At 58.7% G+C, this 57,671-nt stretch carries 43 protein-coding genes and 1 other RNA gene (1 of these 44 running past the window's edge); 22 read left to right on the top strand and 22 right to left on the bottom strand.

All coding sequences use genetic code 11. The annotated features are described in order from the left end of the window. A protein-coding gene (locus tag AAE514_RS15140; RefSeq protein WP_347332395.1) for a c-type cytochrome crosses the window boundary here: on the top strand, positions 1-318 show its 3' portion. It extends 132 nt beyond the left edge of the window; 318 of the gene's 450 nt are visible here — the last part of the coding sequence; its start codon lies beyond the left edge, outside the window; the stop codon is at positions 316-318. A gap of 142 nt (positions 319-460) precedes the next feature. Here the strand turns inward: AAE514_RS15140 and AAE514_RS15135 are convergent, their stop codons facing one another. The 3 genes from AAE514_RS15135 to AAE514_RS15125 form a co-directional block, all read right to left on the bottom strand. Then, complete coding sequence (locus tag AAE514_RS15135) at positions 461-1,126, bottom strand: methyltransferase family protein (protein ID WP_347332394.1); 666 nt, start codon at positions 1,124-1,126, stop codon at positions 461-463. A gap of 120 nt (positions 1,127-1,246) precedes the next feature. Beyond that, a complete protein-coding gene (locus tag AAE514_RS15130) occupies positions 1,247-3,790 on the bottom strand; it encodes a sensor domain-containing protein (RefSeq protein WP_347332393.1) in 2,544 nt (847 codons plus the stop codon). A 57-nt stretch (positions 3,791-3,847) separates the two neighbouring features. Further along, positions 3,848-4,810 carry a LysR family transcriptional regulator gene (locus AAE514_RS15125; RefSeq protein ID WP_347332392.1) on the bottom strand — a complete coding sequence of 321 codons (963 nt, stop codon included), beginning with the start codon at positions 4,808-4,810 and terminating at the stop codon, positions 3,848-3,850. 114 nt (positions 4,811-4,924) lie between these two features. Here AAE514_RS15125 and AAE514_RS15120 point away from each other — a divergent pair, with 114 nt between their 5' ends. Further along, positions 4,925-5,881, top strand: coding sequence for a sodium-dependent bicarbonate transport family permease (locus AAE514_RS15120; protein ID WP_347332391.1), 957 nt, complete (start codon positions 4,925-4,927; stop codon positions 5,879-5,881). 81 nt (positions 5,882-5,962) lie between these two features. Then, positions 5,963-6,364 (top strand): SMI1/KNR4 family protein, encoded by a 402-nt coding sequence (locus AAE514_RS15115; RefSeq protein WP_347332390.1) that lies wholly within the window; start codon positions 5,963-5,965, stop codon positions 6,362-6,364. Between the two features lie 93 nt (positions 6,365-6,457). Here the strand turns inward: AAE514_RS15115 and AAE514_RS15110 are convergent, their stop codons facing one another. Together AAE514_RS15110 and AAE514_RS15105 are read right to left on the bottom strand one after the other, a co-directional pair. Beyond that, positions 6,458-8,188 (bottom strand): sodium:solute symporter family protein, encoded by a 1,731-nt coding sequence (locus tag AAE514_RS15110; protein ID WP_347332389.1) that lies wholly within the window; start codon positions 8,186-8,188, stop codon positions 6,458-6,460. Positions 8,189-8,191: 3 nt separating this feature from the next. Further along, positions 8,192-8,464: a DUF4212 domain-containing protein gene (locus AAE514_RS15105; protein WP_347332388.1), complete on the bottom strand. Its 273-nt coding sequence runs from the start codon at positions 8,462-8,464 to the stop codon at positions 8,192-8,194. Between the two features lie 462 nt (positions 8,465-8,926). Between AAE514_RS15105 and AAE514_RS15100 the strand changes: the two genes are divergently transcribed. Further along, the gene (locus AAE514_RS15100; RefSeq protein ID WP_347332387.1) at positions 8,927-10,087 is read left to right on the top strand and encodes a pectate lyase; all 1,161 of its coding nucleotides are present in this window, start codon (positions 8,927-8,929) and stop codon (positions 10,085-10,087) included. A gap of 94 nt (positions 10,088-10,181) precedes the next feature. Here AAE514_RS15100 and AAE514_RS15095 read toward each other — a convergent pair whose 3' ends face one another. The 7 genes from AAE514_RS15095 to AAE514_RS15065 form a co-directional block, all read right to left on the bottom strand. Continuing rightward, positions 10,182-12,338, bottom strand: a complete 2,157-nt coding sequence (locus tag AAE514_RS15095; protein WP_347332386.1) for a WD40/YVTN/BNR-like repeat-containing protein — start codon at positions 12,336-12,338, stop codon at positions 10,182-10,184. 150 nt (positions 12,339-12,488) lie between these two features. Continuing rightward, positions 12,489-13,601 (bottom strand): DUF5924 family protein, encoded by a 1,113-nt coding sequence (locus tag AAE514_RS15090; RefSeq protein WP_347332385.1) that lies wholly within the window; start codon positions 13,599-13,601, stop codon positions 12,489-12,491. An 85-nt stretch (positions 13,602-13,686) separates the two neighbouring features. Continuing rightward, on the bottom strand, positions 13,687-16,467 hold the full coding sequence (locus tag AAE514_RS15085; RefSeq protein WP_347332384.1) for a DUF349 domain-containing protein: 2,781 nt from the start codon (positions 16,465-16,467) through the stop codon (positions 13,687-13,689). A 94-nt stretch (positions 16,468-16,561) separates the two neighbouring features. Beyond that, on the bottom strand, positions 16,562-17,665 hold the full coding sequence (locus AAE514_RS15080; RefSeq protein WP_347332383.1) for a phosphoribosylaminoimidazolesuccinocarboxamide synthase: 1,104 nt from the start codon (positions 17,663-17,665) through the stop codon (positions 16,562-16,564). A 109-nt stretch (positions 17,666-17,774) separates the two neighbouring features. Continuing rightward, a complete protein-coding gene (locus AAE514_RS15075; protein WP_347332382.1) occupies positions 17,775-18,782 on the bottom strand; it encodes an LLM class flavin-dependent oxidoreductase in 1,008 nt (335 codons plus the stop codon). Between the two features lie 648 nt (positions 18,783-19,430). Next, a complete protein-coding gene (ydiJ, locus tag AAE514_RS15070) occupies positions 19,431-22,478 on the bottom strand; it encodes a D-2-hydroxyglutarate dehydrogenase YdiJ (protein WP_347332381.1) in 3,048 nt (1,015 codons plus the stop codon). A 77-nt stretch (positions 22,479-22,555) separates the two neighbouring features. Next, the gene (locus tag AAE514_RS15065) at positions 22,556-22,966 is read right to left on the bottom strand and encodes an MAPEG family protein (protein ID WP_347332380.1); all 411 of its coding nucleotides are present in this window, start codon (positions 22,964-22,966) and stop codon (positions 22,556-22,558) included. A gap of 286 nt (positions 22,967-23,252) precedes the next feature. On the opposite strand from AAE514_RS15065, the gene fabV reads away from it, so the two are divergent. The 3 genes from fabV (at position 23,253) to lpxL (ending at position 26,576) form a co-directional block, all read left to right on the top strand. Then, entirely contained in the window at positions 23,253-24,437 is a 1,185-nt protein-coding gene (gene fabV / locus AAE514_RS15060; protein ID WP_347332379.1) for an enoyl-ACP reductase FabV, read from the top strand. Positions 24,438-24,697: 260 nt separating this feature from the next. Further along, the gene (yihG, locus tag AAE514_RS15055; protein WP_347332378.1) at positions 24,698-25,588 is read left to right on the top strand and encodes a 1-acylglycerol-3-phosphate O-acyltransferase, YihG family; all 891 of its coding nucleotides are present in this window, start codon (positions 24,698-24,700) and stop codon (positions 25,586-25,588) included. 73 nt (positions 25,589-25,661) lie between these two features. Further along, positions 25,662-26,576, top strand: a complete 915-nt coding sequence (lpxL, locus tag AAE514_RS15050; protein ID WP_347332377.1) for an LpxL/LpxP family Kdo(2)-lipid IV(A) lauroyl/palmitoleoyl acyltransferase — start codon at positions 25,662-25,664, stop codon at positions 26,574-26,576. A gap of 98 nt (positions 26,577-26,674) precedes the next feature. On the opposite strand, the gene AAE514_RS15045 is transcribed toward lpxL, so the two are convergent. Further along, complete coding sequence (locus AAE514_RS15045; protein ID WP_347332376.1) at positions 26,675-27,517, bottom strand: 6-pyruvoyl trahydropterin synthase family protein; 843 nt, start codon at positions 27,515-27,517, stop codon at positions 26,675-26,677. Positions 27,518-27,619: 102 nt separating this feature from the next. Next, positions 27,620-29,704, bottom strand: coding sequence for an FG-GAP repeat protein (locus tag AAE514_RS15040; protein ID WP_347332375.1), 2,085 nt, complete (start codon positions 29,702-29,704; stop codon positions 27,620-27,622). A gap of 309 nt (positions 29,705-30,013) precedes the next feature. On the opposite strand from AAE514_RS15040, the gene AAE514_RS15035 reads away from it, so the two are divergent. After that, positions 30,014-30,412 (top strand): hypothetical protein, encoded by a 399-nt coding sequence (locus AAE514_RS15035; protein WP_347332374.1) that lies wholly within the window; start codon positions 30,014-30,016, stop codon positions 30,410-30,412. 31 nt (positions 30,413-30,443) lie between these two features. Here AAE514_RS15035 and metE read toward each other — a convergent pair whose 3' ends face one another. The 5 genes from metE to sodC all read right to left on the bottom strand — a co-directional run bounded on the left by metE (position 30,444) and on the right by sodC (position 38,295). Further along, positions 30,444-32,927, bottom strand: coding sequence for a 5-methyltetrahydropteroyltriglutamate--homocysteine S-methyltransferase (gene metE / locus AAE514_RS15030; protein ID WP_347332373.1), 2,484 nt, complete (start codon positions 32,925-32,927; stop codon positions 30,444-30,446). Positions 32,928-33,091: 164 nt separating this feature from the next. Then, complete coding sequence (locus AAE514_RS15025; protein ID WP_347332372.1) at positions 33,092-33,823, bottom strand: SRPBCC family protein; 732 nt, start codon at positions 33,821-33,823, stop codon at positions 33,092-33,094. Positions 33,824-34,103: 280 nt separating this feature from the next. Continuing rightward, the gene (gene ligD / locus AAE514_RS15020) at positions 34,104-35,081 is read right to left on the bottom strand and encodes a non-homologous end-joining DNA ligase (RefSeq protein ID WP_347332371.1); all 978 of its coding nucleotides are present in this window, start codon (positions 35,079-35,081) and stop codon (positions 34,104-34,106) included. 112 nt (positions 35,082-35,193) lie between these two features. Further along, the gene (locus AAE514_RS15015; RefSeq protein WP_347332370.1) at positions 35,194-37,317 is read right to left on the bottom strand and encodes a putative bifunctional diguanylate cyclase/phosphodiesterase; all 2,124 of its coding nucleotides are present in this window, start codon (positions 37,315-37,317) and stop codon (positions 35,194-35,196) included. 435 nt (positions 37,318-37,752) lie between these two features. Further along, the gene (gene sodC, locus AAE514_RS15010) at positions 37,753-38,295 is read right to left on the bottom strand and encodes a superoxide dismutase [Cu-Zn] SodC (protein WP_347332369.1); all 543 of its coding nucleotides are present in this window, start codon (positions 38,293-38,295) and stop codon (positions 37,753-37,755) included. Positions 38,296-38,566: 271 nt separating this feature from the next. Between sodC and AAE514_RS15005 the strand changes: the two genes are divergently transcribed. Continuing rightward, positions 38,567-39,487 carry a LysR family transcriptional regulator gene (locus AAE514_RS15005; RefSeq protein WP_347332368.1) on the top strand — a complete coding sequence of 307 codons (921 nt, stop codon included), beginning with the start codon at positions 38,567-38,569 and terminating at the stop codon, positions 39,485-39,487. A gap of 113 nt (positions 39,488-39,600) precedes the next feature. On the opposite strand, the gene tpx is transcribed toward AAE514_RS15005, so the two are convergent. Continuing rightward, complete coding sequence (gene tpx, locus AAE514_RS15000) at positions 39,601-40,101, bottom strand: thiol peroxidase (RefSeq protein WP_347332367.1); 501 nt, start codon at positions 40,099-40,101, stop codon at positions 39,601-39,603. A 158-nt stretch (positions 40,102-40,259) separates the two neighbouring features. Between tpx and AAE514_RS14995 the strand changes: the two genes are divergently transcribed. The 13 genes from AAE514_RS14995 (at position 40,260) to hrpA (ending at position 55,756) form a co-directional block, all read left to right on the top strand. After that, positions 40,260-41,807 (top strand): AbgT family transporter, encoded by a 1,548-nt coding sequence (locus AAE514_RS14995; RefSeq protein ID WP_347332366.1) that lies wholly within the window; start codon positions 40,260-40,262, stop codon positions 41,805-41,807. A 101-nt stretch (positions 41,808-41,908) separates the two neighbouring features. Then, an RNA gene (ffs, locus tag AAE514_RS14990) (signal recognition particle sRNA small type) lies at positions 41,909-42,005 on the top strand. A 686-nt stretch (positions 42,006-42,691) separates the two neighbouring features. Then, a complete protein-coding gene (gene dnaX, locus AAE514_RS14985) occupies positions 42,692-44,719 on the top strand; it encodes a DNA polymerase III subunit gamma/tau (RefSeq protein ID WP_347332365.1) in 2,028 nt (675 codons plus the stop codon). A 43-nt stretch (positions 44,720-44,762) separates the two neighbouring features. Beyond that, positions 44,763-45,083, top strand: coding sequence for a YbaB/EbfC family nucleoid-associated protein (locus AAE514_RS14980; RefSeq protein WP_347332364.1), 321 nt, complete (start codon positions 44,763-44,765; stop codon positions 45,081-45,083). Between the two features lie 11 nt (positions 45,084-45,094). Further along, positions 45,095-45,688, top strand: a complete 594-nt coding sequence (recR, locus tag AAE514_RS14975) for a recombination mediator RecR (protein WP_347332363.1) — start codon at positions 45,095-45,097, stop codon at positions 45,686-45,688. Between the two features lie 44 nt (positions 45,689-45,732). After that, entirely contained in the window at positions 45,733-46,899 is a 1,167-nt protein-coding gene (rnd, locus tag AAE514_RS14970; RefSeq protein ID WP_347332362.1) for a ribonuclease D, read from the top strand. Then, entirely contained in the window at positions 46,896-47,189 is a 294-nt protein-coding gene (locus AAE514_RS14965; protein ID WP_347332361.1) for a YcgL domain-containing protein, read from the top strand. Before rnd ends, AAE514_RS14965 begins: the two co-directional genes overlap by 4 nt. A 1-nt stretch (position 47,190) precedes the next feature. Next, positions 47,191-47,634, top strand: coding sequence for a YcgN family cysteine cluster protein (locus AAE514_RS14960; RefSeq protein ID WP_347332360.1), 444 nt, complete (start codon positions 47,191-47,193; stop codon positions 47,632-47,634). 69 nt (positions 47,635-47,703) lie between these two features. After that, positions 47,704-48,039 (top strand): hypothetical protein, encoded by a 336-nt coding sequence (locus tag AAE514_RS14955; RefSeq protein ID WP_347332359.1) that lies wholly within the window; start codon positions 47,704-47,706, stop codon positions 48,037-48,039. Between the two features lie 107 nt (positions 48,040-48,146). Then, positions 48,147-48,815, top strand: coding sequence for a YEATS-associated helix-containing protein (locus tag AAE514_RS14950; RefSeq protein ID WP_347332358.1), 669 nt, complete (start codon positions 48,147-48,149; stop codon positions 48,813-48,815). 2 nt (positions 48,816-48,817) lie between these two features. Then, complete coding sequence (locus AAE514_RS14945) at positions 48,818-50,959, top strand: vWA domain-containing protein (RefSeq protein WP_347332357.1); 2,142 nt, start codon at positions 48,818-48,820, stop codon at positions 50,957-50,959. 159 nt (positions 50,960-51,118) lie between these two features. Then, positions 51,119-51,586 (top strand): Dps family protein, encoded by a 468-nt coding sequence (locus AAE514_RS14940; RefSeq protein WP_347332356.1) that lies wholly within the window; start codon positions 51,119-51,121, stop codon positions 51,584-51,586. A gap of 219 nt (positions 51,587-51,805) precedes the next feature. Next, positions 51,806-55,756 (top strand): ATP-dependent RNA helicase HrpA, encoded by a 3,951-nt coding sequence (gene hrpA, locus AAE514_RS14935; RefSeq protein WP_347332355.1) that lies wholly within the window; start codon positions 51,806-51,808, stop codon positions 55,754-55,756. A 59-nt stretch (positions 55,757-55,815) separates the two neighbouring features. Here hrpA and AAE514_RS14930 read toward each other — a convergent pair whose 3' ends face one another. Further along, positions 55,816-56,268, bottom strand: coding sequence for a response regulator (locus AAE514_RS14930; protein ID WP_347332354.1), 453 nt, complete (start codon positions 56,266-56,268; stop codon positions 55,816-55,818). Then, positions 56,234-57,671: sensor histidine kinase (locus tag AAE514_RS14925; RefSeq protein ID WP_347332353.1), on the bottom strand; the 1,438-nt coding region annotated here is incomplete at its 5' end. The genes AAE514_RS14930 and AAE514_RS14925, both read right to left, overlap by 35 nt.

Raw genomic sequence — 57,671 nt, 5'->3', positions numbered from 1 at the left:
TGTCTCTCATGCCATCGTCTTCAGGGCTACGATGCCGTCGTCAAGGACCGTGAGCTGGAAAAACCCATTGTACTCGGTGGCACCGTCACCAAAGTCAAAACTTACGCAGAACTTTTGACCTCCGTTATCAATCCCTCCCACCGGCTGGCGAGCGGCTATGAAAGGGACCAAGTGACCGGGGATGACGGGGAGTCGCTGATGCGCAACTACAATGACGTTATGACTGTCTCTGAGCTGATTGATCTAGTGGCGTTTCTGGAGGCTCACTACGACTTGGATCCTTACGCGCAAAGCCACTACCAAATGTACTATCCCTAGTGGCTATTGAGTAATGCGCCAGCCCATTAGGGACGCGAGGCGGCTGAAATAATAAAACCCGCGTGCCGGCCCACCGATACCTCAAAGGCAGAGGTGCTGAGGGGGTGTTTGGCCATGGGAGCGGTAGTAGTTTTAAGGTACGTCACCACCACCTAGGCACCTCTTTCTGATAGTTAAGGTACTCACTGCCGAAGAGGGTCTCAAGGGCCTTTTCCTCGCGAAGGGCCTGCCGCACGATAACGAACACTCCCGCGACGAAACAGATTAAGGTAAAAATGCTGGGGAGAGCCAAAAACAGCCCGAGCTGGCCCAGCATAATGCCCAGAAACAACGGATTGCGTGAGCGCGCAAACGGGCCTTGAGTCAGTAGCGTTTGGCGTTTGTCGGGATCAATGCCCGAGCGCCAGTCCTGGTGCATGTAGGCGTGAACGTAGCTCATGATGCTGTAGGAGGTGAGCAGGGCCACGATGCCGGCAATCAGGACGGGGGGCTGGTACAGGGGCGCGATAATGCCCAGCCAGGTATCCAGTTCGGGCCAAACCATTCGAGTGAGGCAAACCACCAGAATGACGGCGCGAAAAGCGTTGAATATGTGCCGGTGCCACCAGGTGGCCGAGCCGCGCGGCCCATACTGGATGTGACTGACCCCGGTACGGCGCCACAGGCCCACGCTGGTGCTGGCGTAATATAGCGCAATGAGCAGAAAATAAAAGCCGAGGAAGTGACGTGACAAAAGATCGATATCGGGCATGGGGCAGTCTGTGGCGACGGGTTTAATCGGGCGAATACGGAAGGTTCGATAGCGCAATGGTTAAGCCTTTCCGTTCGGTAGAGCCGGAATGGTAGCGGATAGCCGGGGGCGTTTACCAGCGCCTTTGCAGTTAGTGAGTGCTCGCTCTAACAGTGTTGGTCGCCCCTCATGCCTCCTTTACCAATCCGATTTACCTTTTAGCAGCTCTTCAAACCCTTCAGCGACCAGCGGCCGGCTAAAGTAGAACCCTTGGGACTGGTCGCATTCGTGCTCCCTCAGGAAGGACTCCTGTTCAACGGTTTCCACCCCTTCGGCAATGACCGTCAGGCTTAGCGTCTTTCCCATGGCGATAATGGCCTGGGTGATCGCCTTGTCTTCAAAGTTGGCGGGGATGTCGCGAATGAAGGAGCCGTCGACCTTCAATGTGTCGATGGGGAAGCGCTTGATTTGGGCGAGGGAGGAGTAGCCTACCCCGAAGTCGTCAATGGCAAGGCGCACCCCAAGCGCTTTGATGCCTCGAAGAATGTCAATGGCCCTGTCGGTGTTCTGCATGACCATACTTTCGGTGATTTCCAGCTCCAGGTTTTCCGGTCTCAAGCCTGAATCATCCAACGCTTGCTGAATATCCGAGATTAGGTGCTCATCGTAAAATTGGCGAGGTGATAAGTTCACGGAGATGCATACGGGTAGCAGCCCCTGCTTCTGCCATTGGGCGCTTTGCTCACAGGCGGTTCTCAATACCCAGCGGCCAATCAGTACAATTAGGCCTGTCTCCTCGGCCAAGGGGATAAAGTCGCCGGGAGAGACCACACCCAGGACCGGGTGTTGCCAGCGAACCAGAGCTTCCACGCCCGCCACGGCACCGGTTTTCAGGTCCCGCTTGGCTTGGTAGTGCAAAAAGAGTTCATTCTGATCCACGGCGCGGCGTAGGTGGTTTTCCATATCCAGCCGCTCCAGGGAGCGGGCCTGGAGGCTGGGAGAGTAGAATTGGTAGGTATTTTTACCTTCCTCCTTGGCCCGGTACATGGCGATGTCGGCGTTCTTCATCAGGTTTTGGCCATCCTCGGCATCGGTCGGGTACATACAAATCCCAATACTCGCGGTGACCCGGCACTCCTGCCCTAGAATGGAAACCGGCTCCACGGCGGTGGCGATCAGCTTCTGGGCGATCAGGCGAGCGTCCTGTTCGGAATGAATATCTTGAAGCAGGATCACAAATTCGTCGCCCCCGAGGCGGGCCACCACATCGCTGGCCCGCAAGCCATGGGTAAAACGCCGGGCGATGCTTTGCAGCAGCTGATCCCCGGCATCGTGTCCCAAGGTGTCATTGATGTTTTTAAACCGGTCCAGGTCGATAAACAGCACTGCCATTGTCCGCTGGTGGCGCTCGGCCGACTTGACGGCCACCTCCAGAAGCTCGTGGAACATGAAGCGATTGGGAAGCTCTGTCAGACTGTCGTGAGTGGCCAGAAAGTGGACCCGCTCCTCGGATTGGCGGCGGGCGGTGATGTCCTGCCCCACCCCGCGGTAGCCGATGAAGGTTCCATCGTCCTCAAATACGGGGAGACCGCTGAGACTGAGAAACCGCGGGGTTTGCCCCGGGGATGTACAGCGCATCTCAAGCTCCCGAAAGGGCTCCCGTTCGCGTTGCGCGGCATCCAGCTCCGCCCAGGAGCCGTTGAGCGGTTCACAATGGGGCAAATCGGCGATGCCGCGACCGACAATCTCTGAGTCCTCGAACCCGGACTTACCGTTGGGGTCGGTCAATTCGGTGAACTCGCCTCGCTCGTTCTGTTCCCAATACCAGTCCGACGAGAGTTCGGTCAGGCTGCGAAACCGGGACTCGCTTTGCCGAAGTGCCAACTCGGCTTCCCGACGGCGGCTGATATCCCGACCGATACCCACCAGCCCGATAATCTCGTCGTTTTGGTTGCGCAAGGGCACTTTGGTGGTGAGGAGCCAGCGGGTTCGTCCGGTCGCGGGGTCCACCGTGGGCTCCTCCTGCTCCAGCATGGGGTCTCCGCTGCGCAGAACTTGTTGCTCATCGTCATAATACTGCTGGGCCAGAGAGGTGGGGAAATAGTCAAAGTCGTCCTTTCCTACTATTTCTTCAGGGTTCGTGCCCATGCCGTCCGTCGTGGCGTGGTTGGCCAGCAGGAATCGGCTGTCCCGATCTTTCGCGTAAATGTTGTCGGGAAGCGTGTCAATCAACGTGCGCATTAACTGGCGCTCTTTTTCCAGCGTGGCGGCCAACTGCTCCAGCTCGCTGGTGCGGCGGGCTACGCGTTCCTCAAGCTCTCGGTTCAGTTCCTGCGTTCTGGCAGCACTGTCACGGCTTGCGGAGATGTCCCGGGTGATCCCCAGAATTCCGATCACTTCCCCTTGCTCGTCCTTTAGGGGCACCTTGGTCGTGGAAAACCAGCGGGGTCGCTCCTCGCCGCTGTGGATTATTTGCTCTTCCCGGTCGACCACTGGCTCCCCGGAGTGAATGACGCTCTGGTCGTCCCGGTAGTACCCTGAGGCCAGGGATTCTGGGTGGTAATCAAAGTCGTTCTTGCCCAGCATTTCGTCCGTTGAGGCGCAGCCAAAAAGGTTCGCGAGTGCCGCGTTCACGAAGACAAAACGGCTATTCCGGTCTTTGGCGTAGATCAGGTCCAGAGAGTGCGCCGCGAGGGTGCGCAGTAACAAGTGTTCCATGGATGCGTCTTCAATAGTGGACATGGGCAACCCCGTCTGGCACGTAAATTATCTTTATAGCTCATTATAGAGGGCTTTTGATCAAAATGTCTCCAGGCCCGTAAAGGCCTTCAGTCGCTCGTGGTCCAGGTTGAGCCAGCGGGCGTCCACACAGCGTGCCAGCGACTGGTCGATAAACCGCACCAGCGAGCGGGCCGCCTGGGACAGACGCCGGTCTCTGGATGCCACCAGGTACCAGTTGCTCTCCAGCGGGAACCCCTTTACCGAGAGACGAGCGAACCGATCATCCGTCGGTGGGAGGGTGTGCGTTGATAGCACGGCCAGCCCCAGCCCGGCGCCCACGGAAAGTCGAATCGCCTCATTACTCTCCATCGGCAGACTGTTATGAATCTCAAGTCCTTTAGCGCTCAACCAGGTTTCGAAGGCCATACGAGTGGCGGAGCCCGGCTCGCGGATGAGAAACCGCTCATTGGTCAATGTTTCAAACTCCAAGGTTTTATGCCCTTTGCTCCAATGATCACTCGGGGCCACCAGCTCTAGAGGGTTGTGCAGTATCGACGCCGCCCGCACAGCCGGCCCACTCGGGGGGTGGCTGAATATATAGAGGTCATCCTCCTGGGCGCTGAACCGTTCCAGAATCCGGCCCCGGTTGCCAATGGTGAGCTTCACGTCCACCGCCGGAAAACTCCGGTAGAAGCCCCCCAGTATTTGTGGCACCACATAAGTGGCCGTGCTTACCACGCCCAGCCTAACCTGCCCCCAGCGGCCCTCCCGGGCCTCGGCCAGGGTTTGACCGAAGTCCTCAAAGCGCCCGAGCACATCGCAGGCGGCGCGGTACAGCTCGGCGCCGACATCCGTCATTTCCCAGCGGTTGTCTTTCGGGCTCAGTAGCGGTTCCCCCACCGTTTCGGTCAGTTTCTTGATCTGCAACGACACGGTGGGTTGTGTCAGGTGCAGCTGCCGGGCGGCGGCGGAAATACTGCCCGTTCGAATCACCGTTATATAAACTTCTAGCAGACGAAAGCTCAGGTGGCGAATATTCATAGATAATTATCTATAGGTTGATTGCATAGATTTTATTATTAATAATAATGCTCAGCAGGCAAAATCGCCAACGTTTCGCTCCCTTTACGAACAGAAGCCGAACGGAGACCGTCTGTGCCTGATATTGTCATTGCTTTTTTTGCCCTTGGTTTGCTGGCAGGTCTGCTCAAGTCTGACCTGAAAGTCCCCAACGCCGTCTATGAAACCCTGTCCATTCTGCTGATGCTCACGCTGGGCCTGAAGGGTGGGCTGGCGCTCCACGGCCGGGCCGACCTCGCGGTGCTGCCGGATTTGCTCCTGATAGGATCTCTCGGCGTGCTGATTCCGCTGGCGCTATACCCGGTATTGAAGCGCTGGGTGCGCTTGGGTTCGGCCGATGCGGTGAGCATTGCCGCCCACTATGGGTCGGTTAGCGCGGGCACCTTTGCGGTGGCCCTGGCGTTGGCGGAGCGCGCCGGAATGCCGCTGGCGCCGGAGACGACGCTTTACCTGGTACTTTTGGAGCTGCCCGCGCTGGTGGTGATGCTTTGGTGGTATCAGCGGCAGAAGAAGCGGGCTCACAGTGACGCTCCTCTGGCTCAACATTCCGCGCTGCATGTATGGCATGAAGCCCTCACCAGCCGCAGTGTGTTGCTGCTGGTCGGTGGTGTGGCGATTGGCTGGCTGTATGGGCCTGAGGGGCTCGCGCCGATCACCCCGACGTTGCTCGGTGGCTTTAAGACCTTCCTGGCGCTGTTTCTGCTCGAAATGGGTATTTGTACGGCCCGGGCCTGTTTCCCCCTGCCAATTCAACATTGGCGCCTGTTGATATTCGCCGCACTGGCCCCATTTGTGCTGGCCAGTGTTGGCCTAGCAGTGGGGCTCGGCCTCGGGTTGCCGGCCGGTAGCGTCCTGATTCTGGCGGCGCTCACGGCCAGTGCCTCCTATATCGCCGCTCCGGCGGCCATTCGGGCGTCGGTTCCCGAGGCCAACATCGGCCTGGCAATGCTGGCCTCCCTGGGGGTGACTTTCCCGGTGAACGTCCTGATCGGGCTGCCGTTGTACCAGCGCTGGGTGGAGGCGCTGGTTTAATTGCCATACGGCCGGCGGATCTTGTCATGCGCCAGGTTGGGCGCTAGCATTGGCGGTCCTTTCGCAACGCAAGAGCCCACAATGGAAGAGACCCTGAAACAACTTAGGGCCGCGCACCAACCGGTGCCGGTGCCCCTGGAGCTGCCCACCCACGAAGACCTGGTGGACGTGGAAGAGGAAGTGCTGCTGCCCATACCGCGAGAAATGCGGCGCTTTTTGCTCTTGGCCAGCGATGTAGTCACCGGGTCCCTGGAGCCGGTGACCGCCGCTGACCCTCACGCGCACAACTACCTGCCCGAAGTCGCTGCGGTGGCCTGGGCCATGGGGCTGCCCCGGTATCTGCTGCCGCTGTGTGAAATTAACGGCAATTATTATTGCGTGGAGCCCGAGGGGGAGGTGCTGTTCTGGCGCGATGGCGACCTGACCGATGAGAGTTGGGACGACGTCTGGCAATGGACCCGGGAGGTATGGCTGGAGAGTTAACACCACGCCGAACCACGCAACGTCAAATCACATAGAATAAAAAAGGGGCCGCTCATTCGGCCCCTTTTTGGTTCGGTTTAACCTCGCGGGAGGTTAATGAACTTGGTCTTTAAACCCGCCCGGCCCGCTGGAGCCTTGGGGGAAACGGATGTTCTCCACCATATCCTGCACATGGGGCGGTGCATCCGGGGTGAACTGGCGTACGGTCAAGGCTACGCACAGGTTCAGTAGCATGCCCACAAAGCCTATGCCTTCCGGGGAGATCCCCAGCAGCCAGTACTCTCGGGTATTTGGCAATAGTGGCTCGAAGAAGACACCCTTGAACACCAGAATATAACCGGCGGTGAATACCAGCCCGCTCAACATGCCAGCCACGGCCCCCCACTGGTTCATGGGTTTGAAGAAAATCCCCATAATAATGGCCGGGAAGAAACTGGCCGCCGCCAGTCCGAAGGCAAACGCCACCACCTCCGCCACAAAGCCGGGAGGGTTGATCCCCAAGTAGCCCGCCAAACCAATGGCCGCGGCCGCGGCCAGGCGAGCGGCGAGCAACTCCTGTTTTTCTGTGATTCGAGGCATTAAATTGCGTTTTAGGAGGTCGTGGGAGATCGATGTGGAAATCACCAACAACAGCCCGGCGGCGGTGGACAGCGCGGCCGCCAAGCCACCGGCGGCCACCAGTGCCACCACCCAATTGGGTAGCCCCGCAATTTCCGGGTTGGCAAGCACCATGATGTCCGGGTCGATGGTCATTTCGTTGCGACTGTCATTGCTGTAAAACAGCCGGCCATCACCGTTCTCATCCTGCCACTCGATCAGGCCAGTGGTCTCCCAGGTTTCCACCCACTCGGGCATTTCCTCCCGTGGTACACCCTGAAGCTCCGGGCCGTTAATCGTCTCGAACATATTGAGGCGTGCAAAGGCGCCCACGGCGGGTGCAGTGGTGTAGAGAATGGCGATAAACAGCAGTGCCCAGCCGGCGCTTTTCCGGGCGTCCCGGACCTTGGGGACCGTGAAAAAGCGCACGATGACGTGGGGCAGGCCAGCTGTGCCCACCATCAACGCCGCGGTAATGCAGAACACATCGATGGTGGACTTTTTGCCCTCCGTGAAGGGAGTAAAGCCAAGCTCCCGCGTCAGACCGTCGAGCCGATCCAACAAGTAGACCCCGGAACCATCAGCCAGAGTGTCGCCAAACCCCAGTTGTGGAATCGGGTTGCCGGTGATCAACAGGCTGATAAAAATCGCCGGGACGGTATAGGCAAAAATCATGACGCAATATTGAGCCACCTGGGTGTAAGTGATGCCTTTCATGCCGCCGAGAACAGCGTAGAAAAACACCACGCCCATGCCGATCAGGACGCCGGTGGTTACTTCCACTTCCAAAAAGCGGGAGAACACCACCCCGACCCCACGCATTTGCCCGGCGACGTAGGTAAAGCACACAAAAATGGCGCAAATTACGGCCACCGTGCGGGCCATTTGGGAGTAGTAGCGGTCGCCGATAAAGTCGGGCACGGTATATTTGCCGAACTTTCGAAGGTAAGGGGCCAGGCACAGGGCGAGCAGCACGTAGCCGCCGGTCCAGCCCATTAGATAGACGCTGCCATCATAACCGAGAAAGGCGAGCAGGCCCGCCATGGAAATAAAGGAGGCGGCGGACATCCAGTCGGCGGCGGTGGCCATGCCGTTGGCAATGGGGTGAACACCGCCGCCGGCGACATAGAAATCCCCGGTGCTGCCGGCTCGGGACCAAATGGCAATACCGATATAGAGGGCGAAGGTACTCCCTACCGCCAGGTAGATTAACGTTTGCTGATCCATGGCCTACTCCTCGTCTTCCCGGACCCCGAAACGGCGGTCGAGCTGGTTCATCTTATAGACGTATACGAAAATCAAAATCAGAAAGGTGTAGATCGAGCCCTGCTGGGCGAACCAGAAACCGAGCTTGAAGCCGCCGAGGCGGAACTGGTTCAACCAATCCACAAACAGAATGCCGGCGCCATAAGAGACAATGAACCAGATGCTTAAGAGGACAACGAGCAGTTTAATATTGGCACGCCAGTATTGCTTGGCGGCCTCCTTCGATTCAAAAGCCATAGTGTAACTCCCACCTTTATGATTATCAGTGATAACAAGTGAAGAGGAAAATTAGGGGCCTGTCAATTCGCTGAGACCATTTTTATTGCTCAGGAGCCTGGTTTCTATGCGTAAAGTGAGCCAGCGTATCTAGACGGTTGTTTGATTAATGTAGCCCCATAATTTTGTGAGCCAAGGGGAGGTTGTGTCTGCTGGCACTCAATGACGGATTTTACAACTGTGATTGGAGCGTCCCTATGGGTAAGGGAAGTGAAGGCAGTGTGGGCAAATTCCATTAAGTAATAAGAGCAAAAATATTTTTATTTATGTGACTATATTACTTACAAATGGCTCTGAGTGTGTTTAGCATTGGCCCTGAGCACCTTGATGGAAACCATCGCGGAGCTGTTTGAAGACCCGTGCGGTCAGGCAGGTTCAAAGCAATCTCCGTGGAATAATTGATAAATAGAAGGAGAGAAGTGAATGTTTAAAAACTCGATCGTTAAATCAACTGTAGCGCTTGTGCTGGGCCTTATGGCCTCCACCTCCTGGGCCCAAATCGCCGAAGGACGCTACGTCATTACTAACGTTCTCAGTGGCAAACCCATGGAAGTCGAAGGCGCTAGTCAAGACGATGGCGCCAACATTATCCAGTGGGACTATTTGGGCGGGCAAAACCAGCAATGGGATGTGACCAACCTTGGTAATGGCTACTATTCAATCCGCGCCGCGCATACCGGCAAATCCGTTGACGTGTTCGAGTGGAACGCCGATGACGGTGCCGAAGCTCGGCAGTGGACCTGGCTCAACGCGGACAACCAGCACTGGGCCATCGACTCTGTAGGCAATGGCCAGTACGCCATTACTTCCCGCTTCGCCGGCACGGCGCTGGAGGTATTCGACTTCAGCACCGACAATGGTGGTGACATTCGCCTTTGGACCTATTGGGGTGGCGATAGCCAGCGCTGGACCTTTACGCCCGCCGACCAAGCTGGCGGCGGTAATAATAACGGCGGTGGCGGAGGGGGTGGTATCACCGGCTCTTCCTGTGAATCCACGGGCAGCACTTCGGTGTCCTCCACCATCTACGTGACCAGTGGTAGTTATGATGGTGGCTGTCGAACCTTTAATCCGACTTCGGCGCTGGGTGATGGCAGTCAGGATGAGGGGCAGGACCCTGCATTCCGCGTCGAAAACGGTGCAACCTTGCGCAACGTCATTATTGGCAATAACGGTGTCGATGGCATTCACGTCTATAACGGCGGCACGCTGGATAACATCCATTGGACCAATGTCGGTGAAGATGCGATGACCATCAAGTCGCCCGGTAGCGTGACTCTACGTAATGCGGAGGGCTACAACGGTGAAGATAAGTTTATTCAAGTCAACGCCGAGTCTGACCTTCATGTGGAGAACTGCATCGTCGACAGCATGGGCAAGTTCCTGCGCCAGAATGGTGGGAGCACTTTCCGCACGGACATCACCGTCGACCGTTGCCGGATTTCCAACATGAGTGAAGGCATCTTCCGTTCTGATAGTCCCAATTCCACCGCGTACATCAGTAACAGCGAAGTGCGCAATGCGGGGGATACCTGCATTGGAGACTGGGCGAGCTGCGGGTCCTCCGGGCTCACCAGCTTCTAAAAACCCACCGTCGGGTGCTCAAGCGGTTCGCTCAACCGTAATCAACCGAAGTAGATGTAGTAAGGGGCAGCGGCTTTGCGGTCGCTGCCCTTTATTATTTGGTTCGGTGCAAATGTACAATGCGCTCGCCGAAAACAAACAGGTCACCCGTGCTCGGATGACTCAGTCCATTGCGAAAATGCGCCCGCGTATGAGTCGGTAGCCGCTCCCAGCTAAGACCATTGTCAGTTGAACGCAGAAGCGTACCGGAGCGCCCGACGATCAACGGATAACCTGTTCCCCGCTCAATCAGGCCCGCCCGTAGCTCAGCGCTAACACCACTGTCAGCCGCTTGCCAATGGAGGCCGCCGTCGAGAGAGCGGATGATCGCGCCCTCTTCACCGAATGCGATTAACGCGCCACTCTTAGGAAGCTCCATCATACGTCGTAAGGTGGCGCCGCTAGGCTCGGCGATCTGTTGCCAGGTCCGGCCGACGTCTTCTGTGCGTACGAGCACCCCGTCTTCGCCAAATGCGAACAGCGCCTCGTGGGTGTGGCTGGCGAAGCTGCCATAAAGATCCTTGCCGGCTACCGCCTCCGGGGTGATCGGCTCCCAGCTTTGACCTCCATCCTGGCTCAAGGCCATCAGCCCGCTCTGCCCAACGGCCACGGCGGTCGAGCCTAAAAGGGTGCCGTGCCAGAAGTTACGTGTCTCCTCGATGGCCGTGCGCGTCCAGGTGCGACCGGCATCGGGGGAGAAATAGGGCCCCCCAAAGGCTTCCACGGCGATTGCCGTCTCGCCCCCCGAAGCGGCGGCCTTCACGTCGGTGAACGCCTCGCCCTCACTGAAGAGTGTGTGGTGCACTACCGTCCAGCTCTGGCCGTCGTCCTCGGAGCGCAAGATCAAACCTGTGGGGCCGGCGGCGAGCAGGACGCCTTCGCCCAGCGAGGCGAGCGCCCGGTAAGTGGGGGGCGTGCGGGGGTCGGGGTAAGTGATATCCACATAATCCCAGCGTTTCCCGGCATCGGCAGAGCGCAGCATTCGTCCCAGCCCGCCAGCAATAATCACGGTCCCGGAGGAGGTTACCACCCCCTCGCGCCAATAAAAGTCGAAGCTCTCCCGCACCACTTGCCATGAGCCGGCCGCATCATTGCTTACGGCCCGAAAGCCGCGAGGCCCCAAGGCCACGTAGGTTTCTCTCTGAGGATGGTAAAGCACTTTCACGAAGGAGTGGCGCAGCTTGGGGGGGCGGTCCTGCCAACTTTTGCCGCCATCGGCGGATTGCACAATGGCGCCGTGATGACCGAAGGCCAGGAGGTGACGAGTCTGTGGGTCAAAGATAACATCCCCAAGAAAGCGGCGGGTGCCTTGGTAAGGTGCCTCGATCAGTTGCCAGCTAACGCCCGCATCCTCGCTGTGAAAAATATGGCCGTTGTGGGTGGTCAGGACGATGGACTGGTGAACGGGGTCATAGGCCGCATCATTGAAGTAGACAGATTTCTCCGCCTGGACCAGCGTCCAGCTTTCGCCCCCATTCCGAGAGAGCAACAAGCGTCCCCAGGCACTGGTGCCCAGCACCAAACCTTCGCCCGGCACCAATCCTTCAAACGCATGAAAGCCCGTGATGGGCGTTTCCGTCTTCGCGCGCTTAATGTTCCAGGCTGCCGCATTCTCAGAAGTGCCGAGCAGGCCGTTTTCGCCGCCTACCAGAATGCGTCCCTCCTCTTTTAACCACGCCAGAGTGAGCAGGTCGTCCTCGGTATCGATACCGCTTATCTGCCAGCTTTCGCCGCCATCGCTGGAGCTGAGAAAGTGGCCATCGGCCGCCACCGCCAGCCAAAGACCGTTCTCGGGAACCGGGAGGCCGGCCTGCGCCTCAATGTAGAGGACATCGTTAATGCTCAGCTTGAAGTGATCGGGTGTTTTTGGTTGCCAGCGCTCACCGTCATCGTGGGAGACCAGTAAGGTGCCCGCTTCACCCACCGCGACCCAGGTGCCGGCTCCGTCAAAACCCACCTTTAAAATCTCTGCTCGGGCAGGGGTATCGAGCGGGCGCCAGTGCTCGCCATCGGGCGAACGCATCACAATGCCATCGCTGCCCCAGGCGACGTAATCGCCGGAATGGGGCGCGACGGCGCCGCCGGTCAGGTCCGGGTCCAGTACCTGAGCGCGGTACTGGACCGGTTCGGTCGGCATCTTGTGGCATTGAGCGGAGACCAGAACAATCCCCGTGAGAGCGGTCAGGACGATGGCAAATTTATGATATGGCATGTGAGAGAGCGGTTGTTGTCGTTATTGGGGTAGTGGCTCCATTGAAACACTTTCCACCGAGCACGGCCATGTCGGATTTCGCAGACTTTGGTGTTGTATTCGGCACAAGGAAAGCGGTTGAGGCGGCGCGAAAAAAGTGACGGATGAATTCTATGGATTAGAGTTTTCATCCACCACCTCAAAGCGCAGCACCCCGATCATTTGCTTGGCTTCGGTGACCACTTGAACCTGCCAGTCGCCCACGGCGTTATGAGGAAAATGCTCTTTGTGCGTCCAGGCCCGGTACCCCTCCTGGCGTCCGCCTTGAATGTTCAGCGCAATGGTGTCCACGACCTCCCCGTTACGGCGCCAGACGTGGTAAATCCGCTCCTTCAGTCCCCGGGGTGCGCGAATGGCGGTGTATGCGAACAGGCCGTGGCGGTGTAACGTTTCTTCCGTCAGCCGCTCTATGGATTGGCCCGGTTGTTTCTCGTCATAGTCTACGTGGAAGCTGATGGAGACATGCGTCAGCCAGAGCGTGGCGGGGGGCACCCAGAGTCGGGCCTGCCAGCCACTAAAGCCCAGCACCAGGACTACGCCCACCAACGCCAGCCCCCGCCACCATCGCCGCGGCGGCAGCGCTTTGATAACGCTGGGAATGGCAAAAACCACAGCGACGCCCAATGCCAGTGGATAACTTTGGGCGGTACTCAGGTGCAGAATAATGGGCAGCGCGGTTAACAACACGGCGAACAGCGCCAGTGAATGGAAGCCCAGGTACACCCAACGTCTGCGGGCGAGGTGGTTGTAGTAGATGGGGTCGATCACTGAGACCAGGGCGGCGAGGCAGAGCAAGGCCATAAAAACCACCTGGCCGCTGTTCCAGGTGAGCGTAAAAAAGAAAAACGGGAGTACAAAAAACAGGCTTTCCTGATGCACCATCTGGGTAATGAAGTGCAGGGCGGGGCGAGGAACGCGCAGTTTTAGCAGGCGCAGGGCGTGCCGGCGAAGCGTGTTCTCGAAAATCAGCCAGAGCCAACTGGCTAGCATCAGCAAGGCCACCACTTGAGCCAGGGCCGGCTTGCGCTCCACCAGAAAAAAGCTGGCAATGCCGGAGACAAAGCCCGCCAAAGCCAGGACCTTGGGATGGCGCTTAATTTGGTCGACGCTCCAGGTTACAAGGCGCCCGGCGTACTGTTTCAGCCCGGCCGGGCGTGAAGCACGGCTCGACCCCACAGGTTTGCAGGTCGGCCCTGACCGTTCCATTTCGGACTTCTGACTCATGAACTTACCAGACCCAACTCACCCACAGGCTTAATTCGAGTTGGCGCGCGTTTTTACGCTTTCGCCGATAAAAAGGGCGCCTTGATCAGTCCTCCAGGTTGGCTTGGAAGCGAGCTAGGAGTTTGGAGTATTCCGGGTCGGCCACGCCGCCCACGCTTAGCCATTCCTGTAGGAGTTGTTCGGCGGTGTCCTGTTCCTTGCCCAGCCCCTGCTGCAGTTGCTGCATTTGATGTTCCATACGCAGCGCTTTATCTTCTTCCGGCGTTTCCCGCCCGGTGAGAATTTCAGCACGAATGCAGAGCAGGCGCAGCCGCTCCAGGTTGCCTTGCTGCTCGGTCGGGGTAAGGTCCTCTATGTGTTGCAAGCGTTGCTCGAGTTGTTCGCGGCTGTTGCCCGGCCACTGCTCAACGGCTTCCATCGCTATTTCCGCCTCTTCCCGAGCGGCCGTGGTGCCTCTGTCTTCCAGGCTGGCCAGCTCCAGGGCGCGCACCGCCTCGGCGGCGTTAAACAACTGCTGACGCTGGCGTTCACGCGCCTGGGAATGGGCCTGGCGTCGCTTCTGGTCCAGCCCCTTCAGCGTTTTCTGCCAATCGTCGTTAATGCCTTCCATCTGGGCGCGGGGCAGGGGCCCCAGGTTACGAAACTCGGTTTTCAGCGCTTCAATCTGGCCGCGAACGGCGCCGCTTTGGGCTTCGGGCTCGAGTTGTTTCAGTTGTGCGATCAGCTCCTGAGCCCGATCGGCATTGGCCTGGCGTTCCTGGTCGGCGGCCTCAAACTGTTCCTGGCGGCGGGCAAAAATGGCATCGCAGTATGCGCGGAATTGTTTCCATAGCGCCTGGTCTTCCCGAGGGCGGCACTGCCCCACTTCTTTCCATTGCGCTTGCAACTGCTTGGCCCCTTCAATGGCCTGCTGAAGATCACTCAGTTCGCTGAGCTCTTTTGCACGGGCGACCAGCGCTTCCTTGGTGGCTCGGTGGGCCTCGTAGCCTTCGCTGAGTTTGGCGTGCAGCTGTTCCATTAGGGGCTCGAACCGCCCTTCCTGGGCCTTGATGGCCTGCCGGGGGACCGGCCAGGCGTCGCGCCACTCCCGGCGGGCCTGCTTCAATGTATGTTCGACGTCTTTCCACACCGGGGAGTCCCAGTGGTAACCATCGAGGTAAAGCTGGACCTGTTCGATCAGCTCTTCCCGTTTGGCCTGGTTGGCTTCGCGCTCGCGGGCCTGGGCTTCAAAAAACTCCTTGCAGGGCTCGAAAGCCCGGTGAGAGGCTTCCTGGAACTGGTGCCACAAGTCTTCGTCGTGGTGGGGGACGCCTTTGCTGACTTCGCGCCAGTCGTCCTGCAAGTGATGAATTTTCCGGGCCAACTCCTCCGGGTTCATCTGGCTTTTTTCCAGCGCCTCCATGGAGCGGATCAGTGCCTCTTTTTTCGGAGTTACTGCGAACTCGTGCCAGTCGCTCAGCCGCTCAATGGCCTGATCCAGCTCTTCGAGCTTGCCGCTCAGGTGGGCGGGCACGTGGTCGACGCCTTCTCGCTTTTCCTGGCTGGCCCGATGCAGGCCACGGGCACGGCGAACCTGTCCGCGTTGGGCGGCGCTTAACCCTTGGCGCACCAACCCTTCCAGTTCGCGCTGTTGCTTCCGTTGGGCCTGAAACTCCGCCTGCTCGGCCTCTTCCGCTTGTCTGAGTTCGTTGAGGACGGTGGCAATGGCCTCCGGGGCGTCAGGCCACTGGCGAGCGCCTTTCAGCAATTGTTTCAGTGCCTGGCGAGCCTGCTGCCGTTGGTCGGCCTCTTCACTGTGCCAACGCTCCAGCCAGTCGGGCAGGGCGCCTTTTTCGCGCAGCTGGCTCAGAAGTTCGGAGGCTCGGGCGTGTTCACGCTCGACGCGGCTTCTCGCCTTGTCGGAGAGCACCTCGCGATCCAACGCTTTTAGTGAATCGGACAGGCTTTGCAGTTGCTCGTCCCACCGGGCTTCGTGAAGTTGCTCGGCGGTGGCCTGATAAAGTTGTGCACGCAGCTCGTGGATCTCGCCTTCGAGTTTTTCCGCCCGGGCTCGACGCTCGGCTTTCTCTGCCGCTTCGGCTTCGGCCTGGGCAGCCAGTTGGGCTTGTTCGGCGGCGCGCTCGGACTCGCGCTGGCGATAGGCGTCGAACGCGTTCTGGTAGCGCTGCTTCAGCGGCTCGGGCGGCTCCACGGATAAATCGCGCCAGTCCTGCTGAAGTTTATCGAGTTTGGCGTCAAACTGAGGGTCATTTTCCGCTTTCAGTAGCTGTTCCAGTTTTTGGCAGATGACCAGCGCTTGGGCCTCGGCCTCGGCCCGGCGAGCATCTTCGGCCTTGAATGCCTCGAGCCGCTGCTTGGCCAGTTTGTACACGGTTTTGTCTCGCCCTTGGGCGGCCTTCTGGAGCTGTTCCAGCTCGGCGCGGGTGGTGATTTTTTCCGCCGCGGCGCGGCGGATTTGAATGCTGGCGCCGTGAATCGCCAGCTCCAACAATACCTCGGGCTCGTTAATTTGCTTCAGTACCTGTTGCCCGGCGCGGGCGGAATAGCTACTGAGCGCGAGCAATTGAGCTTCGTCCGAAACCACCTTGCCCAGTTCGTCCAACGTCAGGTGCTCTTCTTCCAACAACTGGCCGATGCGTTTGCGGGCCGCTTGCTGCAAGCGCCCTTTGCCATTGCCCAGGGAAAGGTTCAGCAGCGTCTGGTTATAGCTGAGATGGTTAAGGGCGGCCTCTCGCAGGGCCTCCTGGGTGTCACTTTGCACTAGCGCCAGTAGCTCGGATTCCGAGCGGTTTTCAAGCGCCTGGATTTGTTCGTCCAGTGAGGGTTGGCGGTTTCGGGCGCCGAATAAACGCTTCAGTGGTGCCATAGCAGTGTCAGCTCAATTATTGACTATTGGAAATCCGTGCGACTTATTGTACTCCAGCTCGGCGGTTCACAATGTGACGCTCCGGGCATTCGGGTCAGTCGATCAGGCCGTAATGGGTCCGCAGTGTGTCGATAATTTCCGCCCGAGGGTTATCCGACAGCGTCAGTGGCGCGCCGATGATTTTTTCGGCGAGCGCGACGTAAGTATCGGAGACACGCATCATTAAATCCCTGGGCAATTCGGTCCGCTGTGCCAGCGCGGTGCGCTCGCTCATGCGGTTTTTATCGAGCAGGACGTCCGGGTCACCAAAGTAGTGTAGCAGGGCCTGACGAAAGGCTTCTTTGGACTGTTCCACGATTTGGCCTTCGCGGTAGCGGGGGCCGTCCCAAATGCGGGAAGAGTCCGGGGTGCCAACTTCGTCCATGTAAATCAATTTGTCTTTTCCGTTGGTGTCACGGACGTAACCAAATTCGAATTTGGTATCCACGAAGATTTGATCGATCTTGGCCAGTTCCCGGCTTATGACGTGAAAGCCCTCTTTTAGCAGCCGTTCGTAATGGTCAATGTCTTCGGGCTGGCGAAAATTAAAGGCTTGGTAATGGCGCTCGAGGTCGGCGCGGCTGACGTTCACATCATCCGCCTCCGGCACGCCTTCCAAGCCTTTAAGGATCCCTTTTGTTGAAGGGGTCACCAATAGCTCCGGTAGTTTCTGGTCGCGTTCCAGTCCCTCCGGCAGAGTAATGCCGCAGAATGTGCGCTCGCCCTTGGCGTAGGCGCGCCACATGGAGCCGGTGATGTACTGCCGACAAATCGCTTCCACCATGACCGGTTTGGCCTTTTGGACAATCCAAACCAAGGGGTGAGGGATGTCCAAAATGTGGCTATCGGCCAAGCCTTCTTCGCGAAAGCGTCGGAACCAATGGTTGGAGATGGCGTTGAGTGCCGCGCCCTTGCCGGGGATGCCTTCCATGCCGCCTTCGCCCTTCCACAGGCATTCAAAGGCGGAGATACGGTCACTGATGACCATGATGGCCAGCGGTGTGTCGGGGGCAACCGGGTAGCCTTTCTCTTTAATTAGCCGGGCGCTGTCCGTGGCATTGAGCCAGTAAACAGAGCGCACTTTACCGCTATGGACCGGCTGGTCAGTGCGAATGGGCAGGTCGTTATTGACGGCCAGTACAGCATCGGCAAGAGGCATAAGCAATGTTTCCGGTTGTGTGTCCCAGACGAAGAGTGAGCAGTGGCCCAAAGGCCCCTCAAGCGCGGGATGATAGCAGATTTGAATCGCCAGGCGGAGCGCGCTTGCCTCAGTCGTTGGTGAGTGATGCCTTCACTTGCGCCAGAAGCTCCAGGGCGTGTTGTCGCTGGTTCGGGTCATACATATCGATGGTGAACATAAATTCATCAAACGGAAGTTCCCGCGCCAGTGCTTCGAGCTCCTCCCGAACCGTATCGGGGCTCCCCACTACGGCTAGGCCCAGGAAGTCTTTGACGGCGGCTTCCTCTTCCGGCGACCAGAGCGGTGTCATGTCCTCCACGGGTGGCTTTAGCCAGAGGGGTTGGCCGCGCAGCAGGGCCAGTATGCGCTGGTGGCTGGTGGTGGCCAGGTAGCGGGCTTCGGCGTCGGTATCGGCCGCCACCAGAGGAATGCCCAGAATGGCGTAGGGTTTTTCCAGTACCTCAGAGGGTTGGAAGTTTTCCCGATACACGTGCAGCGCTTCGCGCACCAGGCGCGGGGCGAAGTGGCCGGCGAAGGCGTAGGGTAGGCCTTTTTGCGCGGCAAGTTGAGCACTGAACAGACTGGAGCCCAACAACCAGAGGGGGACTTCGGTGCCGGCGCCGGGGATGGCTTTGAGTTTTTGCCCCGGTTTTAATGGGGCGAGTAGCTGCTGAAGAATTCCGACTTCTTGGGGGAAGTCGTCCGCCGCGCGCATGTCTCGGCGCAGGGCGCGCATGGTGATGGCGTCGGTGCCGGGCGCCCGGCCCAGGCCCAGTTCGATGCGGCCGGGGTAGAGGCTGGCGAGGGTGCCAAATTGTTCGGCAATGACCAGCGGGGGGTGGTTGGGCAGCATGATGCCGCCGGAGCCGACTTTGATGTGTTGGGTGCCGCCGGCGATGTAGCCGATGAGTACGGAGGTGGCGGCACTGGCGATGCCTTCCATGTTGTGGTGTTCGGCGAGCCAGAATCGCTCAAACCCGAGTTCGTCGGCTTTGTGGGCGTACTGGAGGCTGTCTTGTAACGTCTCGGTGATGGAACCGTCTTCTCTAACCGAAGCGAGTTCTAGTAAGGAGAATTTCTTTTCTTGGAGTTGCATACTTCGTCTCCATGGGGAGGGGGTGTAGTTGGGTCGGGCTGTGGAGGGTGCGGCCTTTCAAGACACGCCGTGAATACGTGATGTGCATGGATGCACGAATGCCGCGATGGCATGGATGCCAAAAAGCGGCCCCTGGGGGCTCGAATCGCGAGTCCCGCGCTCCACGGTCTTGAAAGGCCGCACCCTCCACAGCCCTCTGTGCCACTCCTCTAGATATGGAGTTCAGTTTCCGTTTTCTCAATGCTCAAACGACTGAATCGAGGGCGTAGCCATCCGCTGTGGTTTGAATTGCCCTTGGTGATTTGAATCGTAGGGTACGGTAAGGCGTCAGCCGCCACCTACCATCGACCCCGAACCACATTGCCGGCCGCACAATCATCGCGCCGTTACGTTTTTCTGGCAGGTGGCGGCTGACGCCTTACCGTGCCCTACATCCCGTATTCGTCGCGTCGGTGTATCAATCGGTCCAAATAAAGACATGTAAGCTCAAAGTTGGCACTGAGGCCCGGGGAGGGGTAGACCGGTTGTAGACTCTCTGAGGCATGGATGCCGATGAGAAGCCCCCAGGGATGGGTTCACGGCGGGTCTACAACCGGTCTACCCCTCCTCGGGCCGGGCTCTCCAACTATCCACTTTGGTTATAAATAATTACATCTGCGCCAACAACACCTGCAATGGGTGGGGAATCGACGCGCTGTCAATTCGCTTCGCCTGGCTGCGACAGGAATAACCGGTCGCGGTCAGCTTGCCCGCATTTTCCGGTTTGTTGACCACGTCGGCCCAAGATAAACCGTATATTTTCTTCGAGGTTTCCACATTGCTGGCTTCGTGCCCGTAGGTGCCGGCCATGCCGCAACAACCCACATCGACCACCTCGAGCTTTTGACCCAGGGCGGCGAACACCGACTGCCAATCTTTGATCGACGCGGCGGCGTTGGTTTTCTCCGTGCAGTGGGCCAGCAGGGCGAACGTATTGGGCTCCAGCAAGTCCTTGCGCGGCTCCAATTGCTCGCCCTGCTGCGCCAGCCACTCCTGAATCAATGCGACTTCTGGCGCTTCTTTGCCCAGTACTTTCTGGTATTCGCTGCGATAGGCCAGCGTCATGGACGGCTCCAGTCCTACCAGCGGAATGCCGCTGCGCGCCAATTCGTTCAAATGCCCGGCGTTTTTTACCGCGGCTTTGGCAAAGGGGCCCAGGAAGCCGTGCACGTGCAGTGGTTTGCCATTGGGTTTGAACGGCGCCACCAGCGGGGTGAAGCCCAGCTTGGTGAGCAGGTCGAGGCTGTCCAATACCATCTGAGTTTCAAAGTAGCTGGTAAAGGCATCCTGAACCAGAATGACCGCGTTGTCGCGCTCCTCTTGAGTCAGGGCGTCAATGTTCGCCGTGCTGGCATAGCGAATACGACGCTCCTGCAGGGCATTATCCAGCGACACCCCCGTGAGCAAGGGGCTGTCCACCATGCCGGCGACCTTAGCCATGATGGCCTGCATAAAGCGCGGTTTCATCAGCCCGTTGTAGAGCCAGGGCACACGGGCCAGGGTGGGGACCATGTATTCCAGTCCGCCGATAAAATAATCTTTTAGCGGACGCAGGTAACGACCGTAGTAGAGTTCCAAAAATTTGCTGCGGAAACTGGGTACGTCTACTTTGATCGGGCACTGGCCAGTGCAGGACTTGCAGGCCAGGCAGCCCATCATGGACTCGTGCACTTCGTGGGAGAAGTCGTATTCATCGCGCCTTTTTGCCAGGGTATTTTTCAGTCGCGAGGGGAAGCTTGTCAGAAATGATTGCTTGCGAGTGGCCTCGCTTTCCTCAATCGCGTTGACGTCCCGTTCTCCCAATTGCTTTAACCACTCACGCACCAGAGACGCTCGGCCCTTGGGGGTGTGGGTGCGCAAGCGGGTGCCTTTCCAGGAGGGGCACATGGCATCGTTCGGGTTCCAGTTGTGGCACTGGCCGTTGCCGTTACAGTGCATGCCTTCGCTGTAGCCCTCCCAAACCTGGACCGGAATTTTCCGATCCTGTTGGCCGCGGGTGGTGACTCCGTCAATGGTCAGCAGCTCCAGCTCCGCCTTGGGGGTGGCAATTTTGCCGGGGTTGAGTTGGTTGTTCGGGTCGAAGCAGGCTTTTAGGCGTTGCAACTGAGGGTAAAGCTCGCCAAAAAACTCCGGTGCGTATTCGGCGCGCACGCCTTTGCCATGTTCGCCCCAGAGCAGGCCGTTGTATTTTTTGACCAGGGCGACCACCTCATCGGTAATGGGGCGAATCAACGCTTCCTGTTCCGGGTCTTTCATGTCGATGGCGGGGCGCACATGCAGTACACCGGCGTCGGCGTGGCCGAACATGCCGTAGGTCAGCCCGCGCTTATCCAGGGCGGCGCGAAACTCCATAATAAAATCCGCCAGGTTCTCCGGCGGCACGGCGGTATCTTCCACGAAGGGAATGGGCCGAGCTTCGCCTTCGGCGTTGCCGAGTAGGCCTACGGATTTCTTGCGCATGGCCCAGATTTTCGCTACGGACTCCGACCCCCAGGCCAGGCTGTAGCCCATTCGGCCGCTGCTGGTGTCCTGCTCCGCGTCCAGCTGATCGGTCAGGCGTTTTACCGCCGCTTCAAGGTCTGTTTCGGTATCGGCGGTGTACTCCACCAGGTTGATACCCTGAATAGGCTCGCCGGAGGAGGAGGGCGGAAAGAATTCCGAGACGCTGTGCCAAACGATGTCGTTCATCGCCAGGTTGAGCACCTTGGAGTCCACGGTTTCGATGGAGGTGGGCTCCGCCTTCATCAGTTCGGTGGCATCCCGCAAGGCGGCATTAAAGTCTTTGTAGTTGACGTTCACCAATGCCGAGACCTTGGGAATGGGCAAGACGTTGAGCTTGGCCTCGGCAATAAAACCGAGGGTGCCTTCGCTGCCGCACAGGACGCTGTTCAGGTCAAAGCGGCCCTCGGGAGTGCGAATATGAGCCAGGTCGTAGCCGGTCAGGCAGCGGTTCAGTTTCGGGAAGCGTGCTTCAATCTGTTCGGCGTGGTCGGTGTAGATTTGGTTAACGGTGCGGTGCACCTCGCCCACTCGGTCCTCCCGCTGGCTGACTTCGGTCAGCTCGGCGTCATCCATGGGGCGCGAGCGCCAGTCACTGCCGTCCAGAAAAACGGTATGCAACTCGAGCACGTGGTCTCGGGTCTTGCCGTACCGGCAGGAGCCCTGGCCGGAGGCGTCGGTGTTGATCATGCCGCCGATGGTGGCCCGGTTGCTGGTGGACAGTTCGGGGGCAAAGAACAAACCGTGGGGTTTGAGCGCTTGGTTTAACTGGTCTTTCACCACGCCACACTGGACCCGCACCCAGCGCTCCTCGACGTTGATTTCGAGGATGTGGTTCATGTGCTTGGAGGTGTCCACCACCAGGCCGTCGGTGAGGGACTGGCCATTGGTGCCGGTGCCGCCGCCGCGGGGGCCCAGGACGATGTCACGAAACTCCGGTTGATGGCTGAGTGTCGTCAAAATCACCAGGTCGTCCACGGTTTTGGGGTAGATCACGCCCTGGGGCAGTATCTGGTAGATGGAATTGTCCGTGGCCAGCACTGTGCGGTTGGCGTAGTCGGGGTTGAGGTCGCCCTGGAAGTCGGACTGCCGCAGTGCCTCGATAAAGGCGAGGTAGCGGCGTTGGACGGGGGAGGTGTGGCGAATGCTCGGTATCATCTAGGATGTCGTGCTCTGAACAAGTGAGGCCGCCATTTTACGGGTTTGGCGTAGGTTTCTCCAATGCCAAACTGGAGTTACCCTCGGCTGCTTACCTGAAGGGCGATCAGGACCCAGATGCCCAGCAGGACGAGGTTGCCCGCCAAAAAAGCGACAAGTCTGTGCATTACGTTGTTGTAGCTCATGTGGATGAATCCGTGGATGAGGCGCAGTAGAACGAAGGCCCAGGCCAGCACCGGCGCGCCGGGCAGCCCCAGGGCTAGGGCGGTGACGCAGGCCAGGTAGAACAGAACGGGCACCTGGAAGAGGTTGTCGTAGTGCTTTGAGGCGGCGATGGCGGCCGCAGGGGGTGCTTTTTGAGCGTCGGTGTAGAGGCGGAAGTAGCCCAGCGAGGCATCGCCCCGGCGAACCGCTCGAATCCGCAAGGTGAGTAGGTAGAGTGCGACGCAGAGAGTCCAGAACATGAGGGCTAGCATGGGGTTGAGCATTGTCATTTTCCCTAGTTGAGGTTGTAACCGAGGCCATTGTGGAGTCCGGCGGGAGCGGGGTAGAGCCTTCCAAGACACGCCGTGAACCCCTCCCTGGGGGCTCGAATCGCGGGTCCCCCGCTCCACGGTCTTGGAAGGCTCTACCCCGCTCCCGCCTCAGTGCCAGATTCGAGGGTCAGTGAGTAAAACCGCCCATCTGCTGATACAATACCAGCATTTCGCCCCGGTCAAACGCGGTGGGGCTTCTGAGAGTCTAGATTGAGTTCCAATAAACAGTAGGACATTTATGATTATCAAGCCAAAAGTACGTGGTTTTATCTGCACCAACGCCCATCCGCAGGGTTGTGCCGCCAATGTGCGTGAGCAGATCGAGTATACCAAGCAGCAGGGCGATATTAACGGCGGGCCCAAAAACGTGCTGGTGATCGGCTGCTCCACCGGCTACGGCCTGGCTTCGCGCATCACCGCCGCCTACGGCTCTGGCGCCAAAACCATTGGTGTCTGCTTTGAAAAGCCGCCCACCGAGAAGCGCACCGCCTCGGCCGGCTACTACAACACCGCCGCTTTCCACGACTTCGCCGAAGCCGACGGCCTCTACGCCCACACCATCAACGGCGACGCCTTTTCCGACGAAATCAAGGCGCAGGCCATTGAGCAGATCAAAAAAGACCTCGGCAAAATCGACCTGGTGGTCTATAGCCTGGCCTCCCCGCGCCGCGTCGACCCCAAGACCGGCGACATCTACAACTCCGTGCTCAAACCCATCGGCCAGGCCTACACCTCCAAAGGTTTGAACACCGACACGCTGAAAATCACCGAAAACACCATCGAGCCGGCGACAGACGAAGAAATCCACAACACGGTCAAAGTCATGGGCGGCGAAGACTGGGAACTGTGGATCGACGCCCTGAAAGAAGCGGACGTACTGGCCAAAAACTGCCAAACCACCGCCTACACCTACCTGGGCGACAAACTGACCTGGCCCATCTACGGCAAAGCCACCATCGGTAAAGCCAAAGAAGACCTGGACCGCGCCTCCCTGGCCATCGACCAAAAACTCGACGACATCAACGGCACCGCCCACGTCTCCGTGCTCAAAGCCGTCGTCACCCAGGCCAGCTCCGCCATCCCGGTCATGCCGCTGTACATGTCCATCCTGTTCAAAGTCATGAAAGAACAAGGCACCCACGAAGACTGCATCGAACAACTCCAACGCCTGTTCGTCGAATGCCTCTACAGCGCCAACCCGCGCCTGGACAGCGAAGACCGCTTCCGCGTCGACAACCTGGAACTGGACCCCTCCGTCCAAACCAAAGTCGAAGAAATCTGGCCCCAGGTCACCGAAGAAAACCTGTTCGAACTGACCGACTATAAAGGCTACAACGACGGCTTCCTCAAACTCTTCGGCTTCGGCGTCGAAGGTGTAGATTACGAAGCCGAAACCGATCCGGTCGTCAAAGCGCCGTTTTGATTCAGGACGATTTCACCGGCAGTGGTCATACTGAAGAGATATAGAGAGTATCTTTTGGGTTCGGTGATCAGTCAGATATGGCACTGAGGTGGATGCGGGAAATGCCCATGGGAGACTCTCTGAGGCATGGATGCCGATGAGAAGCCCCCAGGGATGGGTTTACGGCGGGTCTCCCATGGGCATTTCCCGTAGCCACCGGTCGTGAAGCAACCACCGAAGTCAAAGCATAAATGTCTCGATAGTTTTTATAACGAAATAACATGCGACTACTTCAGCCGTTTATCGGCATTTTAAGCCTGTCACTCTACGTGACCACAGTGGCCATCGCCTTCCTGCTCATCATGCCGGTCGCCCTGGTCAAACTCCTCATCCCGGGCCTACGCCGCCCCTGCAACCAAATCCTCGACCAAATCGCCAGCGCCTGGATCGAAACCAACAGCCTCCACCAACGCCTGCTCACCCGAACCCACATCCGACTAAGCGGCGACATCGAAAAACTCAGCCGCAACGACTGGTACATGGTCATCGCCAACCACCAGTCCTGGGTCGACATCATGATCCTAGTGAGAGTACTCAACCGGCGCATCCCCTACGTCAAATTCTTCTTCAAACAAGAACTGCTCTGGGTGCCGTTGCTGGGCCAAGCCCTCTGGGCCATCGATTTCCCCGTCATGCGCCGCCACAGCAAAGCCCAGATCAAACGCAACCCCGCACTCGCCAACGAAGACCTCGAGCGCACCCAACGCGCCTGCGAAATATACCGGCACAGCCCCGTCACCATCGTCAACTTCCTCGAAGGCACCCGGTTCACCCCCGCCAAACACCGGGCTCAGGGGGAAACCTACCGCCACCTCCTGCAACCCAAAGCCGGCGGCCTGGCATTCACCCTCGCCGCCATGAACGGCCAACTTCGCCAACTGGTGGACGTCACCATTGCCTACCCGGATGGCCGCCCAAGCTTTTGGGACTATGCTTGCGGCCGGGTCCGAAACGTCGACATGCACATTCGCGTCATGCCCATCACCGACGACCTGATCGGCGACTACCCGGGCGACGCCGAGTTTCGCGAACATTTTCAGTCCTGGGTCAACGACTTGTGGCGAGAAAAAGACCAGCGCGTGGAAGCCCTCATCAATGCCCGCCAGCGGTGAGCGGGTGCAGTCAGGTTGGGGAGCGCTTATAATGCCCACCGACAAACAAGTGGTTTCCCGATACGGTTAGTCTATGTCCTCCTTTCCCCGCGAACTGTTAGTCCCCCGGCACTGGCCCTCTTGGATCGGTGCGGGTTTCTGGTTTTTGTTGTCGCAACTGCCTTATCGGCTTCAGTGGTGGCTGGCGCGGGCCCTGGCGCCGCTGCTGAAACTCAACAAGAAACGCTACCGTTACGCCCGGCGCAATATCGAACTCTGTTTTCCAGAGCTGAGCGACGCCGAACGGCAAAAGCTGTTGAACGAAAACCTGTTCTCTACCGCGATGGTGGTGTTTGAAACTGGCATTGCCTGGTTCTGGCCCAACTGGCGGTTGCGCCGACTCTTTCACGTTACCGGGCTTGAGCATGCCGAGGCGGCTAGCGAGGCGGGTCAGGGGGCGTTGCTGTTGGGGCTGCATCTGACGACGCTGGAAATCGGCGGGGCGCTACTGGGGCAGCGAGCCGACTTCGATGCGATGTACCGGCCCCACAGCAATCCGGTGTACGATTTTTTGCAGAAGAATCGTCGCGAGTCGTATGCGCCGGAGACGTTGACGATTCCGAGGGATAGCCTTCGCACGATGGTGTCGCGGCTTAAAAAGGGGCGTTTTATTTGGTATGCGCCGGATCGGGATTTGGGGGCGAAGAACAGTGTGTTTGTGCCGTTTTTCGGGGTGCAGGCGGCGACGGTCAGTGCGACGGGGAAGTTGGTGAAGATGGGCCGGGCTCGGGTGATTCCGTTTACGCATTATCGGTTGCCCAATGGCCGTGGCTATGAGTTGGCGCTGCTTCCTCCGCTTGAGGATTTCCCAACGGGGGATGAGTATGAGGATACGTTGCGGGTGAGTCGGTTTATGGAGGAGGCGGTGCGCCAGCATCCAGAGCAGTACTTCTGGGCCCAACCCCGCTTCCGCTCCCGCCCCGAGGGTGAGCCTTCTATTTATTCTTAGAGGAGCTTCGTAGAGGTAGTGGCTCCGTAGGGCAGTCCGGGCCCGATGCCGGATCCGGACTCTCTACGCAGCGAAAAACATCCGATGTCGGGCTGAGATCAAGCCTCGGCAATCGCCCCTTTGTTCATGCCTTCGAACGCTTTGACGCGAATCGTGCTGGTGGGGTACTCCGACTTGGTCACCTTCGCGATATGATCCGCGATCAGCTCCACCGTCGTGTCCGTCTCCATCAGATAACAACAACGCTGGGGCAGGGTGATTTCAAAATCCCCCTGGGGGGCGGTATACGCGAAGCGGTAATAGTCCCCTTCCTCCGAGACCAAATCCTCTTTCGTGCCCAAGTAAATATCCCGCAGTCGGCTTGCCCATTCGCCTTCCAGCGCCGGGGAGGGAATATCATCCGCCCAGATCGAAATCGTAGAACGGTGGCCGTGGGCAATGCGCTGGCAATTGCCCTCGTGCTTCTTCAAACCATGGCTGTAATGGTAGAAAACCCCCTCAATGGACTCCGTGGTAAAACTCAAATCCAGCTTGGTGCCTGCGGGGAATAGCGACTCTTTCTCCAGTTGGGCCACACACCACTCGGCCACACTCTCCCGAGTGAGTTCCTCGGTTTCCACCAGTGCAATGGCTTGGCGCGGGCAGGTTAGATCGACGTACTCCTCCCGGTCACCAAAGCGCCAGTGCAGGGTGATCTGGTCCCCGTTTTCTTCCATCGTCAGTTGCGGAGACTGGCTGGGAACCAGCAAGCGGTGGTCTAGCTCCTTGTCCAGCCAGGTTTTCAGTGCCTTTTTCACGGTGCTGAAGTCACACACCATGCCCTGATCATCCAATGCGCCCGCCAGCTGTACATCGGCCAGCCAGGTCTCACCCAGCAGGCCCCGGCGGGGGTCCAGAAAGCTGAAGTCCACGGTGGCGAGGTTATCGACGAAAAGCTGCATAATGGTTTGACCTGAGTTGAAATCGAGGGGTTTATGATACCAGTTGGATAGGGTCTGTGCAGGGGACGGGGCGGCTGGGCCGCTCCGTCTGGCTTCTCGGGATCAGTAAAGGAACACCGCGCCGGAGTCGCGAGCGTCGTTGTTGTGGCGGCCGCCGTTGATGCCGGTGGCGTCACTGTCGTCCCGGTGGCTGCCGATGGCCAGGGTGTTGCCATCCAGAGACAAGTCCAGGCTTTGGCCGAAGTTGTCGTATTCCTCCGTGGTGGGCGACTTCACATAGGTGCTTTCGCGCCAGCCGTCGCCTTCCCGCACAAAGTAGTAGACAGCGCCGGCCTGGGTGACGGAGGTGTCGGTGGCATCGCCGTTAACACCGGTTTCCGCGCTGGCCTCCCGCAGGGCTCCCACAGCCAGGTGGTCGCCGTTGGCGGACAGGCTGAGGGTCTGCCCAAAGCGCAGGTTCCGGCGGCTGTTGGAGGCCTTCAGGTAAGCGGTCTGATTCCAGCCGTTATCGTCCTGTTCAAACAGATAGACGGCACCACTGTTGGGCGCGAAGGTGTCGGCATCTTCCAGATCATAATCATTCGGGCTGGCGTCTACGCCCGTACCGCCGCTGGCATCCCCGAGGCTCGCTACGGCAAGTGTTTTGCCGTCGGCGGAAAGACCCAGGTTGTGGCCGAAGCGCTGAACAAAGCCCGCTCGAATCAGTGCCTCCTCGTAGGTGTGGCTGGGCTTGATATAGGTCGCTTGCGCCCACTGGCCTTCATCGCGGGTAAAGATGTAAACGGCGCCGGTGTTGCTGGCATCAAGGTTATTGTCGTCCCCGTCAATGCCGGTGGCGGCGCTGTCTTCCCCTTCGGCGGACACTGCCAGCGTATTGCCGTCGGCGGAAATGCCCAGAGAGCTGCCAAACAGTTGGCCCGCGCGGGTGTTGGAGGGCTTGATATAAGCCTGCTGAGCCCAGCCTTCCTCGCCGTCGTTAAAGACGTAGACCGCGCCGGCGCTGGGGGCGTCGTTGAGGCTCTCGTCACCATTGATGCCGGTGTCGCTGCTGCTTTCATACAGCGCGCTCACACTCAGCGTGGTGCCGTCTTCGGAAAGAGCCAAGCGGTGGCCGAAGGTATCGCCGGCATTGGAGGGGATGCTAATGGATTCCTCCTCCTCTTCTTCTTCCGTTGCTTCTTCCTCCGTGGGCTCTTCGCCTTCTTCATTCTCATCGGCCGGGTCGGCGTTGGAAGCCTTGATCAACGCATCCTGGCTCCAACCGGACTCGCCTCGCTTGAACAGGTAGACAGCGCCGGTCTGGAAGCCGGCGTTGTTGTCTTCTTCTGGGTTGATGCCGGTGCCATTGCCGTCCTCGAACGCGGCGCTTACGGCCAGCACAGTGCCGTTGCCGGAAAGCTCGACCCGATAGCCGAAGCGGTCATTGGTGCGAGTGATGTCTTCGCCGTCATCGTTGGTGGCGGGAGCTTCGGTATTGGAAGCTTTTAGGTAGGCTTCTTGCTGCCAGAGGCCGTCCTCCAGGGTAAACACATAGGCGGCGCCGGCGCCGAAGACGGAGTTGTCGGACTCGTCGCCATTCACGCCTTGAGCTTGGCTCGCTTCCCGGCTGGCACCCACCGCCAGGGTTTTGCCGTCGTTTGAAAGCGTGAGGCTCCAGCCGAACCAGTCGCCCGCGTCGGTATTGGACGCCTTCACAAAGCCCATGGTGTCGAGCATGGCCGCTAGGGTTACCAGTTCCTCGGAGTTTTCGGTCTCATTGCAGTCGGCGTCCATACAGGCGGTTACCTGATAGAGCGCGTCGTCCCAGTCATGCCGGTGGACCGCGATGGTATCCGTGGCTTCCGGGGCGGTGAGGTTATCCGAGACCAATTCATAGCCGCTGTTGCCGTCGGCGTTTTTCCAAAGCCGGTAGTGGTCCGCGCCCTCGACGGGGGTCCAGGAGAAGTGCAGCCGCTTCGGTTCCCTGGAGTCGAGGTTGATTGCCGGCCACTGGGCGTCGGAGATGCCGCCGCTGTTGCCTGCGTTCTCGATGCCGCCGCTGTAGCTTACGCTCGAACTGGAAGCGCTGGAGGATGAGGGGCCGTCGTTGTCATCGTCGCTGCCGCAGGCGCCCAGTGCCAGAGCGAGCAGAACGGGGAGCCAGGGGCGAAGGGAAGGGGTAGGTCCGGTGTCTCGAGTCTTACGCATGCCTTTGTGTACCTGAGATTTTAGGGAAGCCCGCGATTCTCGGCGCCTGCGGGCGCTGTGTCAAATACTGGCGCCTGTGTCCGGCGCTTGGACCGAGTTTTGGTCGATAATATCCATTCGGAGGCACTGTTTTCGTTACAGTGTGCGGGGTAGGAGACGCCATCAAATTGGAGTGGTGGCGGAAGATCCCTTGCATTGGCATTTTGATCAACTTTTATTCAAATTTCACTTGTAACTTCGACCCGGATGGGTAAACTGCGCGGCCAATATAGGTAGCCGAGGCAAGCGCCTCCTGGATTGTTGTACGTTATGCCCCATCCCGCTGTTGAATCTCTGGCCCTGACCAACCGTCTGGGCCAGCCCGTCACCCTTGGTGTTAAGTTCCTTCCCGGCGAAAAACGCGACACGCTGTTCGTCAGCGCGCCGAGGCAACAGGCCTCCAGTTTTTTTGGCAAGAACGCCGAGCCCTTTCTGGTGCAATTGATGGAACGTTTGCCCCTGGACCCTTCCAGGCTCGCCATTTTTGAGCTTAGAGGGGACCCGGAAGACCCGGAGTTCTGGCGGTGGCGCGCCGAGTGGGTGGGCCGCACGCCCATGGCGCTGCGCTCCGAGTTGGTGGGTCACGGCTCCCGGGAGGGGCTCTATGATTTACTGACCGAAAGCCACGGCAGCCAGAGGGGCGAACAGGCCCGCCGTCGGCGAGCCTGAGCGCGATCCGGGCTATATTGGTCCGGCCTTGTCAGGCGGCCTGGCTTAAACGCTCGCGCAGGCGTTTGGCCGCCGCCACCATTGCTGCCAGTGCCGCCTCGGTTTCCGGCCAGCCGCGCGTCTTTAGTCCGCAGTCCGGGTTCACCCAGAGTCTTTCCTTGGGCAGGTGTTGAGCGGCGCGCTCAATCACCTTGGCCATGGTTTCCGTGGGCGGCACATTGGGTGAGTGAATGTCATAGACCCCAGGGCCGATATCGTTCGGGTAGTCGAACCGCTCAAAGGCCTCCAGCAGCTCCCCTTGGGAACGTGAGGTTTCAATGGTAATCACGTCCGCATCCAGCGCGGCGATCGCATCAATGATGTCGTTGAACTCCGAGTAGCACATATGGGTGTGAATCTGTGTTTCATCGCTCACCCCGCTGGCACTCAGGCGGAACGCCTCCACCGCCCAGTCCAGGTAGGGTTTCCACTCTTTCTGGCGTAGGGGCAGCCCTTCGCGAAGCGCCGGTTCGTCAATCTGAATGATGCGAATGCCGGCGGACTCCAAATCCACCACTTCATCTCGCAGCGCCAGCGCAATCTGGCGCGCCGTGGTGGCGCGGGGTTGGTCATCGCGCACAAATGACCAGAACAGCATGGTAATGGGGCCGGTGAGCATGCCTTTCACTGGTTTGCGGCTCAGAGACTGGGCGTAGCGAGCCCAGGCCACCGTCATGGGGCCGGGGCGGGAGACATCCCCGTAAATGATCGGCGGCTTCACGCAGCGCGAGCCGTAGCTCTGTACCCAGCCGAACTGGGTAAAGGCGTAGCCTTCCAGCTGTTCTCCGAAGTACTCCACCATGTCATTGCGTTCGGCCTCGCCGTGCACCAGCACATCCAGCCCCAACTGCTCCTGCTTGGCAATACAGTCGGCGATTTCCTGGCGGATGCGGCTCTGGTACTCCACCTCGGATAGCTGGCCTTGCTTGTAGGCGCGGCGGTTCTGGCGAATCTCGGTGGTTTGGGGAAAAGAGCCGATGGTCGTGGTCGGGAAGAGCGGCAATTGCAGTAACGACTGTTGGGCCCGAATGCGCTGAGCAAAGGAACTTTGGCGCTGGCTGTCGGTTGCGGTAACGGCCTTCAGGCGGCCCTGAACGGCGTCATTGTGAATGCGCTTGGAGGTTCGGCGCGAGCGCACGGCGGCGTCGCTGGCAGCGAGCGCGGCTTGGGCTCGTTCGCTCGGGCTCTCTCCCAGCAGCTCGGCCAGTACTACGACCTCATCGACCTTTTGCTGGGCGAAGGCAAGCCAGCTCTTGAGTTCATCGTCCAACTTGGCTTCACGGTGCAGGTCCACCGGCACGTGGAGCAGGGAGCAAGAGGGGGCCAACCACAGGCGATCACCCAGCCGCTTGGCTAGGTCACGAAGGGTTTCCACCGAGGCTGTTAGATCGTTGCGCCAAATGTTGCGCCCGTTAATTTGCCCAATGGACAGCACTTTATGGGGCGGGAGTCGGTCCACCACGCTCAGCAGCTGCTCCGGCGCGCGTGCGGCGTCGACATGCAGCCCGGCCACCGGCAGATTGATGGCAGTGGAGAGGTTGTCTCCCAGGCCGCCAAAGTAGGTGGCCAGCAGGAGCTTCGGCGAGCGCGTCTGCAGTTGGTGGTAGCAGGCCTCGAACGCTTGCTGCCACTCGCCCGGCAGGTCCAGCACCAGAATCGGCTCATCAATCTGCACCCACTCGGCTCCCGCTTCCGCCAGGGCGCTCAACAGCGCTTGGTAGGCGGGAATCACGTTCTCCAGCAGGCTCAAACGATTGAAGTCGGGGGCTTTTTCCTTGCCCAGCCACAGGTAGCTCAATGGTCCCAGAATCACGGGCTTGGCCTTATAGCCCAGCTCCACGGCCTCTCGGGTCTCCTCAATCACTTGGCGGTAGCTAAGTTCAAAGGTCTGCCCCGGGTGAAATTCGGGAACCAGGTAGTGGTAGTTGGTATCGAACCACTTGGTCATTTCGCAGGCACTGGCCGTGGCGCCGCTCGGCGCGCGACCTCGGGCCATGCGAAACAGGGTGTCAAGGTCGACGTTGGTGCAGGGGGCCGCTGGCGCTTCGGGCTGCGCCTCGGCTTCCGGATGGCAGCAATGGGTGTCCTCGTGCCGCTCATGGCTGTTTTTTTCAGGCCGCTCATGGCTGTCTTCAAACCGCTCATGGCTGTTTCCTCCTCGCTCAGGGCTGTCCTTCGGCTGTGGCTTATCCGTTTCATTGGCGTCGTTGGCTTCGGGGCGATGGCGCACCGGTACATTGCCCAGGGTGGCCGACAGGGCCAGAACCTGGTCGTACCAAGCAAAGTCTCCGGTGGGAAGCCAGTCCAGGCCGGCGTCGGCTTGTTGCTGCCAGTGGCGCTGGCGCAGCTCCCGGCCGGTGTTCTCCAGTTCGGTCCGAGACAGGTTGCCGGCCCAGTACGCTTCCACGGCCCTTTTAAGCTCGCGATGGGCGCCAATCCGCGGAAATCCGAGATTGTGCGTTTGAATGTGGCTCATGGTGTCACCTTTGCGTTGAATGGTTTGGTTAACTAATAGCCAGCATTCTCGACAAAGTACCAACATGAATCAAACTGAGTTTTTTCAGTTTTATCATGAATGAAATTAATAAATAGGTGCGGCGACTACAAGGACGCCGCCTTCAGCGCCCTCACCTTATGGGGTCAATGCCCCGGATACTGACTGTTTGCGCCTCCTGCTGTTGAGGTGCCTCCCCCCGATTCCAACTGGGATTTTAAGTTGAGTAGATTTTGATCAAGAGAGGCGTTTTCAAGACCCGTCAGAAACTTGGCTACGGTGCCGGTCATGTTCTCGGGCGGGGAAAAGTTGAAGGCGATGGATAACTCAGTTTGCCCATTATTGCGCGGGCTAAACGCGACGGTTCCCCAGTTTGTCAGCTCAGAGTCTTCCAGCGAACGCCACGAAAGGACTTTGTTCGGGGCATCTTCCACAATTTCAGAATCCCACTCGATCGTCGGCCCTACCGGGCCTTGCGCCACCCAATGGGAGATATTTCCTTCCTGGGGCTCTACTTGTTTGATGAAGTTCATAACCCGAGGCAGGTGACGTAAGTCTTTCCAGTAGCGGTATACCTCCTCTGGAGGCCGGTCAATGATTACTTGGCTTGCCAGCCGAACATCGGATTGACCGCGGGCGTCAACCGACTTGTCCTTCTTCATCGTGGCGCCGACCGCCGCTCCAGCGAGCCCCGCCCCAAGAACGCCCAACAGCCAGGGGCTATTACTGGAGCTGTCGTCGCTGGAATGCTGAGTGCCGGTATGCCGTTTGAGGTACCAAGCTGTGCCCGCAAGTAGCCCAAGGGCGCCGACTACGCCCAGATTATTAGATTTTGACGTTGTGGGTGAGGCTGATGTGAACTCGTGTGAATTTTGCATAACGGGCCTCCGTGACGTTTGGTTAAACACTCCGATTGGATGACGCAGCTACCGTGCCAAATGGAGTGAAATGATGCGACAGTTTCTGCTTTAAAATTTTCTCTTATAGAGTGTGACTCGATAAGTTCGTGTGCGTTCGAAAGAGAGTGAGAGGTAGTCTCCCTACCGGGGGAAGAGCTAACGTTTACAGGGCGTCGATCGTACGTTGCCTTCAGTGAGCCACCACTGCCGGTCGCTGCCAGGGCGGTTTTCGGGGTCATCAGTGCTCATTCTCATTCCTTCACCTGTATTGGTTCAACATGGCTTTGGTAATGACATTCCGGGATTCCTCGTAGCCCTCCCACGGGTCGGTCTTTAAGGCACCCAGGCGTCTGCGAATATTGTTGATGTTGTACCGGTTTGAGGTGGTCTGGGTAGACAATTCGTCCCAGCGCAAAGGCGTCGCGACCCTGGCATCTTCCTGGGCGCGGGTCGAGTAGCGAGCGATACTGGTATTGCCTCGGCCGTTGCGAAGGTAGTCGATAAAGACCTTTCCTCCGCGCTTGGACTTGGCCATGTTAGTGGTTAAGTTTCTTGGATCATCCTTGGCGTGTGCCCGGGCAATAGAGTGAGAAAATGCTTTCAGTGTGTCCCACTCCCATTTTGGCTCAATGGGTATGACCAAATGCAGCCCCTTACCGCCGCTTGCTTGCAAAAAGCTATCCAATCCCAGGGCGTCAAGCCGTTCCCGCAGACCAATTGCCGTTTCGCTGATCACTTGCCAACCGAGATTGGGGCCGGGGTCCAGGTCAAAGATCAGCGTGTCGGGCTTTTCCACATCAGATATTTGGCAGCCCCAGGGGTGAAACTCTAAAACTCCATATTGCACCAGCCATACCAGTTCTGAAATTGAGCTCACATATAGGTACGAGGAGCTGCCTCCTCTCTTTTCGGGTATGGGGGTGCGCGGGACATCCTTGGCGAACTGTTTGTCTGGGTGTTTTTGAAAAAAGCAGTCTTGCTCCAATCCTTCCGGACAACGCAATAGTGACAAAGGTCGATGACGTAGGTGGGGCAGAATGTGTTCCTCTAACTCTTCATAGTATCGAGCGACATCCAACTTGGTGATGCCGTGCTCTGGGTAGAGGACGCGGTCCGGGTGAGTGATCGGTACCCCGGCAACTACCGGCGTGTTGCTTCCAGAGGTCTTGGAACCTCCTGTGTTGGAGGTGGATTTTGTCGCTTTAGGGTCGGGTGGGGCATTCTCACCTGCGCTCATCTGAACCTCCGATGCCAGTTTGTCTTCGCGCACTCCTCGAAATATCGGGTGTCGCTGACTTCCTTCGATACCACGCCTTCCTGCTAAGAGATCCAAGAAGCGTCAGTTTGACTTAGCCTGGGTGGGACTGGCGGCTTTGCTCTAATAACGCTTCAAAAGCATTTTGGTGGATGGGCTGGGAGAAGAGGAAACCCTGCGCGTAATCACAGCCGGCGCGGGCCAGGAACTGTAACTGCTCCTCCTTTTCGACGCCCACGCCCACCACCTGGACGTTTATTGCGTGAGCCATGGCAATTAGGCCTTTCAGTACTCGGTCCGTCTTCCCGCCCTGTCCAGCGTTCTTGACCAGATCCCGGTCTATTTTGACGCACTCCAAATCGGTTTCCTGAAGGGCCAATAGAGAAAACAATTCGATCCCAAAGTTATCGATGGCCAGCTTTAGTCGCGGGCCTGGAAAAGCGGTATCGTGGCCTGGATTGTGGCTGGAGGCCTGAATGTTGTTGAACGAGGCGGGCGTGAGTTCCATGGTAATTCGGCTCTCTTCCATGTCAACCTCTGCCCTCCGGTCTCGCCAGTTGTCTACGAGGCTTCGGGTCGCAAAGGAGGCTGGTGATTCGTTAATATTAATGGGAAAGGGGCTGGCATTTGTCCGGCGCCACCGGCTGGAACACGCCGCTGCTTGCGCCAGTACGTAGTTGGTGATGCTGTCCATCATTCCGTTTTGTTCGGTGACGCTGAGAAAAGCGTCGGGAGTCAGAAGCCCCTTCGCCGGGTGGTGCCAGCGGAGCAAGGCTTCTGCACGGACGACGGCTCCCGTTTGGGTATCGACAATGGGCTGGTAGTAAACCTCCAGCTGGTTCTCCCTCAGGGCGTGGTCCAGCTCCCTGTGCAACCTCATATGCTCGGACTCGACTTTCGTCATCCAGGGCTCGTAGAGTTGAACCTGATGCCCGCCTTGGTCTTTGCCGGCATACATGGCCTGATCGGCTTTGTGCATCAATTGCCCGATCTCTTCGCCATCCCCGGGAAAAACCGCTAGGCCGATGCTGCCGGAAATGTGGACGCGGTGAGAATTAACACTGAAGGGCACTTCCAGGCTGGTTAGAAGCGCTTTGGCAGTCTGCTTCGCATTTTCTCTGCTAGTATCCTTCAAAATCAGGGTGAATTCGTCTCCCCCGAGACGGGCCACTGTGTCCATGGCCCGGACACTGCTCTTTAGCCTTTCGGCCACCTGTGCCAGAAGCCGATCGCCGACCTCGTGGCCGAGCTGGTCGTTGGCTTCCTTGAAACGATCCAGATCGATGAATAGTAACGCAAAGGCGCTATCTTTTCGCTGAGCTTCCAGTAGGGTCTGCTCGAGCCGATCAAGGAACAGGCGCCGGTTGGGGAGGGCGGTAAGGTCATCAAAGTTGGCGCTTCGCCAGCTTTGAAGCTCAATCTGTTTGCGCTCCGTGATGTCATGTGCCGTCTTGACGATAGCTTCAACTTCATTGCGATCGTCGAAAACCGGAGCAAAATAACAGTCAAAATACCGCTCAATACCAGAAGGCAAACCGTGATGAAGCTCTGCCCGCTGCGACTGTCCTTTAGAAATGACTTTGGCGATTTCCTCGTGGAGCTCTTTGAAAAAATCCAGCCCCAGCTCGTGAGGGGTTTTGCCAATAACGCCTCGGGGAGACGTATTGATTAAGTCGGCCATCGCCGTGTTGCAAAACAAGAAGTGCCCCTCAGAGTCAAATATGGCGGCGGGATCGACGGAGCCTTCCAGCATGGTTCTAATCAGGCGGGTCTCCTGTTCCCTTAAGAGGGAAAAGCTGGATACCGAACCAATAATCAATTGATCCACGGCCTCATTGAAGCGTAGCAACTGATCGATATCTTGTGTATCGATACCCGACTGGTTATTGCTCCAGGTCCATGTGATCCGGTTGCGCAGTGCCTGCAGTTCCTGTACCAACTGGAGCATGGACAACCCTTGATGCAGGCGGTCCGAGCCATGCTTTCCTCCGACCCCCGGTGCAGGGATTCTGCCTTCGCCCAGGGCTTTTCCTGTCGATTTCTCCTTTGTATGGGAGGTAGAAAGATCTTCGGCTATGAAATTCAATAGCTCACGGGCATGGTCTCTTAGTTCTCGAGAGTTTTCATTCTCAAGCCTCGGAGCAATCTCCAACAGCACCTGTTCCCAGTCTTTGAGTCGTTGCTCCATTGTCGTCTGGATAAACTGCGCCAGCTTCATGGTGAGAACTCTCTTCCGTTAACCATCGAATACATTTAAAAGAAGTGGTCTGCTCCCCCCGTTTTTCCAAAACTGCATTGGGCATTGATTGCAGTATAGACGATGGACGTCATCATTGAGTAAACCGAACCGGCTTGAGCATTGCGAGCGACATCATCGGAACAACTTATGCGGAACCCGCGGCTAAAAGCACACGGCATACGGATGGTTATTGCAGCATAGCCTCCAGGCGCATACGCACCTGGAGTCCATTTACTGTTTTAACATGCCGCACGCGACCGGTTTTCCGCCATCAGCCACCCGGCTTTCTATATCGCCACTTGACTCTCGGGGGTGGCCCAAAGCCAGTCCGGGCATGAGTGTCATTAACATGGCCGCCGCTGTGGTGGCGAAACGGCCTAGAGGGTGAACGGTGATCATAGCCGGGCTCCTCCATTATTCTGCTTTGATGACACCACAGGCGACGCGAGCTCCGCCTCCGCCCAGCGCCTTGGGGTCGTCGGAATAGTTGTCGCCACCCGCGTGAATGACTAGCGCTCGCTCGGTCAGTTGATTCAGGTGAAGACGTGGGGCCAAGTAGGTTTGGGAGACCTTTCCCTTTTCGTCCGCAAATAGCGCGGGCAGGTCCCCAAGATGGCCCTCCGGGTCATAGGGACCCTGATGTTGGCCGTGGTCATCCGGATCGTAATGGCCCCCGGCCGCCGCCGCAGGCGTAACCTTCCCTTCTTTTTCTTTTGGCCCGCAGTCCGGGTTTTCATGTAGATGAAACCCGTGGAGCCCTGGGCTTAAGCCCTTAAGAGAGGGCTTGATTAAGACCCCGAAGCGGTGTTCTTTAAGGGTGATGGACCCGATCGCCTCCCCTTGGCCTTCAGAGGTGGCTTTGTGGAGATCCACTTCAATGCTTTCTTCCGCGTAACCGGCCGGGGCGATTAGAACGGTGGCCGTGAGTACAAGCAACCCAAAGCTGGCATGTTTCATATCGTGCTCCTTTCGTTGTTTACGGGCGCTGTTTATGAAGATTTTGCGTGACTTTTTTCAATGCTCTTTATTAGGGGATAGTTATTGAGTGCTTAAGTTCCTGACTTTATGCCGGGGCTGGATCTCGCGTCATAAGGACAGTGGAAGCAACACCGGTGAAGCTGTTATTATGAACATAATTGAAGCATTTCTGTATTTTTATGAGCGTGGCTAATGTGGGTGGAAGCATCTGCCCAGAAGGCCGTTTTGTTTCGTCGTTGGGAATGCCCGTATGTTGGAATTGCGCCACCTGAAAACGCTAGTTGCGTTGCGGGAAACCGGCTCGCTGGTGGAAGCCGCCGAGCGGGTCCACCTGACTCAGTCCGCTCTTTCCCACCAACTGAAAGACCTGGAAAGCCGGCTGGGCGGCGAACTGTTTATCCGTAAAAGCCGACCACTGCGTTTTACCGCCGCGGGTAAGCGCCTTCTGGCGCTGGCCGATGATGTTTTGGTCCGACTGGATGAGGCCGAGCGAGATATTCACAAGCTGCTCCACGGTGAGGCTGGTCGGCTGAATATGGCCATTGAGTGCCACAGCTGTTTTAACTGGTTGATGCCGACGGTGGAGGTTTACCGCAACCAATGGCCGGCCATTGAGCTGGATTTTTCCAGCGGATTTACGTTCGAGCCTTTGCCCGCCCTGATTCAGGGGGATATCGACTTGGTCGTCACCGCCGACCCGCAACTGATTCGCGGTGTGGAGTATGTGCCATTATTTGCCTACGAAATGCAGTTCGCCATGGCCAAGAACCACCCACTGGCGGAATGCCCCTACTTGGAAGCCGAAGACTTAGTGGACCAAACGTTGATCACCTATCCGGTCGAACGCGGCCGGCTGGATGTGTTCAAGCAGTTTCTGGAACCTGCGGGGGTGGAACCCGCCGCCATTCGAACCACGGAATTAACGATGATGATGGTCCAGTTAGTGGCCAGCGGCCGGGGCGTGACGGCGCTGCCTAATTGGGTTCTGGCCGAGTACGTGGACCAATCGCTACTGACGGTTCGCTCGGCGGGGGTGCGGGGCGTGTGGCCCATTCTCTACGCGGCGGTGCGCGAAGCACAGCTTGATGCCCCCTATATGCAGGACTTCCTCAAGCTCGCCCGAGACCACTGCTTACACCACCTAAAAGGGGTCCGGAGAGTATCGGGATAAAGCCATAATCTATAACGGGGGACGGGAGTGATGGAGCTGGTGGCATGCTAAAAGCCAGCCCGAGAAGGCTGGCTTTTTTGGGGTCAACATTTTCTGAGTCAAGGGCGCGGGGTTTAGGTGCCCAGCGCGCTCATTACCGCATCGTAATCCGGCTCGTCGGCCACTTCGCTGACCAGCTGGGTATAGGTAACTTTGCCCTGCTCGTCGACAATGACCACCGAGCGAGCGTTCAGGCCGGTCATGGGGCCTTCGGCCATGCGCACACCGTAATCCTCGGCAAAACTGGAACGGAAGGCCGACGCGGGGATGACTTGGTCCAGGCCTTCGGCGCCGCAGAAGCGTGCAAGGGCGAAAGGCAAGTCCTGAGAGACGCACAAAACAACGGTGTTTTCCAATGAACTGGCCTTTTCATTGAAGGTGCGGACCGATTGAGCGCAGGTGGGTGTGTCGACACTGGGGAAAATGTTCAGTACCACACGTTGGCCTTTAAAATCACTCAAGCTGACTTCAGACAAGTCGGTTTTCACCAGAGTGAAGTCGGGGGCCTGACTTCCCTTGGCGGGCAGCTCGCCACTGGTTTTAAATGGGTTACCTTTCAATGTAACAGTTGCCATGCTGTGCTCCTGCTCAATGGTGAGAAAAACACGGTCTGCTGGACAGACCGCGAGATAGGCATTACAACGCTGAGGCGAACATATTGCAAGCGGCGCTAAGGTTTCTCTCCTTGAGAAGCTCGCCTCTCGCCGCCTTGATCAACTGTGGAACGGCCCTCATGAACCCAGAGCAACGCCCGCAAACCCGGAATCTAAGCCTACTGGAGCGCATTGCGCGGTGGGGCAATCGGCTACCCACGCCAGCGCTGCTGTTTTTCTGGCTGTGCGTGGTCATGATGGTGGTATCGGCGCTAGCCGCAGCGCTCGGCGCCGAGACGCAAGTACCCGGGCAGGAACACCAGGTGCTCGTGCGCAGCCTGCTTAGTGCGGAGGGCCTTCGCTGGATCTTAACCCACACGGTGGAGAACTTCGTCAGTTTCGCCCCGGTAGGCACCGTGTTGGTGGCGATGCTGGGGCTGGGTGTTGCCGAGCACTCGGGCTTACTTCGAGTACTGCTGGAACGGTTGGTTCGCGGCGCCCCGCGGGTGCTTATGACCTGGGTCGTCGTGTTTGCCGGCATTGTCTCCAACCTCGCCATGGATGCGGGTTATGTCGTATTAATCCCGCTCGCGGGAGTGCTTTTTTCCGTGGCGGGCCGACCGCCTCTGGCGGGCATTGCCGCCGCCTTCGCCGGGGTGTCGGCCGGTTACAGTGCCAACCTCTTGCTCGGCCCGGCGGATGCGATCCTGGCGGGAATGTCCACTGAAGCGGCAAATATCGTCTCGCCGGGCTACACCGTCGGAATCGAAAGCAACTATTACTTCGCGGCGGTTTCCGCGGTGCTGCTCAGCCTGGTTGGCACGCTGGTGACGGAGCGTTGGGTGGTTCCGTATTTAGCGCGAACCGAAGGCGGTGAACCGGAAATGCACTCGGGAAGCGGTTCGGATGCGGCCGCTTCTATGGCCGTGGCGGATATCCGCGGTCTGTGGGCCGTCACCATCTGGACACTGCTGTTCGTTGTGGCGGTGGTGCTGGCCTCCGTGCCCGAAGGGGCACCGCTGCGCGACCCGGCCAACCCCGACTTTCTGAACTCGGCCGCCGTGCGCGGCGTGGTGGTGCTTATCGCCTTCTACGCCGCCGTGGCGGGCTGGCTGTTCGGCCGCTTTAGTGGCCGCTATACACGCAGTGCCGCCGTAGTGGAGGCAATGGAAACCACCATGGCCACCATGGCGGGCTACTTGGTTTTGATGTTCTTTGCCGCTCAGTTTGTCAATTACTTTGCTTGGAGCAATCTGGGAACGCTGTTGGCGGTGACCGGTGCCAACTGGCTGGAGGGGCTGGCCCTGCCCGAGAGCCTGCTTTTGCTGGTGTTTGTGTTTATGGCGGCGTTTATCAACCTGTTTGTTGGCAGTGCCTCGGCCAAGTGGGGGCTGTTGGCGCCGGTGTTCGTGCCCATGCTGTTTCTGCTGGGTATTAGCCCGGAGGCGACGCAAATGGCGTTTCGAATCGGGGACAGCAGTACCAACATTATTACGCCGTTGATGCCGTATTTCGGGGTGGTGGTGGCCTTTGCCCAGCGCTACCGGCCGAACCTTGGCCTCGGGACTATGATGTCGATGATGTTGCCCTACAGTGTGGCGTTTTTGATTGGCTGGAGCCTTTTGATGCTTTTTTGGCTGTGGCTCGGCTGGCCGTTGGGCCCGGGGGCGGAGGTGCTGTTGGATTAGGTGCGAGGTGGTTGCAAAGTGGGGGTAAACTGCGGATAATGCGCCCCACTTGAGTGGAGCACTGCCCGGTGCTTTGAATGCTCAAGCTGCTATGGTGGCCTTGCCGGTCCCCTCGCAATGATCAGCTGTGAACCCCGCCAGGCCCGGAAGGGAGCAACGGTAGCAGCTTAATCATGTGCCGGGGTGTGGCTGGTGAGGTCGCCTCCTTAACTCTCCAGTGATTTTCCCCAACTCCGACCCGTGTCCCGACTACCCGTAGGGCGTGGTAAGCGAAGCGCACCCGCCGTAAATACACTTGATACCGACACCCATGGCAATTTGTGGGATAGCGTCGAGTCCGGTCCGCTGTCGGGTGCACTGTTCCCAGACACGCCGTGAACCCATGACGTGAATGGAGTCACTAATGCCGCGATGGCATGGATGCCATGGAGCGGCCCCTGGGGGCTCGAATCGCGAGTCCCTCGCTCCACGGTCTGGGAACAGTGCACCCGACAGCAGACCTCAGTGCCATTGGCATATACTGTGGGAGAGTGAAGAATCGTATGAAGGTTAAAGTTAGCACTGAGGCCCGAGGTGGGGTATACCGGTTATAGACTCTCTGAGGCATGGATGCCGATGAGAAGCCCCCATGGACGGGTTCACGGCGGGTCTATAACCGGTATACCCCACCTCGGGCCGGACGTGATGCCAATCCCATACATTCCTACGTATTTGTGGGGGCTATAGGAAGTGTATTTACGGCGGGTGCGCTGCGCTTACCACGCCCTACGGGTCCTTGGAGGTGGGTGCACTAGGTGGCGCTGCCCGGGGGTGGCGTATATATAAAGGGGCATCTTCCGGTATACTCGCGCTTTGATTCGCACCATCGATCCACTGAGGAAGGCATGAGCTACCAAGTCCTGGCCCGCAAATACCGTCCCCGCACGTTCCGCGAGACCGTGGGGCAGGAGCACGTGCTCCAGGCGCTCATCAACGCCCTCGACCACAACCGGCTACACCACGCCTACCTCTTCACCGGCACCCGCGGGGTCGGTAAAACCACCATCGCGCGGATTCTGGCAAAATGCCTCAACTGCGAAAGCGGCGTCAGCTCCGAGCCCTGTGGCCAATGTACCGCCTGCGTGGAAATCGCCGAAAACCGGTTTGTCGACCTGATCGAGGTGGACGCCGCCTCCCGCACCAAAGTCGAAGACACCCGGGAACTGCTGGAAAACGTCCAATACGCGCCCACAAGAGGCCGCTACAAGGTCTACCTGATCGACGAAGTGCACATGCTCTCCGGGCACAGCTTTAACGCCCTGCTCAAAACCCTGGAAGAGCCGCCGCCCCACGTCAAATTCCTGCTGGCCACCACCGACCCGCAAAAACTGCCGGTGACCATCCTCTCCCGGTGCCTTCAGTTCAACCTGAAGAACATGAATCCCGAGTGGATCGTGCACCACCTGAAAGAGATTCTGGAAAAAGAACTGGTGCCCTTCGAAGAGAGTGCCCTGTGGCTGCTGGGCCGTTCCGCGGACGGCAGTATGCGCGATGCCATGAGCCTGAGTGACCAGGCTATTGCCTACGGCTCCGGTAAGATTACCGAGGCGGAGGTGCGGGCCATGCTGGGTACCATTGACCAGCGCGCCATTTACGACATGATTGGCGCTCTGGCCGGTCAGGATGGCAAGGCTTTGTTGGGCGCGGTGGAGCAGATGTCCGAGCAGGCACCGGATTACGCCGCCGCCTTGGCCGAGCTACTGGCGCTGTTGCATCGAGTGGCGATCGCCCAGGCACTGCCCGAAGCCGTGGACAACAGCCACGGGGATCGTGACAAGGTGTTGGAACTGGCCCAGGCCTTGGCGCCGGAAGATGTGCAGCTGTTTTACCAGACCGCCTTGCTCGGGCGGCGGGATCTGCCCCTGGCGCCGGATCCGCGCGCCGGGCTTGAAATGGTGCTCCTGCGCATGCTGGCGTTTAAGCCCCAGGGCTTGGCCGAGATTCCCAAAAAGCCGTTGCCCACCGCCGGGGAGAGCACGCCCCCCGCCAGCCCCGGCGAGCGGCTGGCCGAACAGATTCCCCAAGAAACCGCGACCGAATCCAAGCCGGAGGCCACCCCTGAACCGGCTCCCCGGGAGGAGCCGACCTCCGACCCAAAGCCGTCGGCTGACGACCATCCCGAGCCGGGAGCGCCGGCGACAGCCTCCCCTGCGGCTCCACCACAAGAGACGTCCGCCGCCTCAAACCGAGCATCAGCGCCAGAGCAGCCTTTAGCGGACAAGCAGCCTTCGCCTCGAGAAGAGCCCCCCCCTTATACCGAGGAGGAGCTCCCGCCCTTCGATGGCCCTTACGAACCGGCGCCAGAGAGGGACGCCAGAGAGCCAGAGCGAGCGCCCGAACCCGTTCGGGAATCGCCGCCGTCGGCCCCCGAAGCCCGGAACGAACCTCCAGCCCCGGCGCCCGCCAGCTCAGCGGCCCCCGCACCGGCGATGAGCAACGCCGAGGCGGCTGCGCAAAAGAAAACCGTGCCCAAGGTGGCGCTTGCCGATACTCGGCCGGAAAATTGGGCGCAGGTATTTTTGGGACTTAACGCCGGGGGGCTGTTGCAGAGTACCGCCGCCAACTGTGTACTGGTCGGACGCCAGGGCAACGATTTGAGCTTTGTCCTTGATGAGCGCCACAGTGCCTTGTTTGACGAAGGCCAGCAGCAGCGGCTGGCGGATGTGCTCAGTGATTATTACGGTGAGCCGGTGCGGGTGCGCATCCAGCCCGGAGAGGTGGAAGGGGAAACCCCCGCCGCCCAGGCTCAGCGCATCAAAGAAGAGAATCGGGTCCAGGCGCTTGAAGCCATGAAAACGGACCCCATCGTACAACAGCTGGTCGAACATTTCGGGGCGACTTTGCGCGAGGATACCGTTCAGCCCTTGGAATAGCCCCGGGGCGGCCCGCTATTGGGCATCAAGTATGAGGTGAATTATGAAAGGTTTGGGCGATTTTATGAAGCAGGCCCAGGAAATGCAGGCCAATATGCAGAAAATGCAGGAAGAGCTGGCTCAGTCGGAAGTCACCGGCCAGTCCGGCGCCGGCTTGATTTCCGTGGTCATGACCGGCCGGCACGATGTTCGAAGCGTGAGCATTGATGACAGCCTGATGAGCGAAGACAAAGAAGTGCTTGAAGACCTTGTGGCCGCCGCGGTCAATGATGCCGTGCGCAAGGTGGAGGCCCACAGTAAGGAAAAAATGGCGGATGCGACCTCCGGCATGGGCATTCCGCCGGATTTTAAAATGCCGTTTTAAAGGTGGCCTCTGTGTTCAGTCCCCTGATTGATGACTTAATTTCAGCGCTACGCTGTCTGCCCGGCGTTGGGCCTAAATCCGCCCAGCGGATGGTGCTGCATCTACTGGAGCACAATCGTGAGGGGGCGGCCCGCCTGGCTCGCAGTCTGGACAAGGCCATTGAGGGGGTGGGGCGCTGCCAGCGTTGCCGCACGCTCACCGAGCAAACGGTGTGTGGCATCTGCGACAACCCGCGCCGGGACGGCTCGGTGCTGTGCGTGGTGGAAACCCCCGCCGATGTCGTGGCCATTGAGCAGGCGGGCGGCTACCAGGGTAAGTACTTTGTGTTGCTCGGGCGCCTGTCACCCATCGACGGTATCGGGCCGGAAGAAATCGGGATGGATCACCTTACCAACCAGTTGAAAAGTGGCGAGGTGAGTGAAGTCATCTTGGCCACCAACCCCACCATGGAGGGTGAAACCACCGCCTTCTACATCAGCGAACGCGCCAAGGAGTTGGGTGTGGCCGTTTCGCGCATCGCCCATGGCGTGCCTTTGGGGGGCGAGCTGGAATTTGTCGACGGCGGCACCCTCGCCCATGCATTCTCCAGTCGAAAGGCGTTATGACCTCCCATCTGAATGACCCAGTGAACACCCATCCGAGCGGCCCCATGAGCACGATTCCGACCGACCCCATCTGGATTGATCAGAATCACCAACTGGCCGAGCTGTGCGAGCGCTGGCGAGGCCAGGGCGCGGTGGCGGTGGATACCGAGTTCATGCGCTCGGAAACCTTCTACCCCATCGCCGGGCTGCTGCAGATCGGCGATGGTCAGGGGTGCTACCTGATTGACCCGTTGGCCATTGATGAGCTCGAGCCGCTCCGGGCCCTGTTTCAGGACCCTGGGGTGACCAAGGTATTGCATGCCTGCTCCGAGGACCTGGAAGTATTCCAGCGTTGGTTGGGGGTGCTGCCCGAGCCGCTGTTTGATACCCAAATCGGGGCGGCCTTCGCCGGGCTGGGGTTCTCTATTGGCTACGCCAACCTGGTGAACACTCTGCTGGAAATCGACATTCCCAAGGGAGAGACTCGCTCGGACTGGCTGCAAAGGCCCCTGTCCGTGCCTCAAAAAAAATACGCCGCGCTCGATGTGGCCCACATGCTCGTCGTATACGGCAAGCTGCTCAAGATGTTGCGCGAAACCGGTCGCGTGGAGTGGGCGCGAGCTGATAGCGCAGACCTGGTGGCGAATGCCAAAGCCGTGCCGGATTTCGAAAGTTACTACCTCAAGCTCGGTTCGGCCTGGAAGTTGCGTCGGCGGGAATTGGCGGTGCTTCGGCGCTTGAGCGCCTGGCGCGAGCGCGAGGCCCGGGAGCGCAACCGCCCGCGCAACCGGTTGATTAAGGAGGCGGGCCTCTGGGAGTTGGCCCGCCGCCAGCCCTCGGATCGGGCTCAGCTCCAGGCGTTAAAAGACGTGCCGGCTCACACTCAGGTGGAAGAGGGCGAAGCCCTCTTGGCCGAAATCCAGGTGGCGCTCGCCGAGCCCGAAAGTGATTGGCCCGAGCGGTTGGACCCGCCTCTGGGACGGGCCGAAGCCCCCATGATGAAGGCCTTGAAACGCCATGTTCGCGGCATCGCCGAATCCCTGGCACTGCCGCCGGAGCTGTTGGTGCGCAAGCGCGAGTACGAAGCCATTGTTCGCTCCGGCCTTAAGGGGGGCGCCTTTGAGCTGCCGCCGCGATTAAAGGGCTGGCGTTTTGAGCTCTTGGGGCAGGGTCTTCTGGATGCCGCCGAGCAACAGCGCTCAAGCCTGCCGGACGAGGAGGAAGAGCAATGAAAACACTGGTGGAAATCTTTCGCAGCCCGAAAGAGGCGGGCATGTACCTCTACGTGAAACGCGCCGAAGGGCTGGAACATGTACCCGAGGATCTGCTCAAACGCTTCGGCAAGCCTCAGTCGGCCATGGTTCTGGCGCTTACCCCAGAGCGCAAGCTGGCTCGCACCACGGCCGAGCGGGTGCTCGCCTGCCTGGATGAGCCGGGATACTACCTGCAATTGCCTCCAGGCCCGGAAGCCGATGCGGAAGCGGCCGATATTCGAGCGCACAATAGCAAAATGGGGCGCTAGCGTGATAGCTCAGCGGGCCTTCTGGGAGCGCAAGCGGCTAGAGGAAATGACCGCGCAGGAATGGGAGTCGCTGTGCGACGGCTGCGGCAAGTGCTGTCTGCACAAGCTGGAGGACGAAGACACCGGCGAGCTTCTGTTTACGAATATTGCCTGCCGGTATTTGGACGCCGGTACCGCCTGTTGCACCGACTATCCCAACCGGCAGCGCAACGTGCCCGATTGCACGGTGCTGCGCCCGGAAGACGTAGAGGCCTTCCATTGGCTGCCCGATACCTGCGCCTATCGGCTATTGGCCGAGGGCGAGCCATTGCCCGAGTGGCATCCACTGGTGACCGGGGATCCGGCCAGTGTGCGCCAAGCGGGGGTTTCCGCCGCCGGACGTTTTGTCTCGGAAGCCAGCGTTTCGGAAGCGGATTGGGAAGAATACGCCATCACCTGGGTATAGCGGACGGTTGAGTATTACCCGCCCGAGGTGAAAGGCCCTCAAGAGAAAATGATAGGAGCCGATAGAGTGATGACAACGGGTTATACCATTGCCTGGATGGTTTACATTGCCGGCGCGCTGGCGCTCCTGGCGGTGACATGGCGAATCACACGGTCCGCCCGGCGGGAGTGGCGACACTTACTGCTGGTGACCGTGGGCGCACTACTGCTAACCCCCGGGCCCATCGTGGTCGAGGAGCAGGTTTTTTTGGCGCCAGCGCTGTTTGTGCTGGTTCTGGATGCATTGTTCGATACCTTGGCCAGTGCCTCCCGTTCGGGATTGATTTTGTTGGGCGTTTGGCTGGTGACTTTGATGTTTTCCCTGGTGTTTCAGTTGTTGGTGCGGCCCAAACAGAACTCGGGCTGACATTGCCGTTTCGCGAAGAACTGCTATAACTAACAGTAATTAAACGACAAGCCGGAGTCTGGACTTTACGCATTGGGGTGTGGCGGCTTGCGCCACAGGAGATTGTCATGGCGAATCATATTTTTATTTTGGCGGCGGTGATGAGTATCGCCGGGGTCTTCGGGGGGCTGATTAACTACTATCAGTTGACCCAAGAGCACGAAGATGACGCCGCTTTACCGCGTTGTATCGTCCTGGGCATCGGCGCGGCCTTTCTGGTGCCGGTGATTCTGTTTTTCGTCCAAAGTGATCTGATCACGGAAATTCGCGATGACCCTTCCCGCCTGCTGATTTACACCGGCTTCTGCTTGATTGTCGCTATTGCTTCGCGGCTGGTGTTGACCAGCACACCCAAGCGTATCCTGCGCGAGGCTCAAGTTGCCCGCACGCAGGTGGAGGAAATGCAACACGAACTGCGCATCATGCAGGAGGAGGTGCTGCCCCTGTTGGATACCGAAACCGAACAGGAAACCGACCTGGATGATAACGCCGGCCCCATGGAGCCGGAGGAACTGGACATCGCGGCCAGCAAGGTGCTCAGGACGCTCGGCGTGGGCCGGCACATTTACCGCTCAATGGCGGGGGTATGTCGCGAAGCCGGAGCGGATGAGGCGACGATTCAAAAATCCCTCAATGTGCTGGTCAATCGCCAACTGGCCGGTAAACTCAATACCCGTAAAGGCGTCCGCTGGTACTTGACCGAGAGGGGACGTCGGGCCCTGGATATAATGGTGTAACAATGAAAAGCCGGGGCCTTGTGCTGTGCTTATGGGTTCTGCTTGCCCTCGGTGGCCCCCTACAGCTCCGAGCCCAGGCCCCCGTCTCTGATGGCCAGCCGCCGTCGGATATCCGCCTGGTAGTGGATATCTCCGGCAGCATGAAGCGGACCGACCCTGAAAACCTGCGCCGCCCGGCGCTCTCTCTCCTGGTTCGACTGCTCCCCCCCGATAGCCGGGCCGGCGTCTGGACGTTCGGGGAGTCAGTGAACATGTTGGTGCCTCACGGGCGAGCCGATGCCCCCTGGAAAGCCGGGGCCCTGGAGCGCGTGGACGATATCAACTCAGTGGCGCTGTTCACTCATATTGGCGCCGCCCTGGAAGCCGCTGCCTATGATCGTGACTGGCTGAAAGAGAAGGGCCGCCGGGCGGATATTATTTTGCTCACCGACGGGGTGGTGGACGTCAGTCCGGATGCCGGTGTGAGCGCCCGTGAGCAACAGCGGGTGGTGAACACCCTAATTCCCGAGCTCAGAGCAGCGGGGTACCGAGTGCATACCATCGGCTTGTCCGATGAGGCCGACGAAGCGCTGCTGCGTCAAATCGCTCGAGCCTCTGACGGGCTGTTCAGCCGGGCTCGCAACGCGGAAGACCTGATGGACAGCCTTCTGCTCATTTTTCAGCAGTCCGTGCCAGCAGATCAGTTGCCGATTAACGACGGCTTCTTTCTGGTTGACGAGAGCGTCGAAGAGTTTACCGCCCTGGTTCGGCGGGACTCAGATCAGGCCCCCACCGTACTAATCGACCCACAAAACCGGGAGCACCGACACCCACCGACGCTTTCCAAAATGAATTGGCACCACACCGAAGCCTATGATCTGATTACTGTGACGGACCCTATGCCAGGGCGTTGGAAAATTAGCGCAGAGCTGCAACCCTTCAGCCGGCTGACTGTGATCAGCGACTTGAAGTTAGTGGTGGAGCCTCAACCCAACAACGTTTACGTGGGTGAGCCCCTGCCGCTTCGGTTTCATCTGCGGGATGATAACGGCATCATTGATGAAGCGGAGGTGCTGGATTTGCTGACGGTCACCGCCGATATTCGCGGTCCCGAAGGGGAGGTTGTTGCCCAGCGCTCGGGCCCGGCAACGGCGCCGGTCGACGGCGTTTACGAGCTTACCCTGTCCGCCCCCGAGCGCCCGGGAGAGTACGACCTGACCATTTTACTCGACGGCAAAACCTTCAAGCGGCTCTATACCCATCAACTTATGGTTGCCACGCAGTTTGAAGTGGATCTCAGCAAACGGCATGAGCAGGACCAAGTGATTTGGACGTTGGTCGTTGACGGAAAAGAGTCGGTCAACCCGGAACAGACCAGCGTGGTGGCCCATGTTCGCCACTCTGAGGGCGGCAGCTCGGTTGAAACCTTGGAGCCCCGTTCGCGCGGAGTTTGGGCGTTGGAGCTCAATCCGGAAAAACGGGGGCATTATCGGATCTCGCTCAAGGCGAGCGGGCGCACCCAGGAGGGCAAGCGCTTCGAAGAGCATCTCCCGAGCCAGTATTTCAGCTATCCCGAAGCGGACGACCCTGAGCCCGACCCGGTGGGCGAAGCCATTGAGAGCCTTGAGGGAGAACTCGAAACACAGAGAGAGGAAACCGAGCGCGCCCGCAGTGGGGAGGCGACCGAAGCGCCCGTATCCGAAACGACCTTGAGCAGCCCGGAGGAGGCGGAGGAGGAGCCCGCGCAAGCTCGGCCCGACACGCCCAAGCCCGCCGCAGGCGAACCCGCCCATCCAGCGGTGTTGATTGGAAGCTTGGTTTTCGCCAACGGACTATTGCTGGTGCTGGCGTACGTGGCTTACCGCGCGATCGTGGGCGAACGTAAGACCCCGGTACTGGAAGAAGCGGACGAGGAGGGCACCGAACCGGAGCCTGGAGAAACTCCGCTCATGCAGGCCATCGAAACCGAAGAGGAGCCGAAAGAACCCGCCCAGGGTGAGGCGGCGCCGGACTCTGGCACGCCGTCAAAAGACGAGTCGGAACCGACATCAGCCCCCCCGCCGAAAGACGAGGCCGCACCGGAGTCGGGGGACAGCTTTGATCTAGAAAACGAAGATCCGCTATTTCCACTGCCCGATGAGGACGATGACGAACCGCGCCAGTGAGTGCTTCTCTTGCTCATAAATCCGAGCTATCGTGCCGATAGGGGTGAGAATGTAGCCGGCGGCCTTGAATTTCCTCTGCCACGCTCTCATGTAATGGAATAAGGGTTTTGTAAGGACACTCGGTAAGAGTGTCGTCATTCAATCATTGAGGAGAAGGTCATGGAAATTGATATTGGCATTAAACAAAGTGATCGGGAACAGATTGCCGAAGGCCTGTCCCGCCTGCTGGCGGATAGTTACACTCTTTATCTGAAAACGCACAACTTCCACTGGAACGTCACCGGCCCGATGTTTCAAACGCTGCACCTGATGTTTGAAGAGCACTACACCGAGCTGGCCGAAGCCGTGGATGTGATTGCCGAGCGGATTCGCTCGATTGGTTTCCCCGCGCCGGGGACCTATAAAGAGTTTGCCGAGCTGAGCAGCATTAAGGAAGAGCCCGGCGTCCCTAAAGCGGAAGATATGATCCGGCGCTCCGTGGAAGGTCATGAAGCGGTGGTTCGCACCGCCCGCTCCCTGTTTCCCGCCGCTGAAGAGGCCAGAGACGAGGCGACCGCTGACTTGCTGACTCAACGTATCCAACTGCACGAGAAAACCGCCTGGATGCTGCGCAGCCTGCTGGAATAGTGCCATGATGGTTTGTGGTGGCTCACTTCGTGAGTAGCGCAAAGCCAGATCTTGAGTAAGTCTCCGAAAAAGCCCCGCAAAAGCGGGGCTTTTTCTTTAGGGGCACCCTAAAGCAGTACCCCGTCGTTTCCCGGAGCTGGAGTCTCATTCCTAACTTTTGGGCTCTGCGAGCCCAAAACCCATCTGTTATCATCGCGGGCTTAACCTTGAGAGCCTGAAATGTCAGAGAACAGAACCCCAACAGAGCAGCCCGTGCCCCCCTTGCCCGAGCATTTTGAGGGCGAGCCTATCCTCAGCCGTGACCGTCACCGTCTGTGGCGCCGCTGGCGCGAGCTGGACGAACGTCGCCGTGCCGGGCAGCCCCTGGGAAAAGACGCGCAAAAATGGCATGAGCAGTACCAGCGCTCGCACGAACGGTACGAGCGGCGCCGTGAATACCTGCCGGAAACGATTGCGTACCCGGACCTGCCCATCAGTGACAAGCGGGAAGATATTGCCGCGTTGATTCGGGACCACCAAGTAGTGGTGCTCGCCGGGGAAACCGGCTCGGGCAAAACCACGCAGTTGCCTAAGATCTGCCTGGAGCTTGGGCGGGGCGTAAGCGGCATGATTGGGCACACCCAACCCCGTCGCGTGGCGGCGCATACCGTGGCCCAACGCATTGCCGAAGAGTTGCAAACCCCGCTGGGGGATCGGGTAGGGTACCAGGTGCGGTTTAGTGACCAGACCAGTGAGCAGAGCCTGGTCAAGGTCATGACCGACGGCATTTTGCTGGCGGAGATTCAGAACGACCGGTTTTTGTCCCGTTACGATACCCTGATTATCGACGAAGCTCACGAGCGTAGCCTGAACATTGATTTCCTACTGGGCTTTTTGAAGCAGCTCCTGCCCAAGCGGCCAGACCTAAAGGTGATTATTACCTCGGCCACCATTGATCTGGAGCGCTTCTCCCAGCACTTTGATAATGCGCCCATCATTGAAGTCTCCGGCCGAACTTATCCGGTGGATGTCTGGTACCGCCCTCCGCTGGAGTCGGACTCCGACGGAGAGGACAGCTACCAACCCCTTCTCGATGCCATTGCTGAAATCGAGGATTACGAGCGGGGCGCGGGCAAGGGGCAGCGCGGCGGAGATATTCTGGTATTTATGAGCGGCGAGCGGGAAATTCGAGAAGCGGCCCAGAGCATCCGCCGTGCCGGCTTTCAACATATGGAGGTATTGCCGTTTTACGCCCGGCTGAGCATGGCCGAACAGCAAAAAGTCTTCGCCCCCCACAAGGGACGACGGGTGGTGCTGGCCACCAACGTGGCGGAAACCTCCATTACCGTGCCCGGCATCCGCTACGTTATTGACCCGGGCTTTGCGCGGCTGAGCCGCTACAGCTACCGCACCAAGGTGCAACGCTTGCCCATCGAGCCAATTTCCCAGGCCAGCGCCAACCAGCGCAAGGGCCGCTGCGGCCGGGTGGCCGAAGGCATCTGCATTCGCCTGTACAGCGAGGAGGACTTTCTCTCCCGCCCCGAATTTACGGACGCGGAAATTTTACGAACAAACCTGGCGGCGGTGATTCTGCAAATGCTGCAGCTTCGCATGGGGGATATTCACAAATTTCCCTTTATTGACCCGCCCGACCATCGCCTGATCAATGACGGATTCAAGCTGCTGCAGGAATTGCACGCGGTGAACGGCAAGGGACGGCTGACCCCCACGGGAAAGCAACTGACTCGCCTGCCACTTGACCCCAAGCTGTCCCGAATGTTGCTGGCGGCCGGCGAACTCAATTGCCTGCGGGAAGTGTTAATCATTACCAGCGCCCTGTCCGTACAGGACCCGCGCGAGCGCCCGGCTGACAAGAAGCAGGCAGCGGATCAGTTTCACCGGCGTTTTTGGCACGAACATTCGGACTTTCTCGGCTTCGTTAAGCTGTGGGACTACTTTGAGCAGCTGCGCCAGGAGCTATCGCAAAACCAAATGCGCAAGCAGTGCAAGAAGGAATACCTCAATTACATGCGCTGGCGCGAGTGGCGGGATATCCACCACCAGTTAAAAATCAGTTTGCGCGACTTGTCCTTAAAGCAGAACACGGACGCGGCGGACTATGAAGTCACCCATCGGGCACTGCTCACCGGGTTACTGGGGAACCTGGGGTTCAACATTGAAGACCGGGAATACCTTGGGGCCCGGAACCGAAAATTTCTGATTTTCCCGGGCTCTTCGCAATTCAAGAAAACGCCGAAGTGGCTGGTGGCGGCGGAGCTTCTGGAAACCTCTCGCCTCTATGCCCACAACGTGGCGAAAATTGACCCTCAGTGGGCCCTGGCGGCGGCGAAACACTTGGTAAAGTGCCAGCAGTTTGAACCCCACTATGACCCCAAGAGCGGGCGGGTGAAGGCGTTCGAGAAAGTGACCCTCTACGGTCTGGTGCTCGTGGAAAAACAGCGGGTCGACTTCACCGACATTGACCCCGTCGCCAGCCGGGAAGTGTTTATTCGTTCTGCGCTGGTGGAGGGGCGTTACGCCCGCCGGGCGGAAAAGGATAAAACTCCAGCCTTTTTTACCCACAATAACGCGCTGATCGCCGAGCTGGATGAACTCGAAGCGAAGAGCCGGCGACGAGACATTCTGGCGGACGATAACGCGCTTTATGAATTTTACGATGAGCGCCTTCCTGCGGAGGTGGTCAGCCGCGCCAGTTTTGACCGCTGGCGCAAGGAGGTGGAAAAAGACCAGCCCCGTCTGCTATTCATTGAGCGCGAACAACTGATGCAACGGGAGGCCGGCGAGGTCACCGAGGCTCAATTCCCCAATGAGCTCGAGTGGCGAGGGGTTCGTTTCCCGCTCAAGTACCAGTTTGAACCGGGCCATGAAGATGACGGTGTCAACCTCCAGGTACCCGTCAGCCTGTTGCACCAGGTTCCAGAAAAACGCCTGGAGTGGCTGGTGCCGGGATTGCTGAGGGATAAATGCATCAGCTTGATCAAGGGGTTGCCGAAGCAGTGGCGCAAACACTTTGTTCCCGTACCGGATGTGGTTGACCGCGCGCTGGCGGGTATGAGGCCGGATAATGTGCCGTTGGCGGAGGCACTGGCGCATCAACTGAAACGGCAGACGTTGGTGGAGGTACCCCGCGAGGCCTGGGATCAGACCCGCATTGATGATTTTTATCGCATGAACATTCAGGTGATGGACGAGCGGGGGCGCTGTATCGCGCGGGGGCGCGACCTCAATGCCTTACGCGATCAGTATCGCGAGCAGGCTCAGGAGAAGATTCAGTCAGCCGCGGTAGGCATTGAGCGCGAAGGCATGACCGAGTGGGACTGGGATGAACTGCCTGAACAGGTCTCGCTGAACCGCGGTGGCATCGATATTCGCGCCTACCCGGCCCTGATTGACCAGCGCACCTCCGTGGCGATTGTGGTTAGGGATGAAGCGCGCGAGGCGTTGGTTGAAACCCAGCGGGGCCTGGCGCGGTTGCTGCTGCTAGAGCTGGCCCAGACCACCAAGTATCTGCACAAAGAGCTTCTGAAAAAGGACGAGCTGGCGCTGTCGGTGGCGGAGATGGGAAAGCGTGCCGAGGTGGTCGATGACATTCTCCTGGGGGCGGTGGCGCAGTGGCTGCCTCTGGATGATCTGCCGCGCCAACGGGCCGATTATGAGGCCCGCAAAAGTGCCGTGCGCGAAGGCCTGGTGGCCCGGGCCCAAGCTCTGGAGTCGGTCCTCTCGACCAGCCTGAAACAATTGGTGGGTATTCGAAAGCAACTCAAACAACTGCGCAACCAGCTGCCTTTGGCGTTCACCGTGGGGGATATTCGCGAACAACTTGCACACCTGTTTTACCCGGGAATGGTGTATCGCACGCCGGAAGAGTGGTTGCGGCAGTACCCCCGTTACTTGCAAGCCATTGAGGTGCGCCTGGAAAAGGCACCGCTGGACCCACTGAAAGACCGGCGCATGCTGGAAGAGCTGGCCCCTCACTGGGAGCGCCTAGCCCCGTTTTGGCGGGAAAAACAGGGGCAGGCGTTGGCGCTTAACCCTGAGTTGCAGCAATACCGTTGGAGCCTGGAGGAATTTCGCGTCTCGCTGTTTGCACAGACGCTAAAAACTCGGGTGCCCGTCTCCGCCAAACGCCTGGAGAAACAGTGGCAGACGTTGGAAAAAGCGACATTATAACCGGTGGAGAAAAGGAGTACGCAGCAGGGCCCGCCCCAACTGGGATAACTTAACCGGGCCTAGGTAGCCTGCGTTTGCTCGCTGGGGATGGCGTTATTGCGCAGCCAGTAGTAGCTGACCTGCTGGAGTAGGTCGGCGAAGCTTTCGAAGTCCACGGGTTTGCAGAGGTAGCTGTTCACTCCCAACTGGTAGCCCTGCAGAATATCGGATTGCTCGTCAGAGGTCGTTAATATGACCACGGGGGTATAGCGGTAATCGTCGGATTGCCGAAGTTGCTTGAGCACTTCAAAACCGTTGACCCGAGGCAGATCCAAATCCAGGATGACAAGGCTGGGCTTTCGGCTGTTGGGGCGTTCGGCATGACGGCCGCGGGCAAAGAGGAAGTCCAACGCTTCCTCGCCATTGCAGGTGAGCTGGATGTCGTAATCGCCCCCCACCTTGCCGAACCCGAACAGCGCCAGTTCCGCTTCGTCCGGATCATCCTCTACTAACAAAATGGTTTCCTTCTTCACGTTCCGTGTTCCTTTCCCACAGTGTGAAATAAAAGGTGGCCCCTTCGCCTGGGCGCGATTCCGCCCAAATACGGCCACCGTGTCGAGTAATAATACGCTGTACAGTGGCTAGTCCGATACCGACGCCTTCAAATTCTTCGCTTTTATGTAAACGGCTAAAGGGAGCGAACAATCGGTCGGCATAGCGCATATCAAAACCGTCGCCATTATCCTTAACAAAATAGATTCTCTCGCCCTCTTTCTCCTCGAACCCAAAGGAGAACCGGGTGACCTCTTTCTGGCTAGAGTACTTCCATGCGTTGTCGAATAAGTTACTTAATAGCATACCGAAGAAGTGTCTATCAACTGGGGCGCGTACCTCATCCTGAATGTTGATTTCGGTGGCGCGATTGGGCTCTCTTTCCTGGTACTGAGCCGCCAGACGCCCCATTATAGCGGAGAGGTCCACTATCTCCACTTTCAGCTCGCCTTGGGCGGCTCGAGACAGGCGAAGGAAGCTATCGATCATTTCGGCCATCTCGTGGGTGCCGGCGGCTATGCGGTTGAGGTAGTGCTGGCCCTGCTCGTCCACCTCATCGTGGTAGCGATCGTTCAGAATTCGGCGAAACCCTTCTATGCGACGCAAGGGGGCGCGTAAATCATGGGAAACGGAATAGCAGAAACTGGCAAGTTCCTGGTTGGCCGCCTCAAGCTCCGCGGTTCGCTGTCGAACGCGCTGCTCTAGCACGGCATTGAGTCGCTTGACCTCCTCTTCGGCCTGGCGCCGGGCAATGATGTCTTTGGCGAGGGCATTATTAACCTCGTGCATGTGTTCATAGGCCTGGCGTAGGTTTCTGCTTAGGGTGTTGAAGGCACTGACCACTTGGTCGAGTTCATCGGGCTTTGAGGGTGGCTTCCGATTCAGCTTGAGCGGCGGCTGTTTCTGGCTGATTTCGAATTGCCTGACCCGCTCCGAAATATGGATCAGGTGGGAGGTGATCAAGCGATGAACGATAAATAGAATGAAGAGGGAGACAATAAAGGTTTTGACCCCCTGGCTCAGCAAAATTACGACCGTTTTTTGACGCAGCCGGGTGTACACCTCTGAAAGTGATGCCTGAACCGTCAACGTACCGATTCGCCGGGGCCCGGAGCCCAGCAAATGGATAATGGGATAGTGGCGGGTAATGACGTTTTTATCCTCGCGCTCACCGCGGCTGATTTGTAGGGGCTCGGAGACGTTCTCGGGGTTTTCCTGAATGGAAGCGGCCCGAATATCAGGCAACTGAGTGATCCCCTCCAGTTGGAGGCGCAGCTGCTGAATATCGAGGTTCCACAAACTGGCGCTGATGCTGCCTAGATAGTGCCCGTCCATAAACGAGTAAGCCACTGAAAATACAGGGAAAATATCGATTGGAGGGTTA

The organism is Marinimicrobium locisalis (genome assembly GCF_039822625.1).
Lineage (GTDB): Bacteria > Pseudomonadota > Gammaproteobacteria > Pseudomonadales > Cellvibrionaceae > Marinimicrobium > Marinimicrobium locisalis.
Note: the sequence above shows the minus strand (reverse complement) of the source record. Positions and strands in the feature narration are given on the sequence as shown.

What these genes read in the sequence shown, in the direction of transcription:
- AAE514_RS14995 (WP_347332366.1), top strand. Translation starts at nt 40,260, where the DNA reads ATGAACCCAGAGCAACGCCCGCAAACCCGGAATCTAAGCCTACTGGAG.
- AAE514_RS15095 (WP_347332386.1), bottom strand. Translation starts at nt 12,338, where the DNA reads ATGCCATATCATAAATTTGCCATCGTCCTGACCGCTCTCACGGGGATT.
- tpx (WP_347332367.1), bottom strand. Translation starts at nt 40,101, where the DNA reads ATGGCAACTGTTACATTGAAAGGTAACCCATTTAAAACCAGTGGCGAG.
- AAE514_RS14940 (WP_347332356.1), top strand. Translation starts at nt 51,119, where the DNA reads ATGGAAATTGATATTGGCATTAAACAAAGTGATCGGGAACAGATTGCC.
- lpxL (WP_347332377.1), top strand. Translation starts at nt 25,662, where the DNA reads ATGTCCTCCTTTCCCCGCGAACTGTTAGTCCCCCGGCACTGGCCCTCT.
- metE (WP_347332373.1), bottom strand. Translation starts at nt 32,927, where the DNA reads ATGAGCCACATTCAAACGCACAATCTCGGATTTCCGCGGATTGGCGCC.
- yihG (WP_347332378.1), top strand. Translation starts at nt 24,698, where the DNA reads ATGCGACTACTTCAGCCGTTTATCGGCATTTTAAGCCTGTCACTCTAC.
- AAE514_RS15075 (WP_347332382.1), bottom strand. Translation starts at nt 18,782, where the DNA reads ATGCAACTCCAAGAAAAGAAATTCTCCTTACTAGAACTCGCTTCGGTT.
- AAE514_RS15125 (WP_347332392.1), bottom strand. Translation starts at nt 4,810, where the DNA reads ATGAATATTCGCCACCTGAGCTTTCGTCTGCTAGAAGTTTATATAACG.
- AAE514_RS14965 (WP_347332361.1), top strand. Translation starts at nt 46,896, where the DNA reads ATGAAAACACTGGTGGAAATCTTTCGCAGCCCGAAAGAGGCGGGCATG.
- AAE514_RS15065 (WP_347332380.1), bottom strand. Translation starts at nt 22,966, where the DNA reads ATGCTCAACCCCATGCTAGCCCTCATGTTCTGGACTCTCTGCGTCGCA.
- hrpA (WP_347332355.1), top strand. Translation starts at nt 51,806, where the DNA reads ATGTCAGAGAACAGAACCCCAACAGAGCAGCCCGTGCCCCCCTTGCCC.
- AAE514_RS15085 (WP_347332384.1), bottom strand. Translation starts at nt 16,467, where the DNA reads ATGGCACCACTGAAGCGTTTATTCGGCGCCCGAAACCGCCAACCCTCA.
- AAE514_RS15100 (WP_347332387.1), top strand. Translation starts at nt 8,927, where the DNA reads ATGTTTAAAAACTCGATCGTTAAATCAACTGTAGCGCTTGTGCTGGGC.
- ligD (WP_347332371.1), bottom strand. Translation starts at nt 35,081, where the DNA reads ATGAGCGCAGGTGAGAATGCCCCACCCGACCCTAAAGCGACAAAATCC.
- AAE514_RS15080 (WP_347332383.1), bottom strand. Translation starts at nt 17,665, where the DNA reads ATGCCTCTTGCCGATGCTGTACTGGCCGTCAATAACGACCTGCCCATT.
- AAE514_RS15110 (WP_347332389.1), bottom strand. Translation starts at nt 8,188, where the DNA reads ATGGATCAGCAAACGTTAATCTACCTGGCGGTAGGGAGTACCTTCGCC.
- dnaX (WP_347332365.1), top strand. Translation starts at nt 42,692, where the DNA reads ATGAGCTACCAAGTCCTGGCCCGCAAATACCGTCCCCGCACGTTCCGC.
- AAE514_RS14945 (WP_347332357.1), top strand. Translation starts at nt 48,818, where the DNA reads ATGAAAAGCCGGGGCCTTGTGCTGTGCTTATGGGTTCTGCTTGCCCTC.
- AAE514_RS15040 (WP_347332375.1), bottom strand. Translation starts at nt 29,704, where the DNA reads ATGCGTAAGACTCGAGACACCGGACCTACCCCTTCCCTTCGCCCCTGG.
- AAE514_RS15045 (WP_347332376.1), bottom strand. Translation starts at nt 27,517, where the DNA reads ATGCAGCTTTTCGTCGATAACCTCGCCACCGTGGACTTCAGCTTTCTG.
- AAE514_RS15035 (WP_347332374.1), top strand. Translation starts at nt 30,014, where the DNA reads ATGCCCCATCCCGCTGTTGAATCTCTGGCCCTGACCAACCGTCTGGGC.
- fabV (WP_347332379.1), top strand. Translation starts at nt 23,253, where the DNA reads ATGATTATCAAGCCAAAAGTACGTGGTTTTATCTGCACCAACGCCCAT.
- AAE514_RS15090 (WP_347332385.1), bottom strand. Translation starts at nt 13,601, where the DNA reads ATGAGTCAGAAGTCCGAAATGGAACGGTCAGGGCCGACCTGCAAACCT.
- AAE514_RS14980 (WP_347332364.1), top strand. Translation starts at nt 44,763, where the DNA reads ATGAAAGGTTTGGGCGATTTTATGAAGCAGGCCCAGGAAATGCAGGCC.
- rnd (WP_347332362.1), top strand. Translation starts at nt 45,733, where the DNA reads ATGAGCACGATTCCGACCGACCCCATCTGGATTGATCAGAATCACCAA.
- AAE514_RS15130 (WP_347332393.1), bottom strand. Translation starts at nt 3,790, where the DNA reads ATGTCCACTATTGAAGACGCATCCATGGAACACTTGTTACTGCGCACC.
- ydiJ (WP_347332381.1), bottom strand. Translation starts at nt 22,478, where the DNA reads ATGATACCGAGCATTCGCCACACCTCCCCCGTCCAACGCCGCTACCTC.
- AAE514_RS14950 (WP_347332358.1), top strand. Translation starts at nt 48,147, where the DNA reads ATGGCGAATCATATTTTTATTTTGGCGGCGGTGATGAGTATCGCCGGG.
- AAE514_RS15025 (WP_347332372.1), bottom strand. Translation starts at nt 33,823, where the DNA reads ATGCAAAATTCACACGAGTTCACATCAGCCTCACCCACAACGTCAAAA.
- AAE514_RS15015 (WP_347332370.1), bottom strand. Translation starts at nt 37,317, where the DNA reads ATGAAGCTGGCGCAGTTTATCCAGACGACAATGGAGCAACGACTCAAA.
- AAE514_RS14955 (WP_347332359.1), top strand. Translation starts at nt 47,704, where the DNA reads ATGACAACGGGTTATACCATTGCCTGGATGGTTTACATTGCCGGCGCG.
- AAE514_RS15115 (WP_347332390.1), top strand. Translation starts at nt 5,963, where the DNA reads ATGGAAGAGACCCTGAAACAACTTAGGGCCGCGCACCAACCGGTGCCG.
- AAE514_RS15105 (WP_347332388.1), bottom strand. Translation starts at nt 8,464, where the DNA reads ATGGCTTTTGAATCGAAGGAGGCCGCCAAGCAATACTGGCGTGCCAAT.
- AAE514_RS15005 (WP_347332368.1), top strand. Translation starts at nt 38,567, where the DNA reads ATGTTGGAATTGCGCCACCTGAAAACGCTAGTTGCGTTGCGGGAAACC.
- sodC (WP_347332369.1), bottom strand. Translation starts at nt 38,295, where the DNA reads ATGAAACATGCCAGCTTTGGGTTGCTTGTACTCACGGCCACCGTTCTA.